The 57,671-nt window shown below is 43.5% G+C and carries 42 protein-coding genes and 2 pseudogenes (1 of these 44 running past the window's edge); 8 read left to right on the top strand and 36 right to left on the bottom strand.

The features are described from left to right. Positions 1 to 1,230: the 5' portion of an alpha-glucoside-specific PTS transporter subunit IIBC gene (locus tag UQW94_RS00220; RefSeq protein WP_171344905.1), read on the bottom strand. 321 nt of this gene lie to the left of the window's left edge; only the first 1,230 of its 1,551 coding nucleotides appear in the window; the start codon lies at positions 1,228 to 1,230; the stop codon falls past the left edge of the window. Between the two features lie 55 nt (positions 1,231 to 1,285). Next, positions 1,286 to 2,614 carry a 6-phospho-alpha-glucosidase gene (locus tag UQW94_RS00215; protein WP_005373308.1) on the bottom strand — a complete coding sequence of 443 codons (1,329 nt, stop codon included), beginning with the start codon at positions 2,612 to 2,614 and terminating at the stop codon, positions 1,286 to 1,288. Positions 2,615 to 2,794: 180 nt separating this feature from the next. Here UQW94_RS00215 and UQW94_RS00210 point away from each other — a divergent pair, with 180 nt between their 5' ends. Beyond that, positions 2,795 to 3,502, top strand: coding sequence for a GntR family transcriptional regulator (locus UQW94_RS00210; RefSeq protein WP_053307578.1), 708 nt, complete (start codon positions 2,795 to 2,797; stop codon positions 3,500 to 3,502). A gap of 19 nt (positions 3,503 to 3,521) precedes the next feature. On the opposite strand, the gene mnhG is transcribed toward UQW94_RS00210, so the two are convergent. From mnhG to UQW94_RS00165, 9 genes and pseudogenes are all read right to left on the bottom strand, one after another. Next, positions 3,522 to 3,815 carry a monovalent cation/H(+) antiporter subunit G gene (gene mnhG / locus UQW94_RS00205; RefSeq protein WP_005373314.1) on the bottom strand — a complete coding sequence of 98 codons (294 nt, stop codon included), beginning with the start codon at positions 3,813 to 3,815 and terminating at the stop codon, positions 3,522 to 3,524. Continuing rightward, positions 3,815 to 4,093, bottom strand: coding sequence for a cation:proton antiporter (locus UQW94_RS00200; RefSeq protein ID WP_005373317.1), 279 nt, complete (start codon positions 4,091 to 4,093; stop codon positions 3,815 to 3,817). The genes mnhG and UQW94_RS00200 overlap by 1 nt, the downstream gene beginning before the upstream one ends. Continuing rightward, entirely contained in the window at positions 4,086 to 4,562 is a 477-nt protein-coding gene (locus UQW94_RS00195) for a Na+/H+ antiporter subunit E (RefSeq protein ID WP_005373320.1), read from the bottom strand. The genes UQW94_RS00200 and UQW94_RS00195 overlap by 8 nt, the downstream gene beginning before the upstream one ends. Then, entirely contained in the window at positions 4,559 to 6,055 is a 1,497-nt protein-coding gene (locus UQW94_RS00190) for a Na+/H+ antiporter subunit D (protein ID WP_322141893.1), read from the bottom strand. Before UQW94_RS00190 ends, UQW94_RS00195 begins: the two co-directional genes overlap by 4 nt. Then, a complete protein-coding gene (locus tag UQW94_RS00185) occupies positions 6,052 to 6,405 on the bottom strand; it encodes a Na+/H+ antiporter subunit C (protein ID WP_017633704.1) in 354 nt (117 codons plus the stop codon). Before UQW94_RS00185 ends, UQW94_RS00190 begins: the two co-directional genes overlap by 4 nt. Continuing rightward, positions 6,405 to 9,075: pseudogene (gene mbhE, locus UQW94_RS00180) on the bottom strand (hydrogen gas-evolving membrane-bound hydrogenase subunit E). Before mbhE ends, UQW94_RS00185 begins: the two are co-directional and overlap by 1 nt. Positions 9,076 to 9,239: 164 nt before the next feature. Further along, on the bottom strand, positions 9,240 to 9,431 hold the full coding sequence (locus UQW94_RS00175; RefSeq protein WP_005373328.1) for a hypothetical protein: 192 nt from the start codon (positions 9,429 to 9,431) through the stop codon (positions 9,240 to 9,242). A gap of 109 nt (positions 9,432 to 9,540) precedes the next feature. Next, positions 9,541 to 10,476 carry a universal stress protein gene (locus tag UQW94_RS00170; RefSeq protein WP_054574676.1) on the bottom strand — a complete coding sequence of 312 codons (936 nt, stop codon included), beginning with the start codon at positions 10,474 to 10,476 and terminating at the stop codon, positions 9,541 to 9,543. A 393-nt stretch (positions 10,477 to 10,869) separates the two neighbouring features. Continuing rightward, positions 10,870 to 11,589: an SDR family oxidoreductase gene (locus UQW94_RS00165; RefSeq protein ID WP_213897077.1), complete on the bottom strand. Its 720-nt coding sequence runs from the start codon at positions 11,587 to 11,589 to the stop codon at positions 10,870 to 10,872. Between the two features lie 135 nt (positions 11,590 to 11,724). Here UQW94_RS00165 and UQW94_RS00160 point away from each other — a divergent pair, with 135 nt between their 5' ends. Beyond that, on the top strand, positions 11,725 to 12,633 hold the full coding sequence (locus UQW94_RS00160; RefSeq protein WP_005373334.1) for a LysR family transcriptional regulator: 909 nt from the start codon (positions 11,725 to 11,727) through the stop codon (positions 12,631 to 12,633). Positions 12,634 to 12,723: 90 nt separating this feature from the next. On the opposite strand, the gene UQW94_RS00155 is transcribed toward UQW94_RS00160, so the two are convergent. After that, the gene (locus UQW94_RS00155; protein ID WP_053304702.1) at positions 12,724 to 13,497 is read right to left on the bottom strand and encodes an AraC family transcriptional regulator; all 774 of its coding nucleotides are present in this window, start codon (positions 13,495 to 13,497) and stop codon (positions 12,724 to 12,726) included. A 99-nt stretch (positions 13,498 to 13,596) separates the two neighbouring features. Between UQW94_RS00155 and UQW94_RS00150 the strand changes: the two genes are divergently transcribed. After that, a complete protein-coding gene (locus tag UQW94_RS00150; protein WP_322141892.1) occupies positions 13,597 to 14,733 on the top strand; it encodes a multidrug effflux MFS transporter in 1,137 nt (378 codons plus the stop codon). 204 nt (positions 14,734 to 14,937) lie between these two features. Here the strand turns inward: UQW94_RS00150 and UQW94_RS00145 are convergent, their stop codons facing one another. The 8 genes and pseudogenes from UQW94_RS00145 to UQW94_RS00110 all read right to left on the bottom strand — a co-directional run bounded on the left by UQW94_RS00145 (position 14,938) and on the right by UQW94_RS00110 (position 23,935). After that, positions 14,938 to 15,423: a hypothetical protein gene (locus UQW94_RS00145; RefSeq protein WP_322141891.1), complete on the bottom strand. Its 486-nt coding sequence runs from the start codon at positions 15,421 to 15,423 to the stop codon at positions 14,938 to 14,940. Then, a complete protein-coding gene (locus UQW94_RS00140; protein WP_322141890.1) occupies positions 15,420 to 17,597 on the bottom strand; it encodes a hypothetical protein in 2,178 nt (725 codons plus the stop codon). Before UQW94_RS00140 ends, UQW94_RS00145 begins: the two co-directional genes overlap by 4 nt. Before the next feature lie 1,022 nt (positions 17,598 to 18,619). Next, positions 18,620 to 19,067: pseudogene (locus UQW94_RS23480) on the bottom strand (DUF4150 domain-containing protein); the annotation flags it as partial. Positions 19,068 to 19,214: 147 nt separating this feature from the next. Then, on the bottom strand, positions 19,215 to 20,006 hold the full coding sequence (gene icmH, locus UQW94_RS00130; protein WP_005373354.1) for a type IVB secretion system protein IcmH/DotU: 792 nt from the start codon (positions 20,004 to 20,006) through the stop codon (positions 19,215 to 19,217). Further along, a complete protein-coding gene (tssK, locus tag UQW94_RS00125) occupies positions 20,003 to 21,328 on the bottom strand; it encodes a type VI secretion system baseplate subunit TssK (protein WP_213876955.1) in 1,326 nt (441 codons plus the stop codon). The genes icmH and tssK overlap by 4 nt, the downstream gene beginning before the upstream one ends. Positions 21,329 to 21,339: 11 nt before the next feature. Then, entirely contained in the window at positions 21,340 to 21,840 is a 501-nt protein-coding gene (gene tssJ / locus UQW94_RS00120; RefSeq protein WP_005386118.1) for a type VI secretion system lipoprotein TssJ, read from the bottom strand. Next, positions 21,833 to 23,326, bottom strand: coding sequence for a type VI secretion system-associated FHA domain protein (locus UQW94_RS00115; RefSeq protein WP_213866787.1), 1,494 nt, complete (start codon positions 23,324 to 23,326; stop codon positions 21,833 to 21,835). The genes tssJ and UQW94_RS00115 overlap by 8 nt, the downstream gene beginning before the upstream one ends. Positions 23,327 to 23,335: 9 nt before the next feature. Beyond that, entirely contained in the window at positions 23,336 to 23,935 is a 600-nt protein-coding gene (locus tag UQW94_RS00110) for a hypothetical protein (protein WP_132937161.1), read from the bottom strand. Between the two features lie 503 nt (positions 23,936 to 24,438). Between UQW94_RS00110 and UQW94_RS00105 the strand changes: the two genes are divergently transcribed. Genes UQW94_RS00105 through UQW94_RS00095 form a run of 3 tightly spaced genes read left to right on the top strand, consistent with a single transcriptional unit; the run spans position 24,439 to position 29,653 of the window. Next, positions 24,439 to 25,752: a type VI secretion system ImpA family N-terminal domain-containing protein gene (locus tag UQW94_RS00105; protein WP_005386112.1), complete on the top strand. Its 1,314-nt coding sequence runs from the start codon at positions 24,439 to 24,441 to the stop codon at positions 25,750 to 25,752. Between the two features lie 27 nt (positions 25,753 to 25,779). Then, positions 25,780 to 29,169, top strand: coding sequence for a type VI secretion system membrane subunit TssM (gene tssM / locus UQW94_RS00100; protein WP_322141888.1), 3,390 nt, complete (start codon positions 25,780 to 25,782; stop codon positions 29,167 to 29,169). A 31-nt stretch (positions 29,170 to 29,200) separates the two neighbouring features. Then, positions 29,201 to 29,653, top strand: a complete 453-nt coding sequence (locus UQW94_RS00095) for an Lrp/AsnC family transcriptional regulator (protein WP_005373369.1) — start codon at positions 29,201 to 29,203, stop codon at positions 29,651 to 29,653. Between the two features lie 54 nt (positions 29,654 to 29,707). Here the strand turns inward: UQW94_RS00095 and tssG are convergent, their stop codons facing one another. The 13 genes from tssG to UQW94_RS00030 all read right to left on the bottom strand — a co-directional run bounded on the left by tssG (position 29,708) and on the right by UQW94_RS00030 (position 45,234). Continuing rightward, complete coding sequence (gene tssG / locus UQW94_RS00090) at positions 29,708 to 30,706, bottom strand: type VI secretion system baseplate subunit TssG (protein WP_005373373.1); 999 nt, start codon at positions 30,704 to 30,706, stop codon at positions 29,708 to 29,710. Further along, positions 30,703 to 32,451, bottom strand: coding sequence for a type VI secretion system baseplate subunit TssF (gene tssF, locus UQW94_RS00085; RefSeq protein WP_042523535.1), 1,749 nt, complete (start codon positions 32,449 to 32,451; stop codon positions 30,703 to 30,705). The genes tssG and tssF overlap by 4 nt, the downstream gene beginning before the upstream one ends. A gap of 10 nt (positions 32,452 to 32,461) precedes the next feature. After that, positions 32,462 to 32,872 (bottom strand): type VI secretion system baseplate subunit TssE, encoded by a 411-nt coding sequence (tssE, locus tag UQW94_RS00080; protein WP_005373376.1) that lies wholly within the window; start codon positions 32,870 to 32,872, stop codon positions 32,462 to 32,464. Between the two features lie 61 nt (positions 32,873 to 32,933). Then, positions 32,934 to 34,409, bottom strand: a complete 1,476-nt coding sequence (gene tssC / locus UQW94_RS00075) for a type VI secretion system contractile sheath large subunit (protein ID WP_005373378.1) — start codon at positions 34,407 to 34,409, stop codon at positions 32,934 to 32,936. Positions 34,410 to 34,417: 8 nt separating this feature from the next. Beyond that, on the bottom strand, positions 34,418 to 34,924 hold the full coding sequence (gene tssB / locus UQW94_RS00070) for a type VI secretion system contractile sheath small subunit (protein ID WP_005373381.1): 507 nt from the start codon (positions 34,922 to 34,924) through the stop codon (positions 34,418 to 34,420). Positions 34,925 to 34,950: 26 nt separating this feature from the next. Continuing rightward, positions 34,951 to 36,525 (bottom strand): type VI secretion system protein TssA, encoded by a 1,575-nt coding sequence (gene tssA, locus UQW94_RS00065; protein WP_137282738.1) that lies wholly within the window; start codon positions 36,523 to 36,525, stop codon positions 34,951 to 34,953. Next, positions 36,512 to 38,512 carry a serine/threonine protein kinase gene (locus UQW94_RS00060; RefSeq protein WP_053307564.1) on the bottom strand — a complete coding sequence of 667 codons (2,001 nt, stop codon included), beginning with the start codon at positions 38,510 to 38,512 and terminating at the stop codon, positions 36,512 to 36,514. Before UQW94_RS00060 ends, tssA begins: the two co-directional genes overlap by 14 nt. Before the next feature lie 237 nt (positions 38,513 to 38,749). Then, positions 38,750 to 39,694 carry a hypothetical protein gene (locus UQW94_RS00055; protein ID WP_322141887.1) on the bottom strand — a complete coding sequence of 315 codons (945 nt, stop codon included), beginning with the start codon at positions 39,692 to 39,694 and terminating at the stop codon, positions 38,750 to 38,752. Continuing rightward, the gene (locus tag UQW94_RS00050; protein ID WP_322141886.1) at positions 39,687 to 40,679 is read right to left on the bottom strand and encodes a DUF2169 domain-containing protein; all 993 of its coding nucleotides are present in this window, start codon (positions 40,677 to 40,679) and stop codon (positions 39,687 to 39,689) included. The genes UQW94_RS00055 and UQW94_RS00050 overlap by 8 nt, the downstream gene beginning before the upstream one ends. Next, entirely contained in the window at positions 40,660 to 41,985 is a 1,326-nt protein-coding gene (locus UQW94_RS00045; RefSeq protein ID WP_322141885.1) for a hypothetical protein, read from the bottom strand. The genes UQW94_RS00050 and UQW94_RS00045 overlap by 20 nt, the downstream gene beginning before the upstream one ends. A gap of 94 nt (positions 41,986 to 42,079) precedes the next feature. Beyond that, a complete protein-coding gene (locus UQW94_RS00040) occupies positions 42,080 to 42,562 on the bottom strand; it encodes a hypothetical protein (protein ID WP_025767908.1) in 483 nt (160 codons plus the stop codon). Positions 42,563 to 42,564: 2 nt separating this feature from the next. Further along, positions 42,565 to 44,643, bottom strand: a complete 2,079-nt coding sequence (gene tssI / locus UQW94_RS00035; RefSeq protein ID WP_322141884.1) for a type VI secretion system tip protein VgrG — start codon at positions 44,641 to 44,643, stop codon at positions 42,565 to 42,567. 72 nt (positions 44,644 to 44,715) lie between these two features. Then, a complete protein-coding gene (locus tag UQW94_RS00030; protein ID WP_005373415.1) occupies positions 44,716 to 45,234 on the bottom strand; it encodes an Hcp family type VI secretion system effector in 519 nt (172 codons plus the stop codon). A gap of 456 nt (positions 45,235 to 45,690) precedes the next feature. On the opposite strand from UQW94_RS00030, the gene tssH reads away from it, so the two are divergent. Together tssH and UQW94_RS00020 are read left to right on the top strand one after the other, a co-directional pair. Next, positions 45,691 to 48,369 (top strand): type VI secretion system ATPase TssH, encoded by a 2,679-nt coding sequence (gene tssH, locus UQW94_RS00025; protein ID WP_322142175.1) that lies wholly within the window; start codon positions 45,691 to 45,693, stop codon positions 48,367 to 48,369. Continuing rightward, the gene (locus UQW94_RS00020) at positions 48,356 to 49,987 is read left to right on the top strand and encodes a sigma-54-dependent Fis family transcriptional regulator (RefSeq protein WP_182038404.1); all 1,632 of its coding nucleotides are present in this window, start codon (positions 48,356 to 48,358) and stop codon (positions 49,985 to 49,987) included. Before tssH ends, UQW94_RS00020 begins: the two co-directional genes overlap by 14 nt. Before the next feature lie 80 nt (positions 49,988 to 50,067). Here the strand turns inward: UQW94_RS00020 and UQW94_RS00015 are convergent, their stop codons facing one another. The 3 genes from UQW94_RS00015 to UQW94_RS00005 are packed head-to-tail and all read right to left on the bottom strand — an operon-like array spanning position 50,068 to position 57,605. Then, complete coding sequence (locus tag UQW94_RS00015) at positions 50,068 to 54,810, bottom strand: OmpA family protein (RefSeq protein ID WP_322141883.1); 4,743 nt, start codon at positions 54,808 to 54,810, stop codon at positions 50,068 to 50,070. Then, positions 54,810 to 55,889 (bottom strand): hypothetical protein, encoded by a 1,080-nt coding sequence (locus tag UQW94_RS00010; protein ID WP_322141882.1) that lies wholly within the window; start codon positions 55,887 to 55,889, stop codon positions 54,810 to 54,812. The genes UQW94_RS00015 and UQW94_RS00010 overlap by 1 nt, the downstream gene beginning before the upstream one ends. Before the next feature lie 3 nt (positions 55,890 to 55,892). Next, positions 55,893 to 57,605, bottom strand: coding sequence for a hypothetical protein (locus UQW94_RS00005; protein WP_322141881.1), 1,713 nt, complete (start codon positions 57,603 to 57,605; stop codon positions 55,893 to 55,895). Positions 57,606 to 57,671 lie beyond the last annotated feature (66 nt).

The raw sequence follows: 57,671 nt of genomic DNA, 5'->3' as shown, positions 1-57,671 counted from the left end.
CGGAGTAAGTATGTTGTATTTTAAAATAAGCGCGCGAAACGTAACAAAGTAAACACCAGTAAACATGAGACCAATAATAATCTGAATCACGTATGTTCCTGCATGGTTCCCAGCCAAAGGCAACCAGTTTTGGAAAATGAAGTCTATCAAGCCAGTCTGAAAGTTACCGGAAACACCAAACATAAAGGCGATCGTTGCCATTGTCGCAGATAACAACGCATGCAAAGCAAACAGCGCAGGTGCGATAAATAAGAATGTAAACTCTATTGGTTCGGTTATCCCTGTAAGAATTGCTGTGATTGCGGCTCCGAGCACTAACCCCATCACCATCTTTTTATTTTCTTTTTTCGCAACTGAATAGAGTGCTAGTGCGATACCCGTACAACCAAACACTTTACCCATTCCCGTCAACATCAAACCACCCTGAGGAAATTGTGTCGTTAAACTTTCCGAGCTCTGGGCGAATGTCTGTATATTTTGAATCCAATAGGCAACCGTCCCGCCATCGACTGCAACTGGCCCATAAAAAACGGGACCATATACGAAATGATGCAACCCCGTTGGTATCATGATTCGCTCTAAAAACGTAAATAGCCATACCCCTAACGATCCAGCAGAAACCAAAAATGATTGCAGATTATTAATACCATGCTGAATACTTGGCCAAGTCAAACAAGTTAGAATTGCCATCACGACCATAATGGGGAAACTAATGATCACAACCAATGGCGTTCCGCCAAATACAGCCGCCCAATCCGGTAGCTTTTTATCAAAGAATCGGTTGTGAACCCAAACAGAGAGACTTGCAATTAAAATGGCACCTAGTAAGTTGGTATCAAGCGTTAGAATGCCACCAACTTCAGTCAAACCTCGCTCACCTTCCGTATAGTTCACGCCCAGTTCTGGTCCCCAAAATTGAAGGATTCCACCAATAACGTAGTTAAACGTAATGTAGGAAACGAGTGTTGCAAGTACAGCGCGACCAGATGCTTTTTTAGCTAAAGCGATAGGTAACCCAACGGCAAAAATAAGTGCCATATTTTTAAATACAGCGAGAGATGCCTGTAAAATGATCGTCGAGACTTTAACCCAAGCACTCCCCTCTAGTGCCCAAGGAAACACTTCTTGATTTAACAGCACAACAGAGAAACCCAATAACATGCCCGCTGCTGGAAATAATAGAACGGGAACAAACATCGCGGCCCCGAACCTTTGAATAATGTCTTTCATATAAACCTCTTGTTTCATTCACGGAGCCTACAAGTAGGCCCCGAACGTCCAGTTGTTATTGAAAAAATTGAGGAAGGTAGGCTTTATTTTCTTCTAGTAATTGTTTTGTTATTTCTTTAGCTTTTGGCACATTAACCACGGTACGGTTAAGTGTGAGTGCATTAATCAGCTTTTGCTGACTTCCTTCGTACCAAGCATCCACGACTAATTTCTCGTAACCAAGTTGGCTCTCAATCATGGCTTTTTGGAAGGTTGGGATTTTTCCTACAGTAAAAGCTTTCGGTCCATCACTAGTTAGCGCAGCTGGAACTTCTACCATGGCGTCATTTTGTAAATTTGTAATAGCACCATTATTCGGTACGATGACGAGATACACATCGCTCAAGTTGTAGGCAAGCGAAGCCGCGACTCTCACCATGTATCGACCATGGATATCGGCATGCAGTGTTTCGTGCTTCGTGGTGCCCGCTTCAATTATTCTTGCGTTCAATTCGAACACTCGTTTCTCACGGCCGTTAATTACCTGCCTTGCGCGAGTATTATTGATATCCTCTTTCGCCACCATTTTTTCAGGGTACAAATAGTATTGAAGATACGTATTCGGCAAAAACTCTGGATTATCAGCAAGCATTGTTCTCATGTTTTTGAATGTGGCTTGCCACGATGGGTCATCCGCTATTTCCGCATCAACCGCACTGATCCCTTCTTTTAGGATGATATTTTTAATTTTGTCCGTTAAGTCTTCACCCTGTTTGTTACGAATTTTGGTAAACCAGCCATAGTGATTAAGCCCAAAATATTCAGGAACGAAGTCCCAAATTTCACATCCTAACAATTGCGCATAGCTGACCATAATCGCTGCTGGCATATCACAGATATTTAGAATTCGCTTATCATGCGGAAATTCACGATTTAAAGCTTCAGCGACAATTGCCGCCGGGTTGGTGTAATTAAGAATCCACGCATCTGGACACGTTTGTCGGATCTCGTTCACTAGCTGGATCATATCGCCGATAGAGCGAAGTCCATATGCCATTCCTCCCGCGCCACATGTCTCTTGCCCAACACAAGAGTTGGATAGCGGGATTTGTTCATCGCGCTCGCGCATGGCCAACCCACCAGTGCGGATCTGGATAAAGAAAAAGTCCGAATCTGCGAATGCGACAGATTTATCCGTTGTATAAACAAACTCTTCAACTTCTGGATAGTGTTCTCGCAATAGAATTTCAGTAGCTAATGCATTCGATTCTTGGCGTTTCTCATCTATGTCGTAAAACACGACTTTTGCGAGTGGAAAGTTATCTTTTTCGGCAATAAGGCTGTTCATCATACCAAGTGTGTATGTACTGCCAGCACCAACAATCGTTAATTTTTGACGTTTCATTTCGCTACCTCAAATGTTTATCCTGCAAATGTATAAAATAAGTATTAATACTTTTATGATACATTTAAAGTGTAAGCACATAGATACGAGATAAAAATCACACAAAGATCCTAAGGAAAAGTATTAACTACATCTCAGATCACATTCTTGCTATCATGATCCAAGACTTAGCGAGGTATTATGAAACCCAAATACATAGACATTGCGGAACGATTAGAAAAAAAGATCAAAGATGGGGAACTACAACCTAAATCGATGCTTCCAAAAGAGAGTGATTTGCAAGAAGAGTTTTCCGTAAGCCGCGTAACCATCAGAAAAAGCTTACAAATTCTGGTCGACAATAATTTAATTAGTCGGACAAGAGGTAGTGGAACTTATGTAAACGATCTAAAAGCCCAACATGATGCCTTACATTTGCTGGGTTTTATCGAGGAAGTCAGTAAACAAGGGAAAACACCTAGCTCTCAAGTCATAAAGTTCGAACTTAAAAAGCCGAATGAGCAGGTTGCTAAGCAGTTAAATCTCTCGCCCAATGATGATACATATGAAATACATAGACTCAGGTGTATTAATGATGAGCCTGAAATTTACGAAGTCACTCATATGCCAGCAATGTTATTTCCAGACTTGAGCATAGCCATAATGAATGGTTCTAAATATGAGTACATTGAAAATAGCAAAGGATTGAAAATTGCGAAAAGCAGTCAGTCTGTCAAACCGTATTTGTTAGATGCAGAGACGGCCTCATACCTGAATGAATCAGAAGCTTCCCCTATTCTAAAAGTTGAGTCCACTGGTTACCTAGAAGATGGTCGTGCATTTGAATATACCGTCAATTACTTCCGACTTCATCAATACAGCTTCGAGTTTATTTCAACTAGGACGTAGTACTATTCGACGCTAATGGTTAATCATTGCGCCAAATCTTATATCCGACCTCTCGCATTGCTCTGCCGAGCAGGTGGGAGGCTACTGGCGCAGTGAGAACGATAAACAACATCGTACCGATAACCCGAGAGATCACGGTAACTTCAGGGAGTGAGAAAGCGACCGCTAATAACAAGCAGCTCACTCCGACAGTTCCAGCTTTGGTCGCTGCATGCATTCGGGTATACAAATCAGGAAGCCTCAGGACACCTAGACTTGCAACCAAGGTCAACAATGTTCCTAAGCATAAAAATAGTCCAATCAACACGTCCATTATTCTTTCTCCTTTCTTTTAACGATCAAACGTGCAAATGCGATCGTGCCGAGAAATGCGACCAAACCTAATGTAATGGCGATGTCTAACAGAGCGTCCTCACCGCTGTCTAAGGTGTAAACCGTAATAAATCCGATAGTGATAAATGAAATCAGATCTAACGCCACAACTCGATCAGCTAGCGTTGGTCCTAGAATTAAACGAGCAAAAGCCATAACAAAGCTGAGTAGTAGCCCAGAATAGGCAAAAGTGACCGTTATTTGCAGCCAACTATCCACGCGTCACCTCCAAAATTCGATGCTCTAACCCATCTTTAATTCCGCGAATAACCTCTTCATGTTCAGGTGCAAACATGGCATGAACGATAAGATACTTTTTATCAGCCGTAACATCCAAACTAAGCGTGCCCGGTGTTAAAGAAACCATGTTCGCCAGTAATGTGATTTCTAGATCAGAGTCGACCTCCAGAGGGACATAAACGATATCAGGCTGACTCAAATGAGTAGGTGTCACAACGTCCCACACCACTTTCGCAACCGATATAACCATTTCATAAGCGAAGTACACCAATAACTTCAATGCAGATGCAAAACGTTGAAAATAGCTCGTTTTCAATCCAAATGGTTGACTCAACCTTAAAGCAAAAAAACCGACCGTAAATCCGACAACAAAATTCAGACTCGAATAGCTGCCATTAAGCATCATCCACGCTAACGCTAAGAAAAAATTGAGGAATAGATAGATCATGTATTTCCTCCTAACACCACTCTGATGTATTCAGTCGGATTTAACAGTTGTTCTGCAGCTTGAACGGAAAATTGATAAAAAGGCTCCGCCACTAAGCCAATGATTAGCGTCAACGTTGTCAATACAATAATTGGAACGCAGTACAACCAATGTACTTTGGCCTGCAGAGTCTGTTCTGGCTTATCTCTAAATGGCTTTTTCCAAAATGCCTCACTCCAAATTTTCGTCATCGAGTAGACAGTAAGCAACCCCACCAATAACGCGGTACCTGCTAACCAGTAATACTCAGCCTGTATGCTCGACTTGATGACCAATAGCTTTCCCCAGAAACCCGATAGCGGTGGGAAACCGGCCAGAGAAAACGCAGGTACAAGAAACAAGAACGCCAACCAAGGCATAGCTTTATATACCCCACCCAAATGTTCAAGTTGACTAGAGCCATATTTGCGCTCGATGAATCCACCTATTAAGAACAAATTCGCTTTTACAATGATGTGATGAACAATGTAGAAAATGGCACCGGCTAAAGCTAAGGGAGTGTAAATAGCCAACCCCATGATCATATAGCCTATTTGGCTAATAATATGAAAAGAAAGAATTTTCTTAATGTCGAATTGGCTAGCCGCTCCTAAAACGCCCGTTAGCATGGTTAGCCCTGCGACCCAAATTAACGTCGGTTGCCAACCACTCTCGGCGAGCGGAAATACTAAGGTGAAGACTCTTATCAACGCGTATACACCGACTTTAGTAAGCAACGCGGCAAACAGTGCCACCACACCGCTTGGTAACGTGTGATAAGAAGCTGGCAACCAAGCAAATAAAGGAAAGAGTGCCGCTTTAATAGAAAAGGCAAACAAAAATAGCGCGGACAGCATCATGTTGATGCTCAATTCATTTTCCCCTACTTTGGTGTAGAGATCGGCCAAGTTCAAGGTGCCCGTTGCTCCATACAATAAACCGATAGCAAGCAAAAATACCAGCGTCGAAATCAGGTTCAACATCACGTACTTTACTGCACCATCAACTTGAGTTTTCGTTGCATCTAACACCATTAAACCAAATGATGAAATGAGCATGACCTCAAACCAAACATACAGATTAAAAATATCTCCAGTCAGGAAAGCACCATAAACGCCAGCAAGCAACACGTGCATTAACGCATGGTAATTGCTATAGGAGGGCTTTCGGTGAAGGTCCGCCATCGCGTAGAAAACACATATCGCACCAATCACCGCCGTTATCATCACCATAGCAACGCTGAGGTAATCTGCGACAAACACGATACCAAATGGCGCACTCCACTGACCAAAAGCAACGGCTTGAATACCATTACTTATGATGTTTTCTGTGAGAAAGCCCGCAACGAAAAGGTTCGAAATCGCACTTACACCGCTCAACCACTCAACACTTTTTGTTGAGCGACGGACGAAGAAGATAGTCAACGCCGTACTCAGCGAGAGAACAACCGGTAACGTAAGCAAAATCGAACTCATTGACCCTCCTCAGAACGTTGCATTTCATCGACGTTTGCAGTTCCAGTGTCTTTATAAGCTCGATAGAACAGCATTAAAGCAAAAATAAGTAGTCCAAAACCGATGACTATCGCAGTTAAGATAAGCGCTTGAGGTAAAGGATTTGCCGCGCTATCTGGTGGTAAAAGAGCATTATCGCCAATCAATGGCGGTTCTCCGGGCGTCAGCCTCCCAGCTGTAAAAATAGCAAGGTTAACCGCACTACTGAGTAACATGATGCCGAACAAAAGGCGCAAGATATGCTTTTCAAGCATTAAATAAACACCTGCTGCGACAAATACTCCAACGACAACACTCCAGACTATTTCCATCACTCTAGCTCCTCATTAATACGAAGCAGCATACCCATCACGCCACCTATAACGGCAAGGTAAACACCAACATCAAAAACCAATGGCGTCCCTAGTGGTATCACGTCTTTCCACCACAGTCCGGTCAAAAACGGTTTATCAAACGCAAAGCTCAAAGCACCAGAAACTAAGCTCAATGCGATGCCAGATAACGCAATGAGAAACGGTTTGAAATACAACCTAGAACGAACGTATTTCGGTGATTCCGCGAACATGAGAAGTGATAAACCAATAACGGCAATCAACGCACCAATAAAGCCACCACCCGGTTCATTATGACCACGTAACAACAGATACACTGAAAATACGAGCATGAGTGCCGAAACGATGTGTGCCGTGGTTGCAAAAATTAATGATTGGATACGATTTTGCTTTTTCGCTCTTGTCTTAAGCAAACTCACTGCCGCAATCCCAGCAATAACAACGACGACAACTTCTCCCAATGTATCAAATGCGCGAAAGTCGACCAGAATAACGTTAACAATGTTTCGCCCATGTCCACCCGGGACACTGTTTTCTGCAAAGAAATCTGACACCGAAGAGTCCATCGGCTGAGACGTGATTCCTAACAAAAGTAAAGTAACCGAAACTCCTATCACACCTGCTATGCAAATATTCGCTACTTTACGTCTTATTGAATGCTTGGGCACGGTGGTTAGACGTGGCATATGACGCATTAACAATGCAAGAAAGACCACCATTAATGTTTCCACTAACAGTAAAGTCTTCGCAACGTCCGGGGCGCTATAAATCATAAAAACAAGCGTGGTCATGAAGCCAATCATACCAAGCGCAGAAATCGCAAGAAGTCTTGCGTGGGACAACGTACATACGAGCGCAGCACCAATCAACAATAAGGCAATACCAATCTCATAGAAAGTGACACTTGAAAGTTCGCCAACCAAAGGCAGAGGAATAAGCGCTACCTGACTCAGTAACGCAACGGCAAGTACCGTGAAAAATAATAGGACATAGCGACTCAATTTCTTTTGCTGTAACCGCGCCGTTTGCCACTTCGCCACTGTCATCATGCCATCTAATAGTCGTTCAAAAATATTCTCCGCTTTGGGGACGAATAGATGTAACCGCTGAAAAAATGCAGACACAGCTGGATAAACACGGTACACCACATACCCCAACGCTAGCGTAATAACGCTTAACACTAACGGTACATTCACGCCATGCCATAGTGATGTCTCTTTAAGAGCTGCTGTGGGCAGAATGTCAGCAGAGCCCGGAAAAATAATATTGCGATCTAACCAATTTAAACCGAATAACGGAACTAGGAGGCTGCCAACTGCCAAGAGCAAAGGCGAGATCCACATGGCTTTTTTTGTCTCAACTGGCTTAGTTTCAATCGGCACGAGATCACGGCGAGCAAAGAATGGTCTCGCAATAAGCATAATGGTTAGCGCGACCATCAGTATATTCACGATTAAAAGTACAAAGGCGATCCAGTTATTGAGCTCTACTGCGGACTTGTACATGTATTCTTTGCTCAAAAAGCCTAACAACGGCGGGAACCCCGCTTTAGACAATGCAGCCAAACTCCCCGCAACCATGCTGATGACGAGAACTGACTTCAGGCCGTACAATTGATCAATATCTCGTGTTCCTGTCGCTTTGTCGATATTACCCACCACCATAAACAGCGCAGCTTTATAGAAAGAGTGAGCGAGAATAAACATCAATACTGCACTAACGGCCAAATCTGTGCCCATACCTAGTAATAATGTTAATTTACCCAAAGCAACATTCGTGCTGTAGGCTAGCATCAGCTTCAAGTCAGTTTGTTTTAATGCGACAAATGTGCACCAAATGGCCGTGATACTCCCAGTGATGACTAAAGCATAAAACCAGATCTCGCTGTGGGCATAAACTGGCGATAAACGTGCTAATAGGTAAATGCCTGCCTTTACCATTGTTGCCGAGTGTAAATACGCACTGACCGGAGTGGGAGCTGCCATCGCGTTAGGTAGCCAAAAATGAAACGGGAATTGCGCAGATTTAGTAAATGCACCGAGTAGTATGAGCACTAGAGATGGGATAAACCATTCATGCTGCGCAATAGTGTCTGCCTGCTCGATAATGGTATTTAGCTCATAACTCCCTGCCATTGCTCCCAGCAAGATAAGACCAGCTAGCAACGCTAGTCCACCAGCACCAGTAACAATCAGCGACTGCAAGGCGTTTTTCCGAGACGTTTTATTTTCGTGATTAAACCCGATCAGTAAATAAGAAGTGATGGTGGTGAGTTCCCAGAAAACAAATAACAACAGAATGTTATCGCTCATCACAATCCCTAGCATGGCAAGCATGAATAGGGTTAGATACAAATGAAAGGAAAACCGGCTATCACTTTCTCGTAAATAAGCCAAAGCGTAGATTTGAATCAGTGCGCCAATCCCACTGATCAAGTCCCGCAAAAAGAAATGAAAGACCATCTAATCTAAAGCTAAGGTTGATATCGAGGCTTGGTATCCATTCCGCATTCCAGCTCACGCCTGCAGGAGTATAGATATAAAAGAGAAAAGAGAAGATTAAAACTGGCAGCGCAGGGAAAATCAGTAAGACCAACTGATTATCTAGGTTTTTCGGCAGGTTTTCTTTACCCGTTATGTTATTCAACATCGCAGCCCATTCGTTATTATAAGAAGGTACGCGCTATTCGGCGCAAATGACAAACTCCACTGTATTGTTTTAGCCCAAGCGCTTCAAAAACGATCATGAAACCAAGGGAAAAGTAGCAAACAGTAATCACTGAGTGCTACTTAGAGGAACGCCGATACAAACCGCTATTTGCTGTCTGCTACGGCATAAGAACGTAGGTCACTACTTACGTGTTCTTGGCTGAATGTATATGGATTATCGTCATCAGCTAACTCGAATGCATCGTAGGTGCAGTCACCGATATCATTTCTCGGACAAACATAAACATTCGAACGTTCTATCATTTCTGTGTGGCATTTCGGGCATAGGTTTTTCATGTCACTCTCCTCTGATAACTTATTGATACATTGATAATTCCATGTTCTAGAGGTCCATCTCCCTCCTTTACCTAAAACATCACTTAAACCCAACTTTGTTACACCCCAATTACTGAATCGGTGAGACAAAACCATCGGGCTTAAGAGCGACCAAACTACAGTTAATCGATTGCAAAATATTTTCAGCCGTATTACCAATGACATAACCAGATATACCAGTCCTCGCTAAGGTTCCCATTACCAGCACGTCTACCTCAATACTCTCTACGTAATCTGGAATCTTTTCGTCGGGTTTTCCATGCAGGTGGTGAATCACAATTTCACCTGTAATCCCAGACTCCTCCAACAGCTGTTGCAGAGCTTGTTTATGATCGGCTTTTGCCTTGTCGAGTTCATGTTTCAACTCAGCATCATCGACTTGAATCCAAGCGTTACCATTAAGGTAGTTTTCTAAGTAATACTCCCAGCAAGAAATCACGTGTAAACGACTATCGCAGGTGTCGGCTATCGAACGCGATAATTCGAGTAAACGCACGGCTAATGAGTGCTGTTCATCGCTTGCCGTTAATGGGTCGATAGCCACAGCAACACGGCGCTTATCTCTTGGCTTATCAATTGGTCGGTGCAACCATAATGGACAAGGACATTTGCGTAACAGTGTCATATCAATAGCTTTGAAACCCTCAGCACCTTCTCCGAGCGGTTCAGCTTCTTTGATGATGAGATCTTTGTTATCAGCTAATGCTTCTTGAATAATACAGACAGCGGGCTTTTCACTGCTTTTCACAGTAAGAGGAAATGCGAGATCCTCTTCAGTGAGTCCCAGCTTCTGTCTGTATTCGTGAATACTTTGTTTGAGGGAGTCTTGCAGCGATTGCTCATAACTTTGCTGATACTGGATCATGTCTGTTGGGAAATCAGGACACGCTATTAGCCCTGAGACAGGCACTTTGTTGCTAGATGCAATCCTCATCGCTTGTTCGAGGGCGTCACTATGGCCTGGCAATCCTTGTGTTGCAAAAAGTATGTTTGCGAATCGTTTCATACACACCTCCTTGTTTGGTTAAATATTAACCACCCACAAAGTATAATACCTAACGGATAATTGTAACGGCTTGTGACGTTGATGAAATCAATTCTCATTAAGAGACGGGTATTGCTTCACTTGGTTTTACGTCACACTCTCCTTTCATCACAACTGCCGCCTTCTGACCTAAATAAATTTCGCTACCTAAAATTGAGACCAAATAAAAACCCAAATTACTCAAAGTTTTTTCTCACCTTGAGTAACTTGGGTATAAGCAATAACACACTTAGTGTCCGGATTTAAATGGATGGCCTAAATTTTCACGCAACTTAGTTTAAAGATGCCATCTCAATCACGAATCGGTATAAAAAATTTACAGCTTTAGTGACCTAAAATCGCCGTAACTCAATGTTAAGGTTGTTGTTTTGTCGGTGCCAAAGCAATTTCACGAACACATACACCTTGCGGTTGCTGATAAGCAAACAGCACTGCTCGTGCAATGTCGTCTGCGGCCAACACACCGCCCATATCCACCTTCCAGGCGTCATAACCATCTTTAATATCTTGAGACGTTGTATGTGAAAGTAATTCCGTTTCCACTGCACCAGGTGCAATCGTGGTAACGCGAACATTCGATGATGCAACTTCCTCACGTACGTTTTCAGAAACCGCATGAACCGCAAATTTGGTACCGCAGTAAGCAGCATGATCAGGGAATGTTTTCTTGCCCGCAATAGAGCTGATGTTAATGATCGTACCACTGTTACGTGCTTTCATAGGTGCTAGGACGGACTGCATGCCATTGAGCAAACCAATTACGTTCACATCAAACATGCGCTTCCACTCCGATGCTTCCTGAGTATCTATCTGACCTAGAAGCATAACGCCTGCGTTATTTACAAGTGCATCTACCGGACCATACAACGCTTCAGCTTTCTCAATTGCAGCCTCAAAAGAAGCTTTGTCGGTCACATCTACCTTTTCACAAAGCGTATTTGGTAAGTTTAATGCTTCCAAACGTTCTACACGTCTTGCTAACAAAAGAAGAGCATGGCCCTGTTCACTGAAGTGACGTGCAATCGCTTCACCAATGCCTGAACTAGCGCCTGTAATAACAATTAACTTTTTCATTTTGAATCCTTAATCGAACGGTTTACATCAGTGGCGGTAAGTTTAAGAAAACTTTGTTTGTTGATATATACCGACCTAGTTGAAACACTGTTGTTATACTGCAACAATACTTTTTTGAATTATGAAGAAGTCATCATGCAAACACACATCAACCTTGCGGATATTCGCTCTTTCGTCCTAATCGCTCAACTAGGAAACTTCACGAAAGCAGCAGAGCAACTTGGCGTTTCTCGCTCACACGTTTCACGTCAAATAACAAATCTGGAGCAACAGATTGGTGTCACTTTGCTACAAAGGACCACTCGAACACTGAACCTCACCGAAGCAGGCAAGGTTCTGTATAAACAGTGTGAAACTGCCCTTCACAATATTGATCAAGCTGTTATGGCAGTGGTTGATGATGTAGAAGACTTAAGAGGTGATATTCGTATCAACTGTGTGGGGGGCTATTTAGGAGAAGACGTTGTCGCAGATATCGTTGCTCAGTTTCTAATCCAACACCCACAAGTGAGCATTAACTTAGATTTTAGTAGCCATCGTGTCGATTTAATCGCGGATGAATTCGATATCGCTTTTCGAATGGGAAAGTTAGACGACTCCAACTTTATCGCTCGCAAACTGATCGATGTGGAAATGGGGACATACGCAAGCCCAAACTATTTAGAAACATATGGCTATCCTTCGCATCCAAAGGACTTAGAAAAACACGTTTGTTTGACAGGTAGTGTGACACGGTGGGCATTTGAGAACACGAATACAAAGCAGTCAACGGAACACCAGATACGTGGACAGTTACGATGTAAGAGTGGCAGAGTAATGATAAAAGCAGCCCTGGCGGGAAATGGCATCATCCGTGTGCCAGCACTTTATTGTCAACAAGAACTCCAGACAGGCAAGCTAAAAGAAGTGTTTACCAATTGGAGCATTCCGAGTGTGGAATTTTCACTCCTTTATCATCACGACCGACATCAACCAAAACGCATCCGAGCCTTTGTTGATTTTACTACGCAATACTTTCGCAAACTGCAGAGTAAAGACAAGTAACCTGCACGTTGGTACCTGTCTATGTATGCTTTATAGGCGGAGCCTGTGAACCTGGGGTTTGTTCTAGAAAGAGTGTGAGCATTTTGACGCTTAAGGTTTGGTTTTCATAAACGTCAGAGGTGTTTGTCCAGTTTGCTTTTTGAAAAATGCAATAAAAGCACTGTCTGACGAAAACTCCAGCCAATCGGCAGCTGCGCTGACTGGCATGCCCGTTGATAACAATTCAACTGCCTTTAAAAGCCTCCACTGTTGCCGCCAATCTTGATAATTCATTCCCGTTTCCGACTTAAATAATCGTGTTACCGTCTTGGTGCTTGCCCCAACTTTGCTTGCAAGAGTAGTAAGCGAAGGAGCTAGAAATGAAGGTTCAACCAACTCTCGACGAAACGTTGTTAAGCGCCGATGCGATGGCAAAGGCAACTGAAACGAATAACGTTTCGCAGCATAAAACTCCTCCCAAAAAAGCGCCGTCGTATTTACCATCTCGCTGCTAGGCTTATCCCACTCCCAAAATGACATTTTATCAATAAGAGCTTGGAGTAAATTATTCACTTCTATCATCGTGATCTTACTCGGACAGGCAAACTCCTCACAATCAAAATACAAAGATCGATACGCCACCACATTCGTCATTAGTGCGCGATGCGGCGTATTAGGTGGGATCCAAACCGCCTTTGTCGGTGGCAAAATACAAATCGAGTCTTCCAGAGCAAAACTCATACAACCTTGAGGTGCGTACAATAACTGCCCTTTCTTGTGCATATGCATACCTGAGTCGTGCTTGCCAATATCCGCAGCAATTCCCACTACATAATTAGTAATCTTGTCTGCATCAAATTGTGTTTTTTCGTTAATAAGCGCCATTTTGTCCGAATATTGATGTATTTAGTTTTTATGTTGTTATTAGATCAATCATAGCCTCATTTATACTGCCCGCCAACTTCATTAACGATGGGTAACAATATGAATACTAAGCCCTCTTTATGGCTCATGCTGGTTATGTTGATGTTTCCGCAAATTGTAGAAACCACCTATAGCCCAGCGTTGAGCTCAATCGCTCTATCATTTGATGTAAACCACGCACAAGCAGCCCAAACATTGTCGATTTACTTCCTAGCTTTTGCCATTGGCGTTGTAGTTTGGGGAGTTCTCGCAGATAAACTGGGAAGAAGGCCCACCATGCTTATTGGGCTCTTTATCTATGGTTGCGCATCTTTACTCGCAACTCAAACTGAAAGCTTTGCTGTTGTCATGGCCGCGCGAGCCCTAAGCGCATTTGGTATCGCGGTAGGATCCGTTGTCACACAGACCATGCTTCGTGACGCGTTTGACGGTCAAGAACTGAGTAAAGTCTTCAGCTTAATGGGGATGGGTATATCAATCAGCCCGGTAGTTGGCATGCTATTAGGCGGGCAGCTTACAGCGCTTGGTGGATACCGTTATGTATTTTTTGCCTTGTTTTTAATCGCGTTAGTATTGTTCGCTTATAACGTTATTAAGCTTCCTGAAACACAGAAGGAACAGACACCAGTACGGTTGCATCAACTTAGCTGGAAAATGGTAAGAGACGCGCGAATTTGGCGCTCAGGATTACTGGTTGCTTTGTATAACATTGCTCTATTTTCTTATTACCAGCTTGGCGCATTTACTTTCTCAGCACTTGGGTATAACTCCGAACAATTTGGATACAGTGGCATGGTACTGGGGTTAGGCACTCTGCTTGGGAGTTATTTAAACAAATCCCTAGTGTCCAAAAATGTTCGAAAAAGCCAGCTACTTTGGTTCTCAGCAATATTGATTAGCGTTGGATCAGTCGGTGTGTTGATTCTGAACCAATCAATCTGGTTTGTTGCTCCAATGGTGTTAGTCGTCATGTCTTACGGGATTGCGATACCCAACATACTCAGTGATGCACTCGTTAATTATAAACAACAGGTTGGCAGCGCAGGCGCTTTATTTGGGCTCATGTACTACATCATGATCGGGACGGGATTAGCGATGGCTGGAACAGCACAAAACTTAGGTGTCGTTCTATTAGCATGTAGCTGTTTAGCGATTTTATTAGCGTTTTCTAAAAGGCAAGTTCATACCAACTTGTGACCAGATACTACGCATTGCTTGCCTAATCTTCCGAAGATTGGTCTACATCTTTTCTAACGGTTAACTAAAACGTAAATAAAAAGCGCCTGTCGGCGCTTTTTATCTGAACATTTCTTATCCAAACATCTCGAGTAAATTTTCTAGAAAAGCTAACTCTTTATTACAATGAATTTTATTTAGGCTCTCACTGGAATCTATTGCTATTTAACCCCAAGCTTCAAACTCATTGGGCTTTACGTGCTTTATTTTTAATCTAACGTTAGGATCCAGAGCTGTTTCAGTCCCCATTTCACAGAAGTATTCAACAGCATCTTCGTCTTCAATCATGTCAACGGAGTTCTCAACGACACTCAACCGTCCACCACCTCTAGTCAATGAAAAGTACGCATTCTTGTTTTCATTTACTTCAAATTTCAAAGGAATGAATTCAGGCTCTTCAAGAGAAATATCTATCCATTTATAGTTATCTAAACTCTTCCCTTGTCGTGGGGTATAAACTCTTTTCAACCCATTTTCGTCAACTACAAAGTACATCGAATTCTCGGCTTGATTAAAGCAAGCTTTCAAACTGCCACCTTTATTTTCTAAATCACATGCGAATACGACAGATTCTTGATCACAGCCTTCGCTTGCGTGAGCGCTTGTAAAATATGGCAGCAGCACCACTAGTATTAAATAAAGTAATCTCATTCAAAAGTCTCCAGCTTCAAAAGTCTTTGTAAATTTTCAAACCGCTTAATATAGCTATCAGTATTCTTATTTACGATGGCTGTGATAGCCTGAGAATCGGAGTATTCAACACCGTTATCAGCCAATTTATAAAGATTATTAGTTACCCAAAAAAACGCTGCGGAGCGAACGGCATACTTGGCTTCAAATAAGAGATCTGGATTATCTACAAAAGATACGTTTATATCTTCACTCCACTCTCGCTTATTTTTCGAGTGCCATTTATCAAAGGTTGCATAGTTGTTTTTACCAGTTAGTTGTTTTAGTCCTCTACCCCTGAATTTCCAACCGTCATTTACTTTATCATTACCCATACGACCACCATATGCTATGTTAGCAACTCTGATAAAGTCAGCTTTGGTTAAAGTACTACCATCGCGTTTCGTGTTCTTACCTGGCACACTTTCATCATATGAAAGCTCTTTAGCGGATACCTTGTCACGTGCAAAATTTCTAAACGTTAATACTAATCCTCTAAAACTATATCTAAATAGTTCCTCCGTTGATAGGTTAGAACCAGTTTCTTGCATTATTTGTGCAAAGAAATGAGCACGTCTTAAAGGCGTATCAAGTTTGTAAAACTCCACATGGGCATTTAATTCATTCACAACCCCCCGCAAGAACTCAATCTTAGAGTTTTTAACCCTAGGGTATACCTCTTGTAGCATTGCTAGAGTAAACTTAAAGCCACCTTGAGTTTGAGGAACAAAAGGCCAATAATGCCAAAGACTCTTATCACCGCTTAGTTGCAAATCACCTTGTAAATCTTGCATCCATGAGAACTTATCTGCTCTTTCCAGTTCGAATTGCGAGAAAAGATCAAAGCTATCCATCACTTGATCGCGCCATGGGGAGTTACGGTAGTCCTCTATAGTCACAAAACCAGCGGAGCACTTAATATCTAGAGCTTCCTTTGCGGTCTGATGGATTGATTCATAAAGACTTTGTGACGACTCTGTATGCCAATCTGTAGGATGTTTCACAATAAATCGCTCAAAGTGTTTACGCTTACCGTCTAAGTATACTTTGGCATCGCGAGCAGTGAACGAGGAGAAGTCCGTTACTTGATCTTCTGTCACAGATTCAAGTAATTGCTGAATAAACGAATTACTCATATCAACGGCACCGCTACTATCGGCCCCATCGAGAACAACAAGTGGATTTTCTTCCGCATTTTTGGGAGAAATCTGTTTTTTGAAAAATTCGGGCGGCTCCTCAAAAGAGAACATCTCGATATGCACACGATTATCTTCTTTCTTAGTTCCAATTGCATCGTTACTGTACTCATGCAGTCCCATGTAACCGATATCTTCCCCAGCTGAAACCTTTATCCCCTCTCTAAATAGGAGTGGGAGTAAAGAAACCACACTACCGTCCCTAATCATTGCCGCCTTGTCCGACATCCATTTAGGTTCTGAAACTGGTTCTGATAGGACAGCAGAGGAATCTTCTAAAATGTCAAAGTCACTATTGAGACCCGAAGCAAACCAAACAATCTTGTTTAACAGTGCTTTTTCGCTACCACTTGCCGATTTACCATTCTCTACCACACGGCACTTTATCATTTTGTAGGTATTTTTGTCGATCTGGTATGGATGGGTCTCCTTCTCTTCTGCATACAGGTATTCAAGTAATGTTCCTTTAGACATCGACTGTTTTTTTTCACCAGAATTAGTAGGCACATCACTATGTTTGAAAGTGCGTACATTTCTCGCTTCTTGTAAACGGTAACGCGTGGTTATAGATGAATTGGCGCCAATATCTGAAGGTGGCGCAAGGTGCATATAAAGTGTATAGAACTTAAATACATCTTCATTATCTTCGGGGTTTACAGCCTCATGCTCGATAAGCACAAAGTTATTACTATACTTAAACTCTTGCTCTTGGTACGTTGATGTTAGGTAATCAGGATTTATGCGAAATGCCACTATTTTTCCATCAAGCATCGCTTGAATAGGTCTGAGCCCTTTCCCCCACGGTAACATTTTTGATGTTAAGTGAATGCCACTATGCCAACCGTACCCTTGTCCTATTAAATAACGACCGCTCTTAGCTTGATCAAACAATTTCGTAAAATCACTGAGCGTGTAGTAAGCGTCACCTTCTCGTTGCGCTATCGGAAAAACTGCATCCATGATTTAAATGTCCTAGTCAGAAAAGTTATCGTCAAAAGTGACAAATGATGGGCGGTTCAAGTTGTTTGACTTCGTGTACACCACCGCATTAACCCTACCTAAATTAGTAGCAAAGCTAGATTGGCTCGCTATGTTAACGGTACTCCCAAGGGCCATTGCCGATATAGAAATTAGGGTGTCATTTTTGGTTTCGAAAATTTGGCTAATGACGTCAGGAAGTGCTTTTTTGAAGTGGTTAACTGCTTTTTTATAACCGTTTATACCCTCTTCAACAGAACTCAACGATCTTGCAGAAGCTTGGCTTTGTATGAAATCTAAACGACCGATGATTTCACTGTTTAGCTCATCGATGTATGAACAGATTTGATTATTTATCAACGTCCATAAAACAAACTGCAAATACTTCACAGTATTCCCAGTCCCTAAAAAGCGAAGCTTCGCTAATAATTCATAGGGAGGCTCAAACACATCAGCTTGATATAAGACTCTCAATATATCGCCATTTTCGTGTACTTGCTCCAAGAGCAGTTCAACTAAAGGTTCATATTTCTCTAGCGCAGTAGTATCAGTTTGGATGTGATAAAGTGCCGAAACATAAGCATCAGAAAAATCTTTAGAGTGATTTTGACTAATCGCATAAGGAGACGATATACGGCTTTGCTCTAACACAATATCTTTAAAGTCATCATCACTGAAGGATGGGGACATCAATATGCCCCAGTCATTAGCAACCCCAACACGATCTTCCCAAAATGGCGAGCGGCGACCTGCGACAAACGTACAAAAATCATTCGGATCAGGGTAAGTTTCCGTCACAATATTTTCAGCTAAAGATTGGTTCGGCGTATAAGAGTCTTGAGTTTCGCTGAGCACTAACTTGCATTCTTTTAGAGCGAGACCATTAACAGATGCTTTTCCGCTAGAATCCAGCACTCCACTCCCAATGACAGCACCTGAAGGCTCGACTAAAGAAAATTGTGCATTAGAGTAAGGGAGCCCATTTGGATATTTGCATTCTATATCCAGCGTATACGTCCCTTCCTGATCTTCCGTAACAGAAACCGATGGGTTTTGTGCCCCACCCAAACACATGGTGTTGGCTTTGTTCATGGTCATTTGATCGGACAGGCGACATACGCCCTTACCTTCAAATTTAACCGTTGGTGAGGCTGAAATGAATTTTGCTTCAGCTTCTATCGTGCCAGAGGAAACGCCTTTTCTGTCACCGCCCGCATCGCCGGTACTTTTTGAGAACGTACTGCCCTTGATAGCGACACTGTTACCGCCATCCATAGAGACTGTCGTAGTCCCACCAGCAAGGTCTGCTGATTTAGCATTGTTGCCATAAGGGATAGGGACGACTGGCTTGCCGACCTTAGTTAAACAAACATCTGGGAGCGTTGCATTCGCTTCACCACCTGAGCCTTTATGAACTATCGAAAGTCCATTCGCACCAACTGTTACGCCCATAACCAATCCATTTGAATTTTATTGATTGAATGATAAAAGAGATCGCAAACTGCAATCTCTCTAAATAACTAGTGAATTTCACTAAAAGACCAGTGATATTCACAATAAGCCCTAAAACTGGCAGAAGATCTCATTTTAGATCTCTGGTTATCTATACATTTCAAGCAGTTGCTGAAATTTTAAGTCTATGACGATGTAGGTTGCCGCATACATAAGCGCAAACGTCATCGCACTAAGACTTAAGATCAGCTTGGGTGAAATTACCCTTTTTAACGGCTTCTTTAGATATTTAGCTTTAAGGTTGATTAAAGAAACTTTTTCTTGTTCTGCTAGGCGGTCATCTCGCACTAATCGATAAATGGTGCTGCCAATTTCCGCTAACTTTTCGTTGCCACGCTCTTCACGGCCGTACTTGCCTTGGAAACCAAGTTGAAGCAATAAATAGAGAAACTCTATAACGTGACGGTATTTGCGAGGGTCGGCTTTTAAGCGGTCGAGAATAACGAAAAACTTGTCACCACCAGATGTTTCGTTATGGAATTCAGACAGTAAGCTGTTCTGGCTCCAGTGACTATTTGCTCCCCATTCTTGCCGACAAACAGATTCATCAATCGCCGCACACAAGCAGTAACGAATAACAAGAACCGAAGCACGATCGAGCTCCATTTCATTAAGTTTTCGTTCACCTTTTCGAATCTCACGTGCCACTTGTTCACGAAATGGCATCGGGTCATCAAGCCAAGGGATCGAAGACATACAAGACAGACTGGCGATCAACCATGAGAACTGGTCCACTAGCGGGTTAATACCCATGTTATCGATAGATAGATCTTGTACTGCGATGTTTCTCGACAAGTCAGGCGCTGGCATTACCTCCATTGGTTTGCCAGGCTCTGGTTGGAATAAGACTACGGTGACGTCGGTTTCTGCGTAACTCATAGACGAACGGCCCAAAGTTGCAATGATAAGTTAGCGAAATCGCCCGCAACGTGAATCGCAATCGCAGCAGTGTTCTTCAATGCCATCCACTCTTCGCCCGTTTTATCGAGCTCGAAATAGGTGTAGCCAGCGTGATACGGCAGCGCGCGTGGCACAACTGGCATTGGTTTGATCTCAATCCCAGGCAGTTGAAGGTTAATCAAGTCACGTATGTTATCGATAGAACCGATCTTCGTTTGGCTGACAAACTGGGTATGCAGGACATCCAAGGTCACGTCAGCTTTAACTGCGAGGATAAAGGTCGTCGTATCAATGATCTTATTGTCAGGGATTGCTGCCGTTCTGATGCCATAGTTCTGATCTTTTAAGGTCAGTGGAATTGCTCGTTGCTCAGACATCACGCTCAATGTCATTTTCGCACTGTCTAGGACGCGAGAAAGACAGCTAGTAAGATCACCATGATTGTACTTCGTAAACTCAATAGGTCGGCGTGTCGTTGAGCACAGCGTCGAAAGCTCACCCTCTGCCTGAAGAAGAATTCGATACAAAGATTCAGGATGCACAGCTTCTGTGCTGGCGAAATGCCAAAATAAGGGTTCGTATCGGTTGAGCGCTTGCAATAGCATAAAGTCAGAAACCGATGATACGCCTTGTTGATCCACCACCCCTAATCGCTGGACTATCGATTCCGCGCGATGCTTCAACATAGAAGCAAACTCGGTCGCAAATTTACTCAGTACTGTCGACGCATGAATATCGATACAGGTAGGAATGAAACTATCATCTAAGATCACGCTGCCATCAGGCTTCACTTCTGAGATCTTTAAGATCGGAATAGACGTGTAAGCACTCTTATCTTCATGATCGTACATTAAGCAAAAGTTAAGCTTACCGACGACGATATTTGCCATGTCTTCCGAATCATAACAAGCGTCAACCACTTCTTGAGATTCCATCGTATAGCGCGCACCGTCTTTTTTGGTACCAAACAACTCAGAACGTTCCGATGGTAACGGACAGCACAAATAAACGACTTTATCGGCAATCGAAGGATCTACATCTTTCACTTCAGGCAGCTCAGCAAGCAACGGAAGCTCAAATGGTGTCCGGTCTTGTAAAATACCTTCAGCACGAGTAATACCGATTTTACCCAGTGCTAGTAACTGAGAGTTGATTTCTAAACGTTTAATTCCCCAATGCAAAGGCGATGCATTGGCACTCAGTAGGCTCGATAGTTTACTTTGCGAACGATCGAGTTGTTGAAAATGCTGCGGCTTCATGAACATTCCATCTTGCCAAACAACTGGATTGTATAAAGACATGTTTCTATCCCTTAAAAGTAAACCTGTTCAATGCCGCGAGTGTTATCAGAAATTAACTCACTGCCCTCTAACTTGAGCTTGATGTAGTACTCGCTCTTCTCTTCAATAACTTCCACTTTTCGCCAAGACGAACCATCAATATCACGAAAAGCCACTGAAAAACCGACGGCACGAGTGTCAGGGTCTAGAGTTAGCATTTCATGAACTTTTCCACCTGGCTGTATTTGATATTCGTAACGTTTGATGTACTCATCACCCAACGACGCTTTATCGCTCTCAAACAAGGCAAAGAAATCTAAGCTTCGGAACAATACTGGCGAACTTAATTCGTGAAGACGGAGAATAACTGGAGATGACTGGCCCCCATTTCTCACATTGAGTACAGGTGATGCCTCAATAACCAATTCAATCGACGAAGTTTCTGGTGTGATACCAGTGGACTCTTTAAATTGATCCCACATGGAACAACCGGACAACATGGCAAATCCGAGTAATACGGCGATACTACGCATGGTTTCCCTTAATCACTTTGTTATAGTTTTTCTTAATCAGCCCTTTTAAGGATGTTTCATTAAGCAGGCGACGATTATTAGTGTAGAAATCTAGGTATTCGGCCCACAGCTTTGACTTAGTTGAGAACAAAGACTGGCTAGCGACCCTGTTAGCAAATGCTACGGGATCGTTCGTTTCTGACTGTTCTAAAACGAGCTCATTCAGTGCTTTGTTAAACATAACTTGGTGATCGTTCAGCTCATCGAGCATTTGTTCAACCAGTTCATTTGGAGCCAGTAATTGCTGACTATTCAAAGTGAGCATTAGCTCTGCGATGTTCGAGTTAGCCTCACTCGCACTCTGCTCATCTTTTAACGATTCCACTTCGTGCAACTCTTTCTGTAGGTTATCAATACATAAACGCAAGCAAGTGCCCATTTGCTTGAATAACTGCGCTTCGTTTGTCATCAACTCTGGATTTCGAATACCCAAACCATCAAAAAACGCTTGCGCTATATCTTGAGAGCAAACGGCCGCATCAGTATCGACTTGTGCTTTCGTCGTAGTGTTTATCGCATGCTCTGCCGTAGGTATTTGAAGTTGCTGATTAGTGTTAGGAGAAGGCGTAAAAGATTGGGTCATCTCTTCCCATTTTGACCCTGTATTAGCCTGTTCTACGACCATCTCAGTAACATTAGGCGTACGATGTTGTCTTTGAATCGTGCTATCTGGGGCTACTGTGCCAGGTTGCATCACCTCAGCTGAGGCAATATCGGCTCTATGTGCCTTACCGCTTTCTGGCGCTAATGCATCATTGACTGATGCGTTACTCTTGGTTTCCGCAGCCATCCAGTCTTCAGGGATTAGGCTTGGCTGATCGAATTCGGAATATATGCTGAAACTGTCATCGACCACCTGACGCGTGCTTTCCACGGTTCTAGGTTGTTCAGATTCTGTACGCTCATTATCACGAATTAAGTAATCGTCATCTCGCTGCATCGAAAAGTTAAGGTGAGCAACAGGATCATGACAATCAATGTCATCCTGTTTAGTCTCCATAAACAAATCTTCTAAGGCACCGACTTTTTCTTCCTCTTCGACAACCGCATCTCCTAGACTAACCAGAGGATCGCTAGATACTCGCTCAGGAGCAATATCAGCGGCGATGTCTAGTGTTGAGGTAACGTGCTCAAGAGAAACACCAATCTCATATTGCCCTAAAGAAATGATGTCGCCATCAACTATCGCAACGGGTTGATTTTTTAGTATTTTATTCCCATTTACCATTGTGCCGTTAGTTGATACGTCACTTATATAGTAGGTATCTCCATACACGCTGAGCAAACAATGAGTGCCCGATATAAAGCGGTTGTGATCGGCTAAAGACACGCTACAGCTTGGGGAACGACCTATCGAACCACCACTTTCAGGCATTTCAATATGCTTTGCACCGGTGTATTCCTCTGGACACTTTGAGATAAATAAAACTAGCTGATTTGAGTACATTTACGAACCTCAAAAGAGCAAAGAAACTGATAGTTCAAGCCCACCAATTCCATCATTTACAACCGGAAGGATATAAGAGGCCTGCGGGATAATTTGTATATGGGCGTCAGGATTACTGCCTAACTTTATAGCAGTACCAAGGGTCACAACTGCACCTAACTCAAACTGGTCGATGTCTTCAACACTCTCATAACGATAGCCCTCTTGGTCTACTTGCCAGCGATTAGAATATTGCGAGTAACCGACAGACAAGCCCGCACCAACGTATGGCGTGAAAACACTCCAAGAAGTCAACGCATATTGAGGAACAACACGAAGTTCATAGTTCGTCGCTTCTTGATATAATCCGTTTGCTGGCGCTTCAATATCTTCTGCTAGATAGTTTAGCCCTAACCACCAACGCCAACGGTTATTGTTTTCATCAATAGGACGAGTATGAACCAAGCCGAACCTAAGCGTATCCTGCTCACCACTTTTACCTTCATCGTATTTAATGCTATCGATAGTCAACATACTGGTAGAGAGTCCATATCGCTCCCCTTTTGCCATTACAACAGAAGAAAATAGACACATGGCTGAAATCAGCCCAATTTGACTTGGTTTTAGCATTTCGTCCCTCTAGGAAAACCGATATTCTACTTAGAGGCGAAAGATATCAATTATATTCTCTTTTTCAATAAGCCTAAAAAAACACCTATAATTTAATACATTTCAACTATCAGGTTGGTTGTTTTACCTACAAACAAAAACTAAAGAACCGACTACAGATTAAGTGACGAGACAGTAAATCTTTCTATTTAAATAGAAGTAACAGAATTTGATTGCTAATTGGACAAAACGTAATCTCCGATAACAATTTAGTTACTTTTTAATCAACGTTCTCATCTTCATATATAAGTTTCTTCTTATAAATAGACTTAACTATTGATATTAATATTATGAACAAAGATCACACTAAAAGTAATTTAATTTCTTTTAATGAATTTTTATTATCTAATCCGCTTATTTTGTCTATAGAATTGCGACAGATGTGCACTGCTTATAATTTAATATAACAGTAGTGAAATCCTATATAACTTAATACTTCTATATGATCAGTTGGAACTTTCCTTATGTTTTTTACCGACTTCGCTCGAAGACCAATCGATGAAAATAACCCAAGCGGCTCTAATCCTAATGGTTCTGAGGATTTTGACGAAATTAAACGTCAAATAAACAACCTGAATAAAGTCACAGGGAGAGTCTCGTGGAAAACGGTTCAAACACTCTCAAAAAAGATCTTGAGTACCCAAGCGAAAGACCTACGTTGTTGCTGTTACTTTACCGTTGCGTCAACCTATAACGACGGCTTAAGAGGCCTTGTTGAAGGGTTAAACTCAATACTTGATGTGTGTGTCGTATATTGGTTCAACGCGTATCCAGAGCATTCAAAGTCAAAGGCACGAATGAGCGCTATTGAATGGATGGTAGAGCATACTGAAAAACGAATTAATAAGCATCGGGCGTTACCAGAAGAGCTTCCATTGATAGAGGCAGCACATCAATTATGCTTGAGGATTGAGGAAGAGCTTCGTCTTCATTACGGTATTGAAGCGCCGTCATTAGGTCGCATTCGCCGTATTTTGAATCAATGGATTGAGCAGATAAAAGAACAACAAATTGCGGCTGAGTTACGCGAGAAAAAACAAGCCAACACTAGCGCTCCTGCAGCAACGCAGAAGGCACCTGAAATTAAAGTGAATGTGTCTCCCTCTCCGGCACCGGTGTCATCACCCAACCTAAATAGCCAAGAGAAAGCATCACCGGCAAAGTCTGGTCGATTTATGATCTACTTCGTTATTGGTTTGATTGTTACTGCGATATGTTCACATTTCATGTACGAGCAACAACGTTATCGAACATTGGAACAAAAAATTAATCAAGCTTCACTTAATGAACTTGTAAATTTGGTCGCCTCGTTAGATTACGAAAATAAAAAATATGCTCAGTCATTGAAAACGCAGGCGATTAATCGTGTCGATATTATGATGAATAACTGGTTTTTAGACTCGGCAAAAGTAAGTAACGTCAGCGAGCTCGATAGCTTGACCAATGAATTAATCGCGATCTATCCGGATTCGTCTTCTGCACAGCAGCTACGTCAAAACTTTTTGACACAGAGCGCCCATTTAGAAGACCAGTTTATGGATGTTTATAAGCGATTCTCAGACGCAAGAACGGTGTTTGCCAACGTAGCTAGACAGAATGTAGATAAGAACTCTGAAAAGGCGTACGAATACAGTAACTCGTTATTCCCGCTTTTAGGTCGTATTGAATACGCTGAAAAGTATTCACAGCAAAAGGAAATTGACCGCGCAACCCTTTTACTGAACATCTACCTATATAAATTGAGTCAGCTACAAGCTGAAAAAACTGACAATAAATAACAATACAATTAAAGAAGTTTTAGGCTTATGTTCAAACAAAAACTGTTTAGAAATCCAGTGGTGATTTCTACTATATTGATGTTTTTAGTGGCTGTAATTATCACCACTATTTATCTGCTTTTTCTTGACGAAATCGATCAACTTTATCTTTGGCTGACCCTTGGTGCTATCGCCATTGTTTACGTCACTTTTCAATTCACATTATGGTTGAAGAAAAAGAACAACGCTAAAGCTCAACATTTGGAAACCGAGGAAGAAGCACTTTCTATGGTTATCCAGCCTCTTCTTGCTAACTCAGGCAAGAAACCAATTTACCTGATGCTTGGTAATAAAGGGTCAGGGCGACGTCAATTTTTATTTAATTCTAGTGCAATCAAACCGATGGATCGCACTAGAACCGCTAAGAATGACTTTTTTGAATGGTACGAATCTGACAGCGCTGTGTACATCAAACCAGACCAACGCTTAGTGTTCCAGGAAGTATCAAGCAGTGATGCTTCTTTATGGAATACGTTCATTGAAGAAGTTATTCATCATCGACCTCGAAAGCCATTTTCTGGGTGTCTATTCTTCACCGATTTCGAGTTCATGATCGTCTCTGAGCCAGAGCAAAAAGAGTACACCATTTCGTCGTTATTGGCGCGCTTGAGTACCATCAACTCTAAAACGTCTTCAGCATTGCCAATCTATTTGATTATGTCAAAGCTAGACAAGTTAGATGGCTTTAAAGAATACATGCACTTTAGCTCTCTCAAGACACGTGTTGAGTTCCTCTCTATCCCACTAAAAGAAGCCAAAGGTGTATTTGCAGAGTACTACCGCGATAGCTATCGAAATCTAGTGAGAGTGCTTGAAAGTAATGCGCTAGATGCATCCGCTAATTCAACGGACATTGATGAGAAACAAGCAATACTCGCTTTCCCTAAGCAGTTTGAGCTATGTCAGTCTGAAGTCAGCTATGTGCTTGAGCGTCTATGTGATGTTAACAACGGTGTCTATTCACTAGACATCCGTGAGATTTTCTTTAGTTCGAGTCTGCAAGGCGGTCGCAAGTACAATTTACTTGCAAAAAGTTGTAGTAATTACTTCAACTTACCTATTATCGCGTCAGAGCATACTCAGTTAACAGAAACGCCTTATTTCTCTCGCTTTCTGATTGATTCACAAATATTGCCGGAAAGCGACTTTGCGGGCGAAAACAAGACGTATCTTCGTCTAATTCAGAGACAAAGCCGTTTGGCAATACTCGGCTCTATTATCCTGCTTACTGGGGGCAGTTACTTCTTTTTCACGACATTAGACAGTAACTTACACGTGATGAATCAACTCTTGAGTATCGATGACAAATCACAAGTGGAGCAAGATGCAAGATTCAATGAGCTTTTAGCGAAGGCGACGAAAGCAATAGAGCCTTCTTATGGGGCGTGGCTTAAAGGTTCTAAGGCTTTGGATGAAGAGATATTACCACTCAACATTAGCCGTTTGGATCAAAGCACTCGCATCGCTTACGAAGCATTACTTAAGGACGTTGCTCAACAGTTGATACCTCTCATTGAGAAAGGTTACCGTCTACAACTGACACAAAATCAAAACACTTTTACACGCGCTTTACCTCTATTGAAGGGGTATCTAATGCTAAACGATCCAACAAAGCGTGATATCCGTTTTTTGCGTCATCAAACTCTCCAAATGATGAACGATTTGAGCAACCAAAGTGACGTCGTCAATCAGGCGATGCGCTATTTGGACGCTTACTTTCGCACACAGTTTGATCCAATTGATATCAATATGGATCTTGTTCGCGCAACACGTCGCTCATTGCTAGCAAATTCGAATGTTGATCTCGTTTATGCAGGCATTTTAAACGAAGCAAATTCGATTGATTTAGGAACCCTAGATCTGCAACGAGCTGTGGGTTTCGAGTTTAGCAATGTGTTCAACACACCAATCGATAGCGAACGCTTGATCGTAGATAAGATCTATACCTCCACTGGTTTTAGCACTTTTTATCGACCACGCGTGGACCTAATGTCACAACAAGTCATCAGTGACAACTGGGTTTTAGGTCTGTCACAACACGTTATTCCTACTAGTGAAGAACAAGAAGCCTTCAAAGAGGAAGTACGTAAAAAATATACTGACGACTACATCAGTAATTGGCGCAATGCGCTGAGTGAACTAAAAGTCCAGAACTATGACAATGTCGGCGATCTAACGAACGCGATAGACTTAATCTCGGGCCCTTCTTCACCAATGACAACCGTACTGAAGCAGGTCTATGCCAACACACAATTTTCACCCGTTGGTGAAAAAAATGCTCTGATTTCAAAACTAGACCCGAAACTCGTGGCAGCGGCAGACTCCGCATCAGACGCAGTAGAGGAAGTAGTTAAGCCTGATTACTTGTTGATGAAACGTGTTGAACAAGCTTTTCACTTATTAAACCAACTTCAGGTCAGTGAAACACCAAACTCCCCTACTCCTTGGGATGAGACCGTAACAGCGTTAAGCCGTGTTCGCACGTATATGAAAGACATTGCTGATGCACCCGACCCGCAAATGGCGGCGCTAGCGGCAGCTCAGCATCGAATGAACAGCAGTGAAGCTGACCCATTAATAAAACTTAAACAGATTGCCCAAAAATCACCGGAACCCGTTCGTAGCTGGTTGTTAGATGTGGTTCAACAAAGCTGGTCAGTCATGATTAAAGAGTCCGCTAAAGGCATTCAAACCCAATGGTACAGCGAGATTTACACCAAGTTTAAAGAGATAGGGCTAGGACGATACCCATTTGATCTAACAGCGACCGAGGAAATCTCAATTGAAGATTTTGAATTACTGTTTGCTTCCGGTGGTTTGTTAGACACATTTATTCAGAAAAATTTTGCACCGTTCTACGATACCAATTTGTGGACGCCAAAACAGGTGGATGGCGAGACGATGCCAATCTCTCCGGCTCTGTTAGTGCAACTGCGTAACTATAACGTTATTCGAGACACATTAATTAATAAAAGCACTAACCGCGTTCATATTCCGTTTAGTGCAAGAGTACTCGATCTTGATTCTAGTGCGATTAGAGCGAGCTTAAAAATTGCAGATACCAATATAAGTTACTACCACGGTCCAAGCCGCATTCGTGAAATGGCATGGCCACCGCAAAATGGTGACTTCAATATTAGTATCACACTCCAGGATGTAACCGATGAAGGCAGACAGCACGTTTTAAATAAGAGTGGTCAATGGGCGATATACAGATTGCTAGGTGACTCGACCTTGACAAACACTCATAACGGCAGCTTTGTCAGTGACATAAAAGTGTCAGGGAGGGACTTGAGCTTACGCATCACTCCGTTGACACAGAAAAACCCATTCACTCTTGCTGAGCTGTATAACTTTACGCTCCCAGAGTCGATTTAATAACAATATAAAAACAAAATAGGCAGAACACATGATTTCAAACATGACTTTACAAGGTTTAGATAAATTAGATCGAAAAATACTTTCAAGTCTATTGTCGAATGGGCGAGAGTCGATTGCGAATCTATCCCGAAACATTGGTTTGTCTCGAACAGCAGTAGCAGAAAGAATTAATCGTTTAGAAAAGACCGGTATTATCAAAGGCTATACCGCACAGATTCGCGTAGAAAATGAAGGGCGAAAAGCCGCTAGTTATCTACTGATCTCTTGTGAAAAGGGTAAGAAGAATGATGTAACGAATGCACTTAAAGAAATCCCTGAGGTTCGCTTAACGAGCGTTGTTGGTGGCAACTTTGATATTATTGCCCTAATTGAAGCGCCCGACCTGCAGTCTATTCATCATCTTTGTAATGAAATTGAATCATTTAACGGCATTCAAAGGCTTGATACTACCGTTGTACTGCATCAGCCGATCAGTCGTTAAGCTTTTCTGACCTCTTTGAGGAAAACATAAAGGGCCGCTCGTTGAGCGGCTTTCTTATATGCTTCCGATAAGTCGAATTTTGGCGTCTTTATCCCCTGGGTTGCCTAGCCAGAACGTTTGACCTAGTTGGTTCCCTTCTCCATTACCCAGTTTGTTTTCTGGAATACTGTCTAGGTTAACTGTCAACTTTAGGTCCCACGACATTGGGTCACGCAGAATAAAGCGCATCAAGCCCACCAGCGTCTTATGTAACTCACCATCGTAGGAAAACTGCTTAAACGTTTCAAAATCAATGTTGTCGATACACAAGTTAAACTTGCCGTTCAAATCCGCAATGCTTTGTCCCAAGTGTAAGCTTTGCCCCAATACACAATTGGAACGATTGAGTTTGTTACGCTGGCTTTCAGCGATTTCTACACGTCTATAAACCCATTCTTCGATTCGCACATTCGGCAGTGAAAAGTAGTGCGAAACAATACCGGAAATAAGCTTAGGTGAACGTGTACGCGTAGATAACTGGTTCACGTAAGACAGAACTTTCGCTCGATCTAACTCCGCGACTTCACAATCTTGCATAACACTAGAGAGACCAGCCAAATGCAGTATGCGCCCAGAAAACGCATCGCTTGCCCCGCTTTTGTACTGCACGTGATATCGGTATTTCTTCCAAACACGATACAGTAAGCTTGTATAGCGGTTGTGGAAAAAGTCGAAGAAATCCTTCACTGGGTTATCATCGGGATCACGACCGACGAGTTTCTCAGTGTAAGACGCAGGCAGGGGCGAGCTTGAACCATGCAAGCCAAGAAAGTTCGTCTCAATACGTGAATATTGCTGTCCGTTTCTTTCCATATGAGTAATAAAGTCCATATCACTCTTTGGAAAGCACAGGTTTGGCGACACGCTGAACTCAATTCGCTCTTGATGGAAGTATTTGTTCTCGCCCACGGCAACAAAATTTGAGTTTGGCTCCAGCTGGTAGTGTTTCTCTAACAGCAACACTGCTTGGTAGAAACTAAACTCATTCGACTTATCAGAAAGTGTGTTAATCATAGTATCGTCTGCTGCCCGATTAGGCTTGCCCAGTTGTAAACCTCGCCCGTCGCTTCATCGAACACCTCTAGTTCGGTAAAGGAGTTCACACTCGAATACAAACGGATAAATTCATTCAATACCGTGGCCATAAGGAACATATCGCCTTCATTTACGAAGAACTTAGAGTCCGTCACGAGCTTGAATTGGTTACCACGCACAGATACACCACGAAATACGCGATCGATTGGTTTCATCTCTGAAGAAATAATGCCATCAAGTCGATGAATCGACGCGCGGTGGGCTTGTCTATCGACTCGAGAGTGGAAGTCGTAAGTCGAGAGCAACACTTTCAACACATCGATATTGGCCAAAGACAAGTAGTTGAGCGACATGTTGGCAATCAACTGCCATTGAAGTTCACCATTAACCTGAGGACTTACTGACTGTGTTGGCTTAGTAATGTTTTTAAACGTCGCATACGTTGGCGATTTGTGCGTCGCGTAAGTGATGTCTCCTACTGACAGGCGCTCCGCTAAGTCTGCGTTACTGCATTGCAGTTTCATCAATACTGTTTCAGTCCCTAAATCCGCGATGTCGCCATTGTGAGTATGGAATGAGATATAGCGCTCTAACCCTCTTCCGCTTACTCGCTCGCCCACTTTGGATTTGTAGAATTCTCGCTTATCACGCTGGTTGATTTGGTGCTCAAACGATTCAAATTCAATCAGTGGTTTTCGGCGACGCTCGTCTTTACTCCAGCTCTCCACTTGCTCAATGGAATAAACCTCGTAATGCTCCTGAGTGTTACTTTGTGGACGCACCTTGTACTCGTTTCGTCGATGCTCTAAGCGGATTGGATCGCCGTCTTTTTCAAACAAGTTAACCGCAGGTGTGCAGTGCAACCTTAAGTGTTTATCTTTAAGTACCACTTCTGAAGGCAAAGCACGCTTAAAGTGGAATTTGATTTTGACCGTGCTGCGTTGCGGAATGCCTTTTAGCCACTCTAAGCCTTTAATGTCGAAGAACATGAACTTATCTGGCAAAGAGAAGAATTCTTGCAGCAAACGGTAGCCTGCAAAGGAATTTTTGCTGTAAGGCAACAGCGCCTCGTCCTCTTCATGCCCGACTGGCTTAACGTATTCTGGCCCTAAACGATGTTTGTAGCCGCCACCAACATCCAACTCGACGTAATCTAGATAACGGAACAGCCATAAGAAGACAGTGCGAGTAATATGAATCTCACCATGCAGGTGCAAACGCAACGTATCTAAGCCGATCCGAGACAGTTCCAGGCCATGCTCCGTCGATAACGTCACATCAATCATCGAACTGGTGCGGCTGTTAGTTTGTTCGATGTTAGTAATCGTAACTGGGTATAGATTGACGTCATAACAAGTACGGAACAAACACTGCGTGCCTTCTACCTGCTCGCTGGCCATTTCCGCACCACGTTTCACCACGGTTTTCTCAGTAACACTTCCGGTATGCGGTTTTAGTTCGCTAATGCACAAAGACGGGATCGAACGCATGTAATGTGGCCACAGCAAAGTCATCAGAGATTGCGTTAGCTCAGGAAGTTCATCGTCAATCTTTTCGCGGATGCGTCCGGTCAAAAAAGCAAAACCTTCCAGCAATCGTTCGACATCTGGATCAAAAGTTCCTTCAGAGAGAAAGTGAGTTAACTTCGGATGATATTTGGCAAACTCACTACCCGACTCGCGTAAATACGTGAGTTCATCTTGAAAGTATTTACTGTTACTCAAGTGGCACCTACTAAACGTTAAATTGGCCGTCGGTTCCCATGTAGACATCGATCGACATTGGGACTTTACCGCCGTTATGGGAAACTTCGCCGCGAATACCAAAGCCGAGTTGTAATGGATTATGGTGGTCTTCACGATAATGAACCTCGACATTAAGCAGTCGGGGCTCAAAGCGCTCTATGGTTGACGTGATGTTTTTTTGAATATGGCGAACGAGGTTTGTGTTGTTAGAAAGTACGTCGTTAAAATCTGGCAGACCATACTCATTGTCGATCATTGCGTTGCCGGAATGCGTATTCAACAAGTCAGCGAGATGCGAGTGAATGGATTCAATCAAATGCTTATGAGACACCACTTTCTCGTAGCAGTTTTTTGGTTCTCCTAGCTCGATCCGCTCTAAAAGACGGTAACCTTTTTCCATATGCGGTCCTACGAAAAAAGCAGCCAGTCTTCACTGGCTGCTTGATGGTTTCAGTAATGGGTTATTGGTCTAGCTTACCAACTAGAGACAAGTCGAAGCTTGCGCCCATGTACTTGAAGTGAGGACGTACAGACATAGATACTTTGTACCAGCCTGGATCGCCTTCTACGTCTGATACTTCAACCTTCGCAGCACGAAGCGGACGGCGACCACGAACTTCCGCTGGCGGGTTCTCTTGGTCAGAAACGTATTGACGAATCCACTTGTTCAATTCGATTTCTAGGTCAGAACGCTCTTTCCAAGAACCAATTTGCTCACGCTGTAGCACTTTGATGTAGTGCGCTAAACGGTTGATAATGAACATGTAAGGAAGCTGAGTACCTAGCTTGTAGTTCATCTCGGCTTGTTTGCCTTCAGGCGTGTTCGCAAACACTTTTGGTTTTTGAACAGAGTTTGCAGAGAAGAACGCCGCATTGTCAGAACCTTTACGCATGGTTAGCGCAATGAAGCCTTCTTCCGCTAGCTCGTACTCACGACGGTCAGAAACCAGGATCTCGGTTGGGATCTTAGTCTCGATTTGACCCATAGCTTCAAAGTTGTAAACCGGTAGATCTTGTACAGTACCACCGCTTTGAGGACCAATAATGTTCGGACACCAACGGTACTTAGCAAATGATTCACTGATCTTAGACGCCATCGCGTACGCTGAGTTGCCCCATAGGTAGTTATCATGGCTGTCTGTCACTTGCTCATCGTAGTCAAACGCCTTGATTGGGTTATCTTCAACAGAGTAAGGCGTACGTAGCATAAAGCGAGACGTACATAGACCTAGGTAACGTGCATCTTCGTGCTCACGCAGACCACGCCATTTCGCGTACTGTGGGCCTTCGAATACAGACTTCAGATCTTTTAGGTTTGGCAGCTCTTCGTAGCTGTCTAGGCCAAAGAATTTAGCCGATGCAGACGTGATGAATGGTGCGTGAGACATTGCACCTACGTTAGCCATGTATTCCATCAATTTGATGTCAGGCGACGAAGCTGACATAGCGTAATCACAAATGACGGCGCCAACAGGTTTACCACCGAACTGGCCGTATTCACGTGTGTAGATTTGCTTGTACAGGCCAGACTTCACCACCTCTGGAGCGTCTTCGAAGTCATCAAGAACTTCGTCTTTCTTCGCAGAGATCAGTTCGATTTGAATGTTCTCGCGGAAGTCAGTGTGATCAACCAGGTACTTAAGGCCACGCCACGTTGATTCAATCGCTTGAACTTCTTCGTTGTGAAGAATTGCATCAACTTGCTTAGACAATTTTTGGTCGATTTCAGAGATCATCAGATCAACCAGAGATTGGTCGACTTTCTCTGTGTTCGAACTGCTTAGTAGCTCACTGATGAATGCTTCTACGCCGCGTTTTGCAACGTCAAAACCTTCATCACTTGGCTTTAAACGTGTTTCGTTAAGAATGCTATCCAGAAGTGAGCCTGATTCAACTAAGGCTGCTTCTTGTTCTGGCGCTTGTGCTTCTGCAGACATGATATCCCTTACTCTTCTTTCGCGTCTTGGTCGTTGCCAATGCTTAGTTCATCCAACAGTTTCTTTCTCGCTTCTTCATCTTGAAGAACCGATGCGATCTTCTTACGGAACGCAGGAACATTTCCTAGAGGACCTTTAAGTGCAACCAAGGCTTCGCGAAGCTCAAGTAGGCTGTTTAGTTCAGGTACACTTTTCGCGATCGCTTCAGGAGAGAAGTCCTTCATGTTTTGGAACGTCAGATCAACACCAATCTGGCCGCCTTCTTCATCAGAAAGACGGTTTTCAACGTTGACTTTAACGTTTGGAGACATGCCCTCTAGCACTTCGTTAAAGTTGTCTTTGTCGATGTTAATTGGAGTACGTTCTTCAATTGGTGTCTCATCTGCACGCGCAGTAAAGTCGCCAACTACCATCATGCTTAGCGGCAGCTCTACGTCTTCTTGCGTATCGCCAGTTGCTGGAACATAACGGATATTAATTCGCTCTTTAGGAGCCACCGAGCCGTCACGTGACATAATTCGTTCCTTATCTAACTCTTTAATTAGTCGTAAATTGCTTTCCACTCTTCATACTTCTCAGGTAGAAGATCCTTGCTTCCAAATAACCGATGGAGTGTTTTTCGAATTAGGTCTTCTAACTGTGACGATAAGTGGGGTTCCCAGCTCGCGAGATTAAACGCTTTTTGTACTTCCCACCCCTTCTCAAGATACGGCAAACACAACGGGTATAATCCAACAGACTGGTAAGCTGCTATCAATTGTAAATACAGCATGAACTGCCCACGTCCCGAGCTATCCAGCTCAAGTTTACGGGCAAGCTCTGCGGCACATTCCCCTAGATTTTCTAGAGTGATATCCTCCATTGGCAGCGAGTCTTCCTGCGAAATCACAACCGTTTGAACAACGGGTTGAGAAGTCGAAGAAGTAGTATCTTGAGTCGATAACCAGCTCAAGGTCGCTTCATCTGCAAATGGTATAGAATTCTTAAATGAGAGGTGCTCTATGCCCTCTAGTGAGTCAACAAAACGCGTCACTTCTTGTTTCACAGCAAGCGCTGCATCATCAAAACCCAAGTTATTAAGCATCGAATACACGAAGTAATGGCCCGTCAGCCAAAACGGCGCATCCGTTAATGTGCGCTCCAAACGCTTAATGGTGTCGATGTCGCTTTCTTGGTCAGCTTTATCTCGGTATTCTGCTTGTTGATCGGACGACACTGCCAAGCTCAAAGGCGTTTGATTATTTTGGTGGTCGGGTAGACCATCAATGTCATCCCAAGTCAGATGACGATAAATCCGGTAAGCCAGCGGATCACTTGGGTTCGCATGAAGCATGACTTCCGCAACCTTCTTCAAGGTGCGCTTAGAAGCCGTCGGCGAAGAGAAGTCCGTATCGACATCGACTTCTTTTGCTACCGCTTTCTTAACTGGCGCAGGTTTAGGGGCCGGCGGAACCGCCTTCACCGGTGCGGTTTGCACTTCACTCTGCGCTGGCGTTTCTGCGGCAGCAGGCTGCGTAGCTGGTGCAGGCGCCGCTTGTTCGACGTTAACGACTGCATCATCGCTCTGCTCATCAGCCGCCGCTTGTTGAGATAAAACATTGAGTTGAGTGCGAATCTCAAAGAAATCCGCTTCTGAGTCTTGATAAACCTCGTCGTATTGACGCTGCACTTCTTCAATAGTCGAAATGCAGTTTGATACCAAATCCCATGACTGAGCGCTTTCCGCTAACTTGCTGCTGACCAGTTTAAACTGATGGTTCAACCATTCGACCGCGCCATCTCGACCCCGCTTTCGGGAAGGATACAATTCAACGCCAAAGCGACTTAACGCCTCACTAAGCAGCTTTAGACCTTGTTCAAAGCCTTGCAGACCAAACTCTTCTGTTAGCGCGCGAACGAGGTAACAAATGGCTTTTAAGTCTTTGCTGTGGTGCTCTAGAACTTCGGTCGCGTGCGTTTTTACCACGCTCCAATCTACTGTTTCGCCAAACAAGGAACCGAATTTCTTCACTTCGGACTCCATCATTTCATAGCAAAACTCGTAACGGGCATCGTTTCCCACTGGAGATTCATCAGAAATAGGATTAAGCAGACGGTCGATATCAATGTTGGACAAAATTCACGTCTCCTTCAGTCAAGTAATCTCTCAACGCACGCGCTACCGCAATTGCGCCATTTGCTGGCTTAGATAATCGATGGCTCTGCTCTATCGCATCCGACGCCATGCTATCTAGAATTTTCGTGATTTCTGTAAATTTACTTGGTGCATTCCGTTCTAAATCGGCAAGGGATTCATGTAGCTTTTGTTTGTCGTAAACGGATTGCTCCATCACGGTGCTAAACAAAATAAATTCGCTTCTTGCGACGATTAAATCCTTTATTTTTTTGTCTAGTTCTGGCGTATTACCGAAGTAGGCTTTGGCTAATTCAGCTTCTTCAATTGCTTTGGTGTAAAAGTGCGCCTCTGCATGTTTATCGATGGAGTCATTAATATTTTCCATCACAGCCTTTGGTAAGATTTGGTTGTAGAAATAGGCTTGTGACTGGTTTAACAACCATGCCTCTTTCATTTCATTTTCTGCGAGCTTAGCTTCACCATCTAAAATTAAGCGAGCAATCTGCTTATCTCGACTGCCAGCTATGGCAGATACTTTCATGGAATCGATAGACGCGACATTTAATCCAGACATCACTTTAGTCAACGCCTCATCCGCATATGGAAACAGGGCACCGTCACGAACAAGGGTTTCTCGCAAGGTGACAAGCTCCTTACGTAATTCGACTAATGCCATTGGTAAGCCATCCGCTAACGATTGATACGACGTTAACTGAGCCTGTTTTTCTTCATATAAATTCGAGAGGCTTAACTGCTGAGCTTGATATGCTGTTCGATAAGCTACTGTCATATCAATACTCTGAGTAGCTTGAGACAATTCTTCTTTGATTTTCCATGGAGGCTGAGCCAAAAAAGAAGCCGTTTCAGAGGGCGTAATAACGTGAGTTACAGTAGTGACACCTCGGGAAAAAATGGCATCCAATTGATCTTTATTCTGTTGATACAAATAACTTCCTGCTGTTGCCAGCACACTCAACACTAAGCTCGCCTCTAATATTTTAAAGCGACCATACGCCGTTTTATCATTTGGCTTACAGTGTGTAAGCAGCAAGTCCGCGTTACGCAAGCTACTGAAAATTGGTGCGTTAGAATTTGAGCTAATTGATTGCGTATCGATTCGCGCTAACTGTTGAGCAAAAGAAATAGCGGTATAGCCATGCCCTCTTGGTTTGTTGATGACTTCTTTCAGCAATTTCCAAATATGAACCGGGATCAAAGCCGGACGCTTTCGGTCTTTTAACTGCTTATTCCAAGCATCACCAAATATTGAGCCTAAAAATAGATGTCCAGCGAGCAAAGCGAGAGAGTAAACATCATCTTGCGGTTCCGCGATGCCAGTTTCTATATAAAGAGGGGAAGCGTAGCTCAAGCTTGCTTCTGCGTAAGGTTCTGTCTCTCCAATGTAACGAGCAGCGCCGAAATCAATGAGCTTAACGTAATCGCCTTCACTCACTAATACGTTAGATGGTTTAATATCAAGATGGCAGATACCTCTTGTATGCATAAACTCTAGAGCGCCAGCGAGTTGATACACCAACCAAGCGATGTGGTCGTGGCGGAAGCCTTTAGAAGAATGACGCTCCATTTTTTCTGCCAGTGACTCACCTTGGATCCACTCGTACATCAAATATGGGCGTTCGAATTCGTTGCCGATTTTTACAAAGTTAGCCACGCTAGGGTGTTGAGAAAGCTCCAGCCTGCTCGCTTCGTTAATCAACATTTTGCTCGCAAATTCTGGCGAGTCATCATTGATAACTTTGCAACAGATTTGCTTCTCTGGCTGCCCTTTTTTTGCAAGATGGTAAACCGTTGTCTTACCATTTTTAGAAGGAAGCTTGTCTAATACATCGAACTGTGAAAAAAGCACGTACTCAAGCTTCGGCTTATTTTTTTCTGCTAGCCTTTGCTCATTCAGTTTCTTTTTCTCAATAGCTTTAACAACCAACTGATCGATATATCCTTTGGCTGTACTCTGATTATTAGACACTTAGTACTCTTTCATAGAATAAATATTATTAGAGTTGAATAATATTTTCTTGAACGTACTTGTATCAAGGTTGGTATTTAAAACAAACAGTAAGCCTATTATTTTAGTTATTATTACTAACTTATTAGACCTTTTTACTTACGCTTTCACTGCATGAGTTATACGCTTTTTCGTGTTACAAACTTCAACCTAATAATATGAGTATACTTTCATTGCCATTTGATCGATGAGTGCTCACTAACATTGCAGTAATTGGAGAACTCCTTTGTCACCATGAAAGTCGAACATTAACAACGTAGTTGGTTGCTTAAAGTGGTGCTCTCTGACCGCAAAGGCAATTAAAGCGAGAGAAGAACAACTGCCCATTGTGCCCCACAACTCATTAATAAGCTGCGGTTGTTCTGGGTTCGTGAATCGTTCTGCTTTAGCCCCCAGAGCAAAACCGTAATCTTCCGAATGCATGCGCAGGTTCGTCATATCGGAATACACTTCACCAAATGAATCGAGCTTTTTACTCGCACGTTGAACAAGTCGAAACATGCCTCTTCGGTCTGAAGTGTTTAATTCCGTATCAATGTAGCCAAGCTGCGCTTGAGGCTTAAGTTTCAATGTTTCTACGGTGTTTTTTCGACAAAGAATTAAACCCACCCCACCCTCGCTCGGAATAACGCCCCATGGATTATTGGTACTCATTACCATCGCATCGTCGATGAGTGTTTGCATCGAACTCACCAAGGAATCGACACTGATACACATCATAGCATCATATTTATCCAATGATTTCATGGCCTGGAGAACGAAACTGGGCCCACTGGCATGAACAGCATTCACCACAGAGAGAAATTCAGCATAGTTACTTTCACCAAGCCATTCTTGCACCTTTACTAGTGAAACAGACACAGGCACCGCTATAAGCAAAGGTATTGGTCTCAATGAACGTGGTAACTGCGCTAACAATGAATCAAGCAAGTGGGTGATTAACTCACACGTTTTCTCAAACTGCTCACTTTCTTTGGTGTATTCGATTTTGGCGTAAGTAAAACGCTCGATACCATCATCCCCTACACATTGATCAAATCTTCCTAAATCAGCATACGAAACTGCACTAGCAATATCTAAATTCATACCGGTTGGCGTCATCACTTCCATCCCTAGCACGTAACGGCCTGTTGAATTATGCATGCTCGCTTACCTCTTCCAGCTTAGTGATCGATGTCGACACCAACAAATGCTCCTTGCCCTGACAAGGAAACGCAGCGGTGTAACTGATTGATATAGTTTTCTTTTCCGCATCAACGAATAAGGTGTACATCGCCATATCAGCTTGATAGCTTTGATCTTTGAACGTCGCGATCGCACGGTATTTTTCTTTAGGAATTCGAAATGAAAGCGTGTCATCATGACAAAAACCACTCATCATCAAACGCTCCCCCCCACGAAGAAAGCCTTTGCACTGTTGATCAATAGGCGCGCTTTGGAAGAACCGCTTATCAAAATCGAGTGGCAACATTGGCTTGCGATTCTCAATCCAATCGTCATCGAACGTGCCGGCCAGCTTCTGGCGCGACTCAAAGAACGGAGGCACTGGCCCGAACCCCGCAACGCGTAGTTTTTTCGCGGCGGCACTCCAGTCTTCACGAGGATAAAAAACCGAAGGTGCTTTCTGTTCAAGCAATTCTTTGTTGGAATCGGCAACACCACCGCCTATTCGGTTACGTAAATCACCGCCTACCGCGCAAGTGTAATCAATGTCTTTTGCAATAAATGGAACTGGATTGCTCAGCGTGATACTACCAGCATGCTCAACCCATACGCGTTCCCCGTGAATAGCGAGAGTCTTATCGATATGACCATCAATCAACACGCGACACTCTTGGTATGTCACTGGCTTTTTCGCGTAACTGCGCGCTTTACCGTAAACAAGTACATCTGTATTGTCTTTGGTATACGCGAACTCGTGGTCAACTTTCATCGCAGAGAAGCCTTCTTCGCCCAAATATTGGGGATCATCGAAGATTTCACTTTCACCTAATTCGTGCCAAACCACACCATCGAATTGCCAAGTACGTTTAGCGACCACAACCCACACTTCATCGCCGTTTTCGTCACGTTGAAAACGACCTTTAAGTGATAGCTCAGGGTGCGCTTCAATATCCCATAACTGCATTGCTATTCCTTAAGTTGAATCGTTCGCTCGCAGAAGGTGCGGCCTTTAAATTGTTGAAGTTCCAGTCTTGCTGATGTATCGGCATCGCCATATCCCAAGGCACGTAGGCTCTGGATTGAATGCAGATTTGGCGCCATAGCCAGTCGCGGAACAGCACATCAACGTTAGAATCTTGCATCGCAGCTAACGTAGACTCGAAGCTCAATGCGTAACCCAAGCGGCTTGGTAGATTTTGGATATATTTTTCATCTTCCACCCACTCATTGAGCAGATCGAAGATCTCTTCCCATTCATACTCGACACCAACATCTTGCGGAGTCAGAGGAAGAAGCTTTCCGTAGACGACATACAAGGCTTGAAGCCAAATTTCACCCTCAGCTTCACCTTCCTCCAGACTTTCCAAGTGCTCGATGATTTGGGGTACCAGTTTCCAATCACCACCCAGCGCAAAATCAACAGGTGCTAATGAAGAAGAGATATCAAACGCCTCAAACTCTTTTAACTCAAGTAACTTGGCATAAGTGAGCACTTGCGCTGATGGTAATCCATTTGGTTCGATGCCAAAGCACTGACGGAACCAAGTGCCTCTGTCACGTTTGGTAATCAAACGTTCAAATAGATATTGTTCGCTGCCTGCATTGTCATTGAGCCAATCAATCCCCTCTTTCACGTCTTGTAAAGCGAGCAGTGGCAAAGCAACATGAGAGCTAATGATGCTGGCTTTGTGCCAGCGCTTGATGAGAGAAACACTTAATGTTTGACGTACACGTAAGCATTCAAAGTAAAACGCACTGGATGTCGCATTACCCTCAATAAGCTCCGAAAGCGTGCTATCCATAGATTCAACCGGAGATTGTACGGCAATGACCATTGCGGTTTTAGCGTCAATATCTTCGAGTAAACTCAAGCCGCACAAAAGGTTATCCAACTCTGAGCCCAACTCGCCCTGCAGCATCAGCCAGCTGTAGATTTCTGGCTCTTGGCCTCTTAATTGATGAATCAAGCCCGGTGCTAATCGATAAAACGACAAGTAGACCTGCTTGAGCTCTTCAATTTGACGTTCAATAAGTTTGAGATACTCCAACTCACGACTTGGATAACCCCTTTTGTGAATTTGAACTCGCTGCCTGATTAAAAACCCGATACTTTCAGAAGCAATGGACAGCTTTTCATTACAGAAATCCAGCCATGTTACTGGCAACTGGGAAAGGTCATTCACAGCGCGCTCAGCTTTTGCTAACGCGCCTTCGACTTCTTGATTGGTTATGGGTGCCTTTAGGTGCTCGACACCGATTCTTTGTCGCATCTAGTTATCCGTTATTAGCGTGCCATAACGCGATTGCAATTAGTTAATACAAAGTAATTAGCTAACTCGACGTAAATTAGCTAATGCTAGGTAATTAGTTAATTGCGATCGTTCCGCCTTGAATTTTTTGTGCTTTTTCTGCTTGAGAAGTGACGTACTTCGCTTTAGTGGTAATTCGTCCATCGCGCCCGCTATAGCGAGTTTCTGTCTCACCACTTTTGACTACCAACTCTTGTTCTGTCTCGATAACCATCTTCTTCGCTCGCAATACAAACTCGTCAGAGTCATCCAGAATGGAGAAGAAAATGTCCGTCACAAGAGGCAAGCTTAAGTCGTCGTTCAAAAATTCAACTCGACAACTTAATCGATTATCGATAGCCATTTGCAGCTCAGAACGACGAAAGCCACGTCCTAGTCTCGCAGTGAGTGGCTGCTTAAATGGGTTACCATCAAAATCAACTCGCACACTGCCCGTAGACTCATTGATAGCCACTATTCTTCCAAAACGCGAAAAGCAAGCCGTTGATTCGGCTTGCTGCTCTGATATTACTTCTGTTGTAAGAGGTTGTTTTTCCATTGTTAGTTAACCACTACGTTGCCACCTTTCACGACGACTTTGTCACTGCCTTCGATCGTAATAGCCGAGCCTGATAACTTTATTGAACCATCACTGTTCATCACTAAAGAGGAACCACCCGTTTTCAATACAATCTTGTCGCCACTGATAATTTGCGTTGCACCATCAGCTTTGTAAGCGGTGTTCCCTTTCACTGATACCGTTAAGTTGCCACCAACCGTCTGGTTATCATCCGCACCAATATCTGAACTCTTAGACGCACCGATAGTAAGGTTACTGTTTTCGCCAATATCTAAGTCATCATTTTTACCGATCTTAGTCGTACGGTTATCACCAATTTCTAAGTCAGAATTGTTTTTCACATACTGGGCTTCGTTCGCGTTGTATGTAACGGTAACGTCTTGCTCGACTGTCTCGGTAAACGTACTGTTTACCTGTGTCGTTTTATGCCCATGAATGGTTTCTTTATGGTCACCATGAACTTCATTCGTTTGGTGACGTGCAACCTTCAAGAATTCATCTTGACCGATATCACGGTAACGGTTGTTGAGCACCTTGGTCGACATGTCTTTTTGAGCGTGAATATAGACTTCTTCTTGGTTCGCTTCGTCTTCAAAACTCAACTCGTTGTAACCTGTTCCTTTGTGCGTTTGCGTGCGGAACGTGGTACGAGTTTTGTTTTCTGGCAAAGAGTACGGTGGGAAATGCAAACCGTTGTAAACTGCGCCCGTAACTAACGGACGATCTGGGTCCCCCTCAAGGAAAGTTACTACGACTTCGTGGCCAATACGCGGCAAATAAACTGCGCCCCATGTTGGCGCCGCCATGGATTGGCTTACACGAATCCAACAGCTTGAATGCTCGTTGTTATCACCGTAGCGATCCCAATGGAACTGTACTTTCACTCGACCAAGCTTGTCGGTGTAAATCTCTTCACCTTCTGGTCCTACAACGACCGCCGTTTGAGGGCCATCCACTACTGGTGCCGCTAGTTTAGGCGCTTTAAACACCACATCACGTGGAATACACGAGAACTGGTTGTAGTAAGTGGTTGGCATACCACTCGCTTCATCTTCATGCACTTGCGGATCTTGACCTGTGTGCATTATAGACAACATGAGGTAATCGCGGTTAATCTCAGAGCGCGGGTGGTCACTGACGTTAAAGCTGTAACCAGATGCTAAGCGCATTACGTCACTCGTTGCTTCCACTTGTTGATTATCGACTATGTGTTCCGACATCCACTCCGTGGTTCTCACCTGCCCCATCAGCGGGTCGACGTATCGTCCAGGATAATCAAACTGCTTGAGATCTTGGTCTAGCTCGCCAGCCTGTGTCATCTCTTGTGGAATTTTAGGGTGTTCGTAGTTGTAATCTGTGTACGTAACCTGTCCCGTTCTAACGCGGTTAACTAACTCGAGATCAGAGATATGTTCGCGATCGGCAACACCGCCACCATCGGCATGATAAACAATCGGCCCAATGTAAGAAGCATTTAGTGGCGAGCTTATCAAAGGTGCAATCGCGTCATTACTGTCGACAATGACCATCGTATGATTTGAATCGCTATGGTCAAAGTAATACCACATACCGTGTTCAGCCATCATACGCTGCACGAAGTGCAAGTCAGACTCACGGTATTGCAGAACGTATTCTTTTGGAGGATAAGTACCCGACACTTCAAATCGGTAATCGGTGACTGTCCCATCATCGAGTACTTCTGTGATGATGTCTTGCGCTGACTTTTGCTGGAAAATACGACAATCTTGGCGCTGAGATAAGAACCAAGCTTGAGGAACCAAGACTAATTGATAACGAGAAAAACGACGTCCAGTCCCTAAGTAACGAACTTCATTCACCACGCCGTTGAACACACGCGCAGCCCCAACACCTTGTCCGTAAAGTGTCAATGTTCCTGCTTTACGTATTAACTCATCGAACGAGATATCTGGATCAAGTGAAAGTAATGAGAGATTGATGTGGAAAGGCTTAGATAACTCTTCATGAACATGAAAGCTCTCAACCCGAAATTCATGCCCACATCCAGGCACTTCAAATTTAAATTCTACGTCATTCACCATATCTTTTACCTGATACAAATAATCGAATTAGGGCCAACAATCGTTGGCCCTGAATCTTTACGCGACGAGCAATTAAGCTTCGCGTGGAGCACGCCAGTCGTCGTTACCCGCAGTACCACAGTTTTCGTGAGTTACTTCGATCGCACGGTAAGTGAACTTAAGCACTTCTTCTGTCACGCGGTCAGCTGTTGCTGCGTCTTGACAGTGGTTCATACGAGTTTGGATATCGACAAGTAGCGCATCAATCAATTTGATTGAGTAGTAGTGCTCTTGTTTACCTTGAACTGAAGTACGGTAGAAGCGGATCACACACTCAGGAAGTTTTTCGCCAGATACTAGTGCGTTGAATAGTAGTGGAGATGAGCGATCTTGAACTTTAGTTACAACAAGTGGACGGTGTACACGTTGACCAGTTGGCTGACCACTTTGTGGATCACGTGGAACAGTTAGCACGTGATCAAGTTCTTGTACTAGGAACTCATCAACGTGAGCTTCTTGCCATGTGTTACCTACTGAATCTGCAGAGTAAGTATCTTTAGTAATATGGCCTTGAGTCTCACCTTGGATAGACATATATGCTGGAGTTGGCATCGCTATTTCCTTTTCTAAAATCTGTTTTGTTTAAATCACCAAATCGCTTATCACCGCGACTACTTGGTATAATCAAAGTCCGTGCCAACTTTAAAAATACAATAAAAACAACAACTTAAACAAATAAAGACATTATTCACTAATATCTTGAGTACAATTTATTGGATAAAAAACCAAAAAGTTGGATTAAGATAATAATAAATTGTTCTAACTTTAAAAAGTGAAAATAACCATATAAAACCGTGTAAATAAAGTCATTAAAACTAATAAATCCGACACTTTTACTATCAATTAATTTAGAATGACAACGCCATTAAAATAACCGCAAACATTAATGTCACAATAATCATTAAAAATAACCAACAAACGATAGTCAAAATATCTTGATAAAAAAATAACGCAATCACTTTTAGTATAATAGCCGCTACCTCTTTTCCTCTAAAGAATAAAATGGCTATGATAAATATAAACCTTTCTTCATTAATTCAGCGTCTACACCCGATTGCAAAAGTAGCATTAGAAGACGCCGCTGCACTTGCAGTCTCTGAAAAAGCAAACGAAGTTCAAATTGAGCATTATTTACTGAGTCTATTAGAAAGACCAAATAGTGATTTTGACGTCTTATTAAGTCATTTTGATTGTTCTGAGAACTTATTAAGACAATCGGTTCGATCCACACTCGACACCAGCGCCAAAGGAAATGGCAGCAAACCTGTTTTTTCTGCGTTATTAATCGAATGGTTACAAGAAAGCTGGCTGGTTTCTTCTTTAGATCTATCCGAAACACAAATCCGCTCTGGTGCCCTACTCCTTACTCTTGTTAGCAACCCTCTCCGTTACGGCCAACATGGTTACGCCTCTATCCTTGAAGCGGTAAACCCTGACAGCCTTAAGCGTAACTTTGCAGAGCTAACAAGCCAATCTATTGAGGCGCAAGTTGCTACTTCAGAGAAAACACAAGCTCGTGAGGATGGCTCAGCACTGAGCAAGTTCACAACAGACTTCACTGGTAAAGCACGCAAAGGCGAAATCGATCCTGTTTTCTGCCGCGACCAAGAAATCCGCCAAATCGTGGACATTCTTGCTCGTCGCCGTAAAAACAACCCTATTGCTGTTGGTGAACCGGGCGTTGGTAAAACCGCAGTAGTAGAAGGCTTGGCACTTAAGATTGTACAAGGTGACGTACCAGACAACCTCAAAGGTGTTGAGCTTTACGGGCTAGATATGGGTCTTCTGCAAGCTGGTGCAAGCGTAAAAGGTGAATTCGAAAAACGCCTAAACGCGGTATTGGATGAAGTGAAAAACTCGCCAACCCCTATCATTCTTTTCATCGATGAAGCACACACCCTTGTTGGCGGTGGTAACCAAGCGGGCGGCAGCGACGCGGCAAACTTGCTAAAACCAGCCCTAGCGCGTGGTGAAGTGAAAACCATCGCCGCAACAACATGGTCGGAATACAAGAAGTACTTCGAGAAAGATCCTGCCCTTGCACGTCGTTTCCAATTGGTGAAACTCGACGAACCGTCTCCTGAGCAAGCAGCATTGATCATTCGTGGTCTGCGCCCAGCATACGAGAAGTCACATAACGTTTACGTGCGTGACGATGCTATCACTGCTGCGGCAGCACTTTCTGCTCGTTACATCTCTGGTCGTCAACTGCCAGACAAAGCGATCGATGTACTAGATACGGCGTGTGCACGAGTGAACATCAGCCTTAATGCCATTCCTGCTTCTGTTGAGACTCTGCAACAAGAACTTGCAGCTCAACAGCGCGAGCTTGAAGCACTTGAGCGTGATGCTCTGCAGCAAACTGGCGACAAGCACAGCCTTGCTAACATTCCAGACCTAAAACTGGCAATGGAAACAACGAAAGAAGAGCTAGCAGAACAAGAAGCGCAATGGCACAAAGAAAAAGAGCAGATCCAAGAGATGATTGCTCTACGCTCTCGCTTACATGAACTGGTCTTTGGAGAAACAAATGAAGAAGAGCTTGTTGCAGACGAAGATTCAGAACAAGAGCAAGACGTTTCTCCATATGCAGAAATGGATGAAGAAGCCGTTCGCATTGCCATTTCGGCCTGCCAAGAACAGCTAGATGTAATCCGCAATGGCAACCCACTGGTTCACTTTGAAGTGGGCCCAGATGAAGTTAGCCACGTCATCTCGGACTGGACTGGTATTCCAATGGGTAAGATGCTTCAAGACGAAGCAGAAACCACGCTAAAACTGAAAGAAAGCCTAACACAAAGCATCAAAGGCCAAGAATACGCTATCGATGCACTGTCTGAAGGCATTCAAACTGCGAAAGCTGGTCTAGGTAACCCAGACGCACCAACAGGCGTATTCCTGCTGGTTGGCCCAAGTGGCGTGGGTAAAACCGAAACGGCTCGTGCGATCGCTGATCAAATGTTTGGTGGTGAGCGCTTTATGACGACCATTAACATGTCTGAGTTCCAAGAGAAGCACACGGTATCTCGCCTAATTGGTTCACCTCCGGGTTACGTAGGTTACGGCGAAGGCGGCATGCTGACAGAAGCGGTTCGTCAACGTCCATATTCTGTTGTTCTTCTTGATGAAGTGGAAAAAGCCGACCCTGAAGTGTTGAACCTGTTCTACCAAGTGTTCGACAAAGGCACGCTGAACGACGGCGAAGGCCGAACCATCGACTTCAAGAACACGCTGATCATCATGACCAGTAACCTTGCAACACACGAGATTGAATCTTTGGTTCATCAATCAAAAGACATCGATGCGAACATCATCGCAGAAGCTATTCGCCCTACTTTGAACCAACACTTCAAGCCAGCGCTGTTGGCACGTATGTCAGTACTACCATTTGTTCCGCTGTCTGATGAAGCAATGACAGAAATTATTCACCACAAGCTGAACAAAGTTTCTCAGCGTCTACAGAGCCATCACAAGTTGTCGCTAAGCTACGAAGACAGCTTGGTTGAGTTCGTACTAGGTAACTGTCGCCTTGCTGAAACGGGCGCGCGTAACATCGACGCGGTCATCAACCGTCAGTTGCTGCCGCAACTATCGACTCAGCTATTAGTGCATGACAAGGATGATTCACATACGCAAATCGAAGTGTCTGTCGATGAGCAAGGAACACTAACCTATGCGTTCAGCTAACCATAGCGAACTTAGTAACGCCCTACTTGCGATCAGTCAGTCTTTGGCTGATCGCAGCCAGCTTACCCAAACCTTGGATGCTGTGTTGACCGCTGCGAGACAAATGACCCTCGCAAAGCACGGCATCATTTATGTTTTGGACCAGACTGGCCAGGCGTTGATTCCAAGTACCGCTCACCATAACGATAAAACGATTGTTTCCCACCCTTGGGAGGCATTGCAGATTGATTCCGCTAGTGAGAACGATCCATTTAACTTTGCCATTCGCAATGGTGAAGTGGTATTGATTAACGAGTTGTATAAGTACAACGGTTATGACTGTGACAGCATCTATCAAACTGAGCAGACGCTAGGGCTAAAAAGCGAGAACTTGCTGGCGTGGCCTTTGATTGATAGCGAAAGTAAGACCATTGGACTCTTGGTCTTGCTCGATTTAAGTGTTATCGACAATGAAGCTGCATTGACTGAGTTTTGTCGTATGGCCGCGAGTAATATTCGCCAAGCTGTGTGGTTAGAGCAATACGGGCAAGTGATTAAAAATCTCAATGCAGACAATCAAGCCCTAGTGCGCGAGAATACTCAGCTCAAAAAACGTACTCAGAAAGCCTATCAAGGTCCTATTGCAGAGAGCGAAGAAATGCTCAATGTCTTGAATCGTCTTGACAAGGTGTTATCTCTCCCTGTCGACGTTCTATTGCGTGGTGAAACAGGCGCCGGTAAAGAGGTGATCGCGAAATACATTCACGAAAACTCTAATCGTTCAGAACAACCTTTGATCGTACAGAACTGTGCCGCAATCCCAGAGCAGTTATTAGAGTCAGAACTCTTTGGCCATAAGAAAGGCTCATTCACTGGCGCGGACAAAGACAAAGTCGGTTTGTTTGAAGCAGCCAACGGCGGCACGCTTTTCCTAGATGAAATTGGCGATATGCCAATGCTACTGCAAGCAAAATTGCTGCGTGTGCTACAGGAACGTAAAGTTCGCCCAATCGGCACTAGCAAAGAGATTGAAGTGGACGTTCGCGTTATCGCGGCAACACACTGTAACCTTATGCAGCAAATTAAAGATGGCGGATTCCGTGCCGACTTGTTCTATCGCTTGAATGTCTTCCCTATTACATTACCACCACTGAGAGCACGCAAATCGGATATTATTCCCCTTGCCGAACATTTCGTGCAACACACCACCAACACGCTAGGTTTGCCGCAAGCGCCAGGGTTAAGTGCCAACGTACGTAAACAGCTGCTTGCCTACCAATACCCAGGGAACGTGCGTGAGCTTAAGAACATCATTGAGCGCTCGGTGCTACTGTCCGATTTTGAAACCATTACTCACATTGAGTTTGGCGAACAAATCCCAGAAGATGTACCAAGTATCGACATGAAAGCAGCTTCACCTACCCCAGAGCAACCTGCTTACGAGCAGCAAGCACAAGCGGATTTAGAAGACGTTTCAAAGAGCCTTAAGGACGTTGTCAGCCAATACGAGCGTACAGTAATCATCGATTGCTTAAATGCCTGCAATTGGCACACCAAGAAGGCCGCCGAGCAATTGGCACTTCCAATGAGCACTCTCAACCATAAGATGAAGAAATACGACATTTCTGCAGCGGGTTAATGGGGCTTAAAAAGAAAATTCTAAATTCAGCATGAAGTCATAAGAAAAGAAAAACCGCCCGAAGGCGGTTTTTTTGTATGTTACTTTGCCTGTAAAAGAGCGATTTCCGGAGCATTGAGCGAAGACGCTTGTTTCGTTATCCAATTCTCAACATATCCTTTCTGCTCGTTCTGTACCCCTAGGTTTTTCCAGTGTAAGTGATTCGCCTCACTTGTCGCATTTTCCTTTTCAACCGTTTCTATCCATGGCTTACCCGTCATGAAGTCTTTCACCGCAGGAACTTGAAGCTCAAACTTCGGTAGTTCATAACCTTCACTTACATCCATTTGTTCAAATGAAGCCAGCTCAAGTTTGATAGGTTTTAGATCATTACCATCTAAAACATCACCAAAAGGTCTTAAACCATTAACTAGTTTGCCTGTAGGCGACACATAAGAGTACTCAAAGCGAATGATATAAAGGTACTTTTTCTCGCTTGAAGTTAATAAACGGGAGAAATTCGCGTCATTCTGATCAATAAATTGAACGGCGCTTTGCTCCAGACCTGTACGCTTAGTCGCGCCGCTATCGTCAAGCTCTAGATCAAAAACGGTTCTTGTTTCTATTCCATTATACCCAGTATTTGACTTCTCGGTAACAAGACGAGAATGAATGTTGACTACCCCGGCATAATGCATCACATCATGTTTAACTGGACCATCTTTGATCTGCAGTTTCACCCCACACTCAATGGCGTTGAGTAACATTGTATCGTAGTCGTCACTCGCACGATCATCCCCCAACACCGCAAAACAAAGTGAGAACCGTTGCTCTTTCGACCAATCAAACTTGTTGCTTATCAGTTTATTCGCATTGCCTTCACCCCAAGCAAGGTCACCGTCAATTTCAACACCAGGCAAAATAATAAGGTTGCCATCGATCACCTTCGGTGTACTGTCTCGAGATGATGCAGACTCACTCATGACAAACTCTTCGATTAAAAAGTCAGTGTCTGTGAGTTTCGTCTTTTCCAATGTTCGACCGTTAAAGTTTTTCGCTTCTTGTGCAGGGCTTTGACCATCGATACCAAAGTTAACTTCAGTAATATCTAGAGTGTAATTTTTATATGTACCCAAGCCCTCTAACTTACCCGCTAGCAAATCATGTCCTCCTAGTGAGAAGACATATCTCATCTGCTCAAAAGCACCAGTGTCTCGAACATATTCAAACACGCTTTGACCTGTAAAGAAGGCTTTCACCTCATCTATGACTTTAACATTTGGACATAACGGCTTGATGCCATGGATTAAAAACTCACCAAATTCATATGTTGGTTCAAATTCAAGACCATGCAATTCCTCAACACGCTTACTCTTAAAGTGTTCTTTAATCGCTTCATCAGGGTCTTCGAATTGAGAAGCATCCATTTTTGTAAACAACACATCAAAGGTTGGCCCATGAGAGTCCAAACCAACAACAGCGGCGCGATAAGCGACCTCCTGTAAAAACAGTGTCTTAGACGAGAAACCATCTTTTAAAACCACCTGTAGTTTCACACGCGTTTGTGGGCGTAGCTTTCGTCCATTCTTCTCAAATATCCATTTGATGTATGGTTCCCATATCCCATCCTCTTGGACCAGCAAGCGACTGAACTCTATATCATCACGCCCAAGTTCTTCTTTGGCTAAATTGAAGTCGTGACAAAATGCCTTTAGACCTTCTCGGATAGAAGCACTTTCTTGCAAGGACTCATCTGATTTTCGGTCCAAAAATAGACGTGTTTGTACAGGGAATCCCGTATTAAATGCACCACCTATCTTTTCACCGTAATTCCATTGTAGCGAGCTATTGATGCCAGAGTTAGAGAACAAACCAGATTTGTTAAAACGGTTTACCCAGTTCAGGGCAAGCGTATTGCCATCATTGACTGGAATTTCCCAGTTATCACTCATGACATACAGCTGAATAAACTCGTCAACTCGATAATCCTCAATGAAATCATCAAAGTCACCCGTAAGGCTCCACTTAGCGCGGAGAAGCGTTAGTAACTCAATCAAAGAATTCAAAGCATAGGAGCGCAACAAAAAGCGCTTCAACAACTCATCATGATTCGCCTGTTTTTTAAGAAAGTCGGCTAAGCCAACGGCATCAATGATCTGAGGTTGAAGATCTTGACTGATCCCCTTATACAATGAGACAAGTTCTTTATTGATACTGCTGAGCGTTTTTAGCATGCTTTTGTTATTGTACTGAGCTTTGATCTCCTTAAACGTGGCATCACCAAAAAGGTCGCCATAGAAATCAGTTGCAGCACCCAAAAGATCCACACCCACTTTACCGGCAAAATAATAGGCAGCCACTGGTGCAGCAGGCGTCCAGATTGCAACGCTTGCCATTGCGTCAACGGCGGCAAGAATCATCTTATCTTCAGCTTCCTTTGCCGCAAGCTGATGCCCTTCCCAAATTTGATGCGCGCGACTTAATGCCATCGTCCCAGACCGACTCGGTGGTAGAGAAACCGCAAAGTCAGGGATGATCAACCTTACCTCTACACGTCGGTTCACAGCAATATCCGCATTATCTGATCGATCGTTAACGTCGGCATAACCGTCGATATCATCAATCAGTTGCGACTTACCCTTAAACTCAATAAACAACCTTGATTCTAGGTTCGCTCGTTCTTCTCCGCTTGCTTTGGCAAGGATGGCCTCTTTAACTACATCCGCGCGCATTTTAGATATCTTTAAGTTATTTTCATGCGTTCCTATTGGCCCTGCATGGCCAATAATGGCGACTTGGTAATCAGGGTTTTGGGATAAAAGCTGGCATAATTTTTCACATACTTCTATGTAGTCGATATGCAGTACTTGAACTTCGTTCTCAAACTCAGCAGAGTTAAACTTGAAGTTCATTCGAACAACGACCCCTTGACCATCAGCAAAGATCTGAGCATTCCCTTCTTTACCAAGTGCTTCCTGCACCGTTTCTGCCTTCTTTTGCCAATGTTCTGGATTATCAAAGCGACGAACAAACGTTAAAGAAGAAAGATAGTTTTCAGCGTATTTGCTTAAAGTTTCTTGCGCTTCTTTCGCATTTTGAATTTGTTCAGAGAACGCCGAATATTGATCTAACGCTTCCTTGCCACTTGCGATAACTCCAATTGCTGGTAGTGCGCGATTTGTTCCGCTCAAAAAATCACTGCTTAATCGTCCAACGCCACGCATGATTTTTGACTCTGGGCCTGCCGTTTTAAAAGCACGTTTGATATAAGGAATATCGATGACATGCTTTCTAAACACTAACGCTTGTGCTTGTTTCAGCGTTAGCTCTTTACGCGCAAAAATCTTTGCAAGGCTAACGCTCTTTTTAACACCACTGGTTGCGGCAAGTGCCGAATGTAATGCGATACCACTCATCAGAAATGGAGGTAAGGCCCCCGATTCACTGTTTTCCCATAGCGCCTGCCCGATGGTTTTCGCCATTTCTGCAGGTGGGCCATATAGCTTTGCGCCCTCAATAGAGAGAAAGTCACTGCTCAACGATTCGTAGGTTTTGTTGATCGCAGCATGCAAAGATAACGGTGCAACGCCCGGTTTTTGATTAGTTTGATAGGTTAACCCCTTCGTCGCGTAGTCTGAATAAGATGGCAACTGATTAGGGAATTGTTGGATGAGCGCTTCCTCTAAGGTGATCATGTCACCACACACGCACGCCATTTTGCCAATGCCCGCTGTCTCGATAAACGTCAGCTTTTCATGCAGCTCATAAGTATATACATTCTGCTCCACATCAGTTTGAGGGTGTTTCATGAACTGCTTTGTGACATTGGCCTTCAGTACACTTTCGGGTAACACCTTACGTGTTTCATCGAATGCTAACCATTCATCTTCCCAAAATTGGATGCGCAACAAATAAAAACCATCTTCAACTTGGCTTGGATCGAGGTTAAACAATGCACTTGGTAAAACTGCATTACCTTCCGTTTTTGTCGCCCACAAAGGCTCCTTTACCGAGACCGTCCCTTCAGCGATAATTTCTTCAGTTGCATTTTCTATATCACCCGCCTGAATACTTTGAACTGGGCGAATCAACGAAACCTCAGCGCCACCATAAAGCTTGTCTGTGAACAGTACCGCACAACTGTGCATCCTTGGCACAACAAAACCTTTCAGGGGTAGATTTCTTTTTTTCTGACGCTCCAACCAATTATTGTAGCGTTGTTGCTCTGCTGTGAGATCGCCACCAATATACGCAGGAGCCAGTTGACTCAGGGCAATTTCAGTAAGCTGGAACTGCACCCCCGTTTGGTTTGTTTCGTTAGTCCCATCATCAATGTACTGAGCAAAATGCTTGATGTTTTCAGCATGGCTCGCCAGATCTTTTGCGCCCCCCGTACTTTCTGGATCATTCTGAGGCGCAATCATCTGCGCCAACAAACGTAATGGCGGAAAACTTAATTCATAGTTTTTCCCTTTGCTGAGACCTTCCGGTCGGTTGCCCAACTTGAGCACTTCGTAATTGTCGACATCACTCGGCACTGAACTTTCAGAATCGACTTTTTCTCCCGATAAAGGTTGATTACCCGCAGCTTGTGGTGGCTCACCTAAACCTAACTCGACTAATTTCCCCTCTTTGGTGGTGCCCCACAGTGCGGGTGCACCTCCTGAGAGAGCATTGACCATCACCGGAGTCAAAGGAATGGGACGAATCTTACCCGTTAACTCATTTAATCGGGTGAGATCGGGCTGGGTATGCCAGTCTGGGAATTCATCCACACCATCTATCTTTATTGCAGTAAAGAAGGCACCAAACAGATAGACTTCATTATCAAATGTGAAAGCCATCAGTTAGCCTCCTTGAACCAGTTACCTTGGTTTGCGGAAAGGTTATACACAATGGCAGGATCTATTGTGCGACTATAACCCAACGGAGACCAGCTCCACGCTTTTTTAGTCTGATTATTCTGCACCGACATTAGCATCGCGTTGTAATTCGTTAAAGAGAAGCGATTATTTAGGCCAATGGCGTATTGCATTGCCCCATCACGTTCAATCTGTTTGCCTTTTTCCAGATCAACAACAAACACATTGTGATAGTCGCGATTAGCTGCCCAAACAATGTCCCCCTCAGGGCTTATCGCTTTGTAATGCGCTTTAGATTTGTTCGTCGCTAACTCCTTATCCCAATAAACTATTTTTTCTTTTTTGTTTGTATTTGCATCGTAAATAAGTGCAGCATAATCATTTACCTGATATCTTTTCCCGTCCTTTATAAAGCCAGTATCACTGATGTAAAGATCGGTCTTTTCCGCCTCACCTTTAGCAATATCCCACTTATACACCACACGCCCCACCTTACCCGTGCGGTAATAAACGTAGCTGCTATCTTCCGCCCACAGGAAACCCGGAATACCAGCTAAACGATGCGGCAAGTCAATTAATTTTTGCTCTTTTAAATCAAAAAGATGTATGTCAGGTCCGGAGTTCAGTGCAACGTAACGATTATTTGGCGAGCGACTGGTTTTGTATCGAGTGCTGGATGCCTTTCCAAGATAGGGTAAATCCGTCACCAAACGCAGGTCCGTACCATCGGTCTTCATACTCCAAACTTTTACACGCCCTTCGTACTCATCGTACATTGGGTCTGGTCCATATCCTTGATCATCTGATAAGTTTGCCCAAGTAAACTGAACGCGTGGCAAATCGTAAGAACTCGCGTCGTTTAAATCTTCCCTTGGCCATTCTTTGGCACGATGGATAAAGTAACGAGGAAAGTCACGTTGTTGATAAGTCGCAGAGCCAGATTTACGGACCTTGCTCTGCTCCATGGTGTAGTAGTTATGTTCACCCACGTAAGTGCGGCCGTCATCTTTACAACCCGCTATCGATAAAGCAGTAAGTAACAGTAATAGTATTTTTTTCATGGTTTAACCTAGCAATTCTGAAATGGGTACATTTTCTTCTACAACAACAAGACGTTGGCTACCGGTGGAGAGGCTCGAATGAACACCTCGAACAATATCGACGTTCTTGACCTCTGCCGGCGGGAATGCAAAACGCAGCGTCATATAACCATCGTCGTCTTTCATCGCTGAACGAAAGTACGATTTGTGAATCCAATCGTGTTCTATGTTACGAAGCCCAAAGAAATCGTCCGGTTGATCTGTCAAAGGCTCGTGAAGGTAACGTATAGAAGGCAAAGTGCCTCTTGGAGCCAATTTAAGCCCCGCGATATTGCTTTCTTTGTGTTCGTTGATGATTCCACTGCCAGTGCCTGTCGATGCGGTACCGGAAACTGGAATAATATTCTCACCCGCATTATTAAAGCTTTGGGATGAGGAGTATATTTGCAACTCTGAAAGAGACTTAGCAATTGAAGCAGGATCACTCTCTAGCTCAGACAGTTCCGTGTTTGTCAAAGCCAACTCGGAATAATGGATATAACATTCTTTTGCTTCTCCCGCGATTTTATATGGCACCCAAATATGCGGAAGAGGAACACCTTGTGCAATACGCAAACCATCTTTGCCAGCTTTATAAGGGCTTAACACCGTTTTAACAGTGATAGGATCAATATCTAATTCTGGAAAAACAACATCTACTTCCTCATCTACAAGGCGGAATACCCTGGCACCTTGATCAAGGCTTAGATGTCCCGAATACACTTTCTGACCGGATTGATAAATCTCAAATGCTTCTTCGCCAATATAGTAGTCTGGTACAAGGTTGGCCCCATCAATGTTGACATGTCGTGTTTTCATCGAGGATTCAGGATCATTATTTCTGTAGTACTCTAAATCGACATCAGCAAAGTAGCCTTTTGGTGTAACTTCAACCTCTCGCCAAACTTTGTTATTCCAGATTACATAGAAATAACCTTCTGCAACCAACTCATGTCCATTTGGGCCCTCTAGCATAGGTAGTACAGGCACCAACACGTTATCCCACTCATCCATTTGAGTTTCTTTATCAACGGGTTGCAGGTCTTCGGCGAGTTTAAGCAAAATTGGCTGAGGCTGGTCAGTGCAAGGGATTTTGATATAGAGCGTTTTGCCCTCAGCTTCGAGATCTTTAAATATCGCGAGGCTGCGGTGTTTGTTTTCTGTATCAGCCTTGCCTACAGTCACTTTTTCTTTTTGAGCTTCGGTTTTTCCCAACATCAAACATGCCGCGTTGCTAGACAACTGCCCTGCAAATTCGACAACGATTTTTTGATTTGGACTTGGCTCAGAGGGGACATGCGTGTAACTACGAACTAAAGCAACATCTTCGGTAACCTGATTGTATCCTGCTTTAAAAGCTTTGCTTTCATTCGAAGCAGATACAGAGTCAACGAGTGATTTAAGTCTAGGGAAGCTTTGCAGCTGAGAGTCCGTCAATGGCGAACGACGAGCAACGGTAGATAATGACACCCAATTGCCTTTCCCCAATTCGATTCTTATCGCAGCTAGCAATGCGCTGGTCGTTTTTTTGGCAGAGATGGAAATCTTTTGCGCCAATTCTTTAGGGAGGTTTCTAAGGATGTCATCTGAATTTCGCAAACGCGAAAGCTGCCCTATACACTCGTCTGGTGTAAGAACATAAGATAGCTCGCTGGAGGATAGCTTCGAGCTAGGTATAAATTTGCAAACTAAATGCATTTGAATTCTCCACAACCAACATCGTAAATATGGTTGCGGTGACATTTAAGCTGATAAGGCTTACAA

Origin of the sequence: Vibrio sp. PBL-C16, from assembly GCF_034321865.1 — a bacterium.
Lineage (GTDB): Bacteria > Pseudomonadota > Gammaproteobacteria > Enterobacterales > Vibrionaceae > Vibrio > Vibrio alginolyticus.
The sequence above is the reverse complement of the archived record's forward strand: the minus strand, read 5'-3'. Positions and strand labels throughout refer to the sequence as shown.

Excerpts from the sequence above, each read along its gene's own strand:
- tssB (WP_005373381.1), bottom strand. The coding sequence starts at position 34,924 with ATGTCACGTGACGGCTCGGTGGCTCCTAAAGAGCGAATTAATATCCGT.
- UQW94_RS00145 (WP_322141891.1), bottom strand. The coding sequence starts at position 15,423 with ATGAGATTACTTTATTTAATACTAGTGGTGCTGCTGCCATATTTTACA.
- tssG (WP_005373373.1), bottom strand. The coding sequence starts at position 30,706 with ATGATTAACACACTTTCTGATAAGTCGAATGAGTTTAGTTTCTACCAA.
- UQW94_RS00210 (WP_053307578.1), top strand. The coding sequence starts at position 2,795 with ATGAAACCCAAATACATAGACATTGCGGAACGATTAGAAAAAAAGATC.
- tssH (WP_322142175.1), top strand. The coding sequence starts at position 45,691 with ATGATAAATATAAACCTTTCTTCATTAATTCAGCGTCTACACCCGATT.
- tssM (WP_322141888.1), top strand. The coding sequence starts at position 25,780 with ATGTTCAAACAAAAACTGTTTAGAAATCCAGTGGTGATTTCTACTATA.
- UQW94_RS00110 (WP_132937161.1), bottom strand. The coding sequence starts at position 23,935 with ATGCTAAAACCAAGTCAAATTGGGCTGATTTCAGCCATGTGTCTATTT.
- tssE (WP_005373376.1), bottom strand. The coding sequence starts at position 32,872 with ATGGAAAAAGGTTACCGTCTTTTAGAGCGGATCGAGCTAGGAGAACCA.
- mnhG (WP_005373314.1), bottom strand. The coding sequence starts at position 3,815 with ATGGACGTGTTGATTGGACTATTTTTATGCTTAGGAACATTGTTGACC.
- tssC (WP_005373378.1), bottom strand. The coding sequence starts at position 34,409 with ATGTCTGCAGAAGCACAAGCGCCAGAACAAGAAGCAGCCTTAGTTGAA.
- UQW94_RS00165 (WP_213897077.1), bottom strand. The coding sequence starts at position 11,589 with ATGAAAAAGTTAATTGTTATTACAGGCGCTAGTTCAGGCATTGGTGAA.
- icmH (WP_005373354.1), bottom strand. The coding sequence starts at position 20,006 with ATGAGTTACGCAGAAACCGACGTCACCGTAGTCTTATTCCAACCAGAG.
- UQW94_RS00190 (WP_322141893.1), bottom strand. The coding sequence starts at position 6,055 with ATGAGTTCGATTTTGCTTACGTTACCGGTTGTTCTCTCGCTGAGTACG.
- UQW94_RS00095 (WP_005373369.1), top strand. The coding sequence starts at position 29,201 with ATGATTTCAAACATGACTTTACAAGGTTTAGATAAATTAGATCGAAAA.
- UQW94_RS00175 (WP_005373328.1), bottom strand. The coding sequence starts at position 9,431 with ATGAAAAACCTATGCCCGAAATGCCACACAGAAATGATAGAACGTTCG.
- UQW94_RS00140 (WP_322141890.1), bottom strand. The coding sequence starts at position 17,597 with ATGGATGCAGTTTTTCCGATAGCGCAACGAGAAGGTGACGCTTACTAC.
- UQW94_RS00215 (WP_005373308.1), bottom strand. The coding sequence starts at position 2,614 with ATGAAACGTCAAAAATTAACGATTGTTGGTGCTGGCAGTACATACACA.
- UQW94_RS00030 (WP_005373415.1), bottom strand. The coding sequence starts at position 45,234 with ATGCCAACTCCAGCATATATGTCTATCCAAGGTGAGACTCAAGGCCAT.
- UQW94_RS00150 (WP_322141892.1), top strand. The coding sequence starts at position 13,597 with ATGAATACTAAGCCCTCTTTATGGCTCATGCTGGTTATGTTGATGTTT.
- UQW94_RS00105 (WP_005386112.1), top strand. The coding sequence starts at position 24,439 with ATGTTTTTTACCGACTTCGCTCGAAGACCAATCGATGAAAATAACCCA.
- tssK (WP_213876955.1), bottom strand. The coding sequence starts at position 21,328 with ATGTCTTTATACAATCCAGTTGTTTGGCAAGATGGAATGTTCATGAAG.
- tssI (WP_322141884.1), bottom strand. The coding sequence starts at position 44,643 with ATGGTGAATGACGTAGAATTTAAATTTGAAGTGCCTGGATGTGGGCAT.
- UQW94_RS00040 (WP_025767908.1), bottom strand. The coding sequence starts at position 42,562 with ATGGAAAAACAACCTCTTACAACAGAAGTAATATCAGAGCAGCAAGCC.
- UQW94_RS00055 (WP_322141887.1), bottom strand. The coding sequence starts at position 39,694 with ATGCATAATTCAACAGGCCGTTACGTGCTAGGGATGGAAGTGATGACG.
- UQW94_RS00010 (WP_322141882.1), bottom strand. The coding sequence starts at position 55,889 with ATGAAAAAAATACTATTACTGTTACTTACTGCTTTATCGATAGCGGGT.
- UQW94_RS00195 (WP_005373320.1), bottom strand. The coding sequence starts at position 4,562 with ATGATCTATCTATTCCTCAATTTTTTCTTAGCGTTAGCGTGGATGATG.
- UQW94_RS00185 (WP_017633704.1), bottom strand. The coding sequence starts at position 6,405 with ATGGAAATAGTCTGGAGTGTTGTCGTTGGAGTATTTGTCGCAGCAGGT.
- UQW94_RS00115 (WP_213866787.1), bottom strand. The coding sequence starts at position 23,326 with ATGTACTCAAATCAGCTAGTTTTATTTATCTCAAAGTGTCCAGAGGAA.
- UQW94_RS00160 (WP_005373334.1), top strand. The coding sequence starts at position 11,725 with ATGCAAACACACATCAACCTTGCGGATATTCGCTCTTTCGTCCTAATC.
- UQW94_RS00050 (WP_322141886.1), bottom strand. The coding sequence starts at position 40,679 with ATGCAGTTATGGGATATTGAAGCGCACCCTGAGCTATCACTTAAAGGT.
- UQW94_RS00020 (WP_182038404.1), top strand. The coding sequence starts at position 48,356 with ATGCGTTCAGCTAACCATAGCGAACTTAGTAACGCCCTACTTGCGATC.
- tssJ (WP_005386118.1), bottom strand. The coding sequence starts at position 21,840 with ATGCGTAGTATCGCCGTATTACTCGGATTTGCCATGTTGTCCGGTTGT.
- UQW94_RS00005 (WP_322141881.1), bottom strand. The coding sequence starts at position 57,605 with ATGCATTTAGTTTGCAAATTTATACCTAGCTCGAAGCTATCCTCCAGC.
- UQW94_RS00045 (WP_322141885.1), bottom strand. The coding sequence starts at position 41,985 with ATGCGACAAAGAATCGGTGTCGAGCACCTAAAGGCACCCATAACCAAT.
- UQW94_RS00170 (WP_054574676.1), bottom strand. The coding sequence starts at position 10,476 with ATGAAACGATTCGCAAACATACTTTTTGCAACACAAGGATTGCCAGGC.
- UQW94_RS00155 (WP_053304702.1), bottom strand. The coding sequence starts at position 13,497 with ATGGCGCTTATTAACGAAAAAACACAATTTGATGCAGACAAGATTACT.
- UQW94_RS00015 (WP_322141883.1), bottom strand. The coding sequence starts at position 54,810 with ATGGCTTTCACATTTGATAATGAAGTCTATCTGTTTGGTGCCTTCTTT.